Genomic DNA, 48288 nt, shown 5'->3' on the forward strand with positions numbered 1-48288 from the left:
AAGCGTGCGTACCAACGAAGGCTGCTCGATGCCAATCGCTTTAGCCAACTGAATCTGCGATTGATCAGGCGGCAATTGATGAATGTTGTGCAGCGTAACCCAATGCGTCTGCGTCAACTCCAGAGGTTTCAGGCGATGGTCAATCAGAGCACGCCAAATGCGCACCAACCGTGCCAGATCAGAACCTAATGGCGATTCCAATTTCATCTCCTTATAATTAGCTTGCTAAGTTATTATGCTGATTTTAGAATAGTGTGCAGCATTTGTATTCCCAAAACAAATGTATTGCCAAATTTGCTTACCGGCTGACATTTTTTCAGACATTATGCGTTACAGAGACTCATTGTCTCTTTTTTGCTAAACCTATAGCAATGCTCTCTTCCGCCAAGGATTTTGCCCGTGAAGTTTATGTTTAATGCAACAGGATTGCCCCTACAAGATTTAATGATCGGAGCATCTGTCTACTTCCCTCCTGTTTTCAAGGCGTTTGTAGCAGGATTTATTCTCTGGCTGGTTGTTCATCGCCTCCTGCGCGACTGGATTTACTCCGGCGAAATCTGGCATCCCCTGTTAATGGATCTGTCACTCTTTACGCTTTGCGTATGTCTGGCCTTTGTAATGCTGATTGTGTGGTGATTATGTCGCTTAAAACCATTAAATACTTCTCCACCATTATAGTCGCTGCCATCGCAGTTTTCGCCGGATGGTGGATGTGGAATTACTATATGCAATCGCCCTGGACACGTGATGGCAAAGTGCGTGCTGAGCAGGTCAGCATCACGCCGCAGGTCTCAGGCAGCATTAGCGAACTCAATATAAAAGATAACCAGTTTGTGAACAAAGGCGATGTCCTTTTTATCATCGACAAGACGCCGTTTCACATTGCTGAACTGAATGCGCAAGCGCAGCTGGCGAAGGCACAGTCCGATCTGGCGAAAGCCAATAACGAAGCCAACCGCCGCCGTCATTTATCGCAAAATTATATCTCAGCCGAAGATCTGGATACTGCTAACCTCAACGTGAAAGCCATGCAGGCCAGCGTTGAAGCAGCCGAGGCCAGTCTGCGCCAGGCACAGTGGCAACTGACGCAGACGGTGGTCAAAGCGCCCGTAGCGGGCTGGGTCACCAACCTTTCAACTCGTACTGGAGACTACGCCTCAACCGGTAAGCCCCTGTTTGCCCTTGTCGACAGCCACTCTTTCTATGTGATGGGGTATTTTGAAGAAACCAAGTTGCGCCACATTCGTGAAGGTGCTCCTGCGGTTATCACGCTCTACAGCGGCAACATAAAGTTACAGGGTCACGTATCCAGTATTGGTCGCGCCATCTACGACCAAAGTGTGGAAAGCGATTCCGGCCTGATTCCCGACATCAAACCCAATGTGCCGTGGGTGCGTCTGGCCCAACGCGTTCCGGTCCGCATCGAATTCGACGCTCTGCCGCAGAATGTCACCCTGGTTTCTGGTACGACCTGCAGCGTGTCTATCGGCCAGCGTAAATGAAACTGTCCCACCTGATGCCAGGCCATTGGCCGTGGTTTAAAGCCACGGTAGCGCAGTGGCGTTATGCGTTGCGAAATACCATTGCGATGTGTCTGGCGTTAACGTTCGCCTATTACCTGAATCTGGATGAGCCCTACTGGGCGATGACCTCGGCGGCAGTGGTCAGCTTTCCCACCGTCGGCGGGGTTATCAGCAAAAGTCTGGGTCGTGTTGCGGGTAGCTTGCTGGGTGCCACCGCCGCGTTGATTATTGCCGGTCATACCCTCAATGAGCCGTGGTTGTTTTTGCTGAGCATGTCAGTGTGGATCGGTTTTTGTACCTGGGCCTGCGCGCACTTCACCAATAACGTCGCCTACGCCTTTCAACTGGCCGGTTATACGGCGGCGATCATTGCTTTTCCCATGGTCAATACCATAGAGATTACGCAGTTGTGGGATATCGCTCAGGCCCGCGTATGCGAGGTCATCGTCGGTATCCTGTGCGGCGGCATGATGATGATGATCCTCCCCAGCACCTCCGATGGCACCACATTGCTTACCGCGCTGAAAAACATGCATTCGCGTTTACTGGAGCATGCCAGCTTACTCTGGCAACCGGAGACAACGGATGCAATTCGCACAGCCCATGAAGGTGTTATCGGTCAGATTCTGACCATGAACCTGCTGCGTATTCAGGCGTTCTGGAGTCACTACCGTTTTCGCCGTCAAAATGCGTTGCTCAATTCGCTGTTGCATCAGCAGTTACGTATGACCAGCGTGATCTCCAGTCTGCGCAGGATGCTACTGAACTGGCCCAATCCCCCGGCTAATACCCGGGAAATCATCGAACAACTGCTCAGCGAGCTGGTCAAATCCAATACCGACACCTACACCGTCGCGCGTATTATCGCCCCCCTGCGTCCCCTTGATGCGCGCGACTATCGGCACGTCGCCTTCTGGCAACGACTGCGTTATTTTTGTCGGCTGTACTTACGCAGCAGTCATTATCTGCATTTACTGGAAAATGGCGTTACCGCCGAGCGTATTACTATCGCCCGCACGCCAGGACTTGCCCGTCATACCGATAATGCGGAAGCCCTCTGGAGCGGATTGCGTACGTTCTGTACCCTGATGCTTATCGGCGCATGGAGCATTGGCGCGCAATGGGAATCAGGCTCTGGCGCACTAACGCTCGCGGCCATCAGCAGCGTGCTGTATTCCGCCGTAGCCACGCCGTTTAAGTCGCTTTCTTTGCTGATGCGCACGCTGGTTCTGCTGTCGCTGTTTAGCTTTGTGGTTAAGTTTGGCCTGATGGTGCAAATCTCTGACCTCTGGCAATTCATTCTGTTTCTCTTCCCGCTGCTCGCTACCATGCAACTCCTGAAGCTGCAAATGCCCGCGCTGGCGGGTCTTTGGGGACAGCTAATCGTGTTTATGGGATCGTTTATCGCGGTGACTAATCCACCGGTTTATGATTTTGCTGATTTCCTGAATGACAATATGGCGAAAATCACCGGCGTGGCGCTATCGTGGCTGGCATTCGCCATTCTGCGGCCTGGATCGGATGCGCGGAAAGGTCGCCGCCATATTCGCGCCCTGCGCCGGGATTTTGTCGATCAGCTCAGCCGACATCCCTCGCTCAGTGAAAACGAATTTGAGTCGCTGACCTATCATCACGTCAGCCAGCTCAGCAACAGTCAGGATGCCCTGGCGCGACGCTGGCTATTGCGTTGGGGGGTTGTCTTGCTGAACTGCTCGCACGTGGTGTGGCAACTGCGCACCTGGGAGGTGCGTTCAGATCCTCTGGCTCGCGTCAGAGACGTGTGTATATCGCTGCTTCGCGACGTAATGAGTGAGCGCGGCGTTCAGCAACGGCCGCTGAATGCCACGCTGAGTGAGCTACAGCGTATTTGCGACACGCTCGCCCACCATCATCAACCTGCGGCGCAAGAACTGTCGGCGCTTATCTGGCGACTACACTGCTCGCTTTCTCAGCTCGAACAGGCGCCTCCGCCGGGTACGCTAGGCAATTGATTATTTAATAACGCCACAGGCGTAGCGCGCTCCACCACCGCCAAGCGGTTTTGGTTGATCGGACATATTATCGCCACCGACATGGATCATCAGCGCTTTGCCTTTAACCTCATCGAGCGTTTTCAGCCGCGGCGCAATGACCGGTGTTGTGGCGTTACCGTCGTTATTCACCACCAGCAGAGGCAGGTCGCCCATGTGGCCTGCGCCTTCCGGACCTTCGTGCTTGCCGGTTTGGTGCGGATCATAATGGCCTCCAGCCGATTCCGCGGCTGAGGCTTTTCCTTCTTTAATCGCCGGTTGGCAACTGCCATTCGCATGGACATGGAAGCCATGTTCACCCGGCGGCAGCGCTTTCAGATCGGGCGTAAACTCCAGCCCTTTCCCGGTTTCAGCAATAGTGACCGTACCAATCGCCTGGCCGACGCCTTGCGACGTTACCAGATTCATCATCACTTTTTCTTCACTGGCAGCCTGCGCACCTGCACAGGCGAGTAGAGTAATAATGGCCAAACTCAAACGCTTCATAAGACCTCCGTCCAAAAGGTGTCTGATTGATAAGTGTAAACCAGTGACACAAATTTGAACGGAGAAGCGTCAAAAACGCGATTACGGTACGTCGTAACCCAGCGCGGCTTTGCGAATACGGAACCACTGCTGGCGAGACATGTTCAATGACTCAGACTCAACGGCGGCGCGTACACGCTCTATCTTCCCTGAGCCAATAATCGGCAGCGGCTGAGACGGCAGACGTAAAATCCAGGCGTACACCACCTGCTCAATGGACTGCGCGTTTAACTCTTCTGCGATTGTGGCAAGTTCATTACGTAATGGCTGGAACGCATCGTCATTAAACAGACGACCACCGCCGAGGCAGGACCAGGCCATCGGACGAATGCGCAGTTGTTGCAGTTGATCTAAAGTACCATCCAGCAGGAGCGGCTGATGTACCGGTGAGATCTCAACCTGGTTAGTCGCCAGCGTGAACGGCAGACGCGATTGCAGCAGTGAGAACTGTGCCGGGGTGAAGTTAGATACGCCAAAGTGACGCACTTTTCCGCTATGGTGCAATTTTTTGAACGCGTCGGCTACGTCGTCCGCATCCATGAGCGGATCGGGACGGTGGATGAGCAGCAAATCAATATGATCGGTCGCCAGTAACTTCAACGATGCTTCCGCACTGGCAATGATATGCGCGCTGTCGGTAATGTAATGACCCAGCGCATTTTCCGTGCGTGCCGTCGTGGCGATCCCGCACTTGGTAACAATCTGCATTTTTTCACGCAGATGCGGAGCCAGCCTCAGTGCCTCACCAAACGCCGCTTCACACTGGTATCCGCCGTAAATATCGGCGTGATCGACGGTGGTAACACCCAGATCCAGATGTTCTTCAATAAAGCTGACTAGCTGGCGCGCGGACATATTCCAGTCCATCAGGCGCCAATACCCCATTACAAAGCGAGAAAATTCCGGACCTTGCGGCGCAATAGTAATACGCTGAACCATAGCAGCTTCCTTATAAGTGAATGTGCATCGAGTATACGCAATTACGCTTTTAAAAGAGTGAAGGTTGTTGCGGTTCTTCCGAAGGGTTGGCTTTGTTTGCTCGTAATTTACGCATCAGGCGCTGACGACAAAGCCGTAGCACTTCCTGCTTTTCGGCATCGGTCATCTTTTGCCAGTTAAAACGCTCATCCCGACTGCGAAAACAGCCGCGGCAAAAACCGCGCTCGTCAGACTGACATATTCCACGGCATGGGCTCTGGACGGGGAAAAACTCCAGCTGTTCGGCCACATCCCCTCCTTTCGTAAGATTGATATACCTATTGAAGACGTTAACTGAATTTCTCGCAAGCGCTATTGCATTAGACCGACTGGTCTATTACACTCCTTTCCATGAACAAAATCACTGAACACGATACACGCGAACATCTGCTGGCGACTGGCGAACTGCTGTGCATGCAGCGCGGTTTCACCGGTATGGGCTTAAGCGAACTACTGAAAACCGCTGAAGTCCCCAAAGGTTCGTTTTATCACTATTTTCGCTCTAAAGAAGCGTTCGGTGTTGCGATGCTGGAACGCCACTATGCGGCCTATCATCAGCGACTGGCTACGCACTTTGATACGGGGGCAGGAAACTATCGCGACCGCATTCTGGCCTACTATCAGGAAACACTGAACCAGTTTAGCCAGCACGGCATTATCAGCGGTTGTTTAACCGTAAAACTGTCCGCCGAAGTGTGCGATCTGTCAGAAGATATGCGCACGGCGATGGATAAAGGCGCGCGGCACATTATTGCGCTGTTAGCGCAGGCGCTGGAGAAAGGTCAGGCAAATCATTGTCTGTCCTTTGTTGGCGAGCCGTTACAACAGGCGCAGGTATTGTATGCTCTGTGGCTGGGCGCCAACCTGCAGGCCAAGATTTCTCGTAGCGCCACCCCGCTGGAAAATGCGCTGGCGCACGTTAAAACCATCATTACTACGCCTGCCGTTTAACAGGCGTTTTTATTTCTTTTATTACTAGACGACCGGTCTATTCAGGAGTGCCATATGTCATCTGAAAAACTTTTTTCCCCACTGAAAGTGGGTGCTATTACGGCAGCAAACCGCGTATTCATGGCGCCACTGACGCGTCTGCGCAGCATTGAGCCTGGCGACATCCCTACTCCGCTGATGGCCGAGTATTACCGTCAACGCGCCAGCGCGGGTCTTATCATCAGTGAAGCTACACAGATTTCCGCGCAGGCGAAAGGCTATGCGGGGGCACCCGGCTTACACAGCGAAGCGCAAATTGCCGCATGGAAAAAAATCACCGCTGCCGTACATGCGGAGCAAGGTCATATTGCGGTCCAGTTGTGGCATACCGGGCGCATCTCTCACGCCAGTCTGCAGCCCAACGGTCAGGCACCGGTCGCACCTTCCGCGATTAGCGCCGGTACCCGGACCTCGCTTCGTGATGAAAATGGTCTGGCAACGCGTGCGGATACCTCAATGCCGCGTGCGCTCGAAACTGAAGAAATTCCCGGCATCGTTAATGACTTCCGTCAGGCGATTGCCAACGCGCGCGAAGCGGGTTTCGACATGGTTGAACTGCACTCCGCTCACGGCTATCTGCTGCACCAGTTCCTGTCGCCAACGTCTAACCAGCGTACCGATCAATACGGCGGCAGCGTCGAAAATCGTGCACGTCTGGTGCTGGAAGTTGTCGATGCCGGTATTAAAGAATGGGGTGCCGACCGCATTGGTATTCGCGTCTCTCCGATTGGTTCATTCCAGAACGTTGACAACGGCCCGAACGAAGAAGCCGATGCGCTGTATCTGATTGAACAACTGGGCAAGCGCGGAATCGCTTACCTGCATATGTCTGAGCCGGACTGGGCTGGCGGCGAGCCGTATTCCGATGCGTTTCGCGAAAAAGTTCGTGCACGTTTCCACGGTCCGATCATTGGTGCGGGTGCCTACACACCTGAAAAAGCAGAAGCACTGATCGAGAAGGGCCTGATCGACGCCGTTGCTTTTGGTCGCGCCTATATCGCTAACCCGGATCTGGTTGCGCGCCTGCAGCGTAAAGCGGAGCTGAATCCGCAACGTGCCGAAAGCTTCTACGGCGGCGGCGCGGAAGGTTACACCGATTATCCTACCCTCTAACGTCACAAACTCCGTTCTGCCATTGATAGCGGCGTAACAACGCCGCTATACTAAAACAACATTTTGAATGTATTAGCCATTTTCGAAGGGGAAAAAGATGCGTTTACTTCATACCATGCTGCGCGTGGGTAACCTGCAGCGTTCCATCGAGTTTTATACCAACGTGCTGGGCATGAAGCTGCTGCGTACCAGCGAAAACCCTGAATACAAATACTCCCTGGCCTTTGTCGGCTACGGCCCTGAAACCAGCGAAGCCGTGATCGAACTGACCTATAACTGGGGTGTCGACAAGTATGAGCTGGGCACTGCCTACGGCCATATCGCCCTGAGCGTAGACAACGCAGCCGAAGCCTGTGAACGTATTCGTCAGAATGGCGGTAACGTCACGCGTGAAGCCGGTCCGGTAAAAGGCGGCACCACCGTAATCGCGTTCGTTGAAGATCCAGACGGTTACAAAATTGAACTGATCGAAGAGAAAGACGCCGGGCGCGGCCTGGGCGACTAACCTCCCCACGGGCGCAGATCGTCTGTGCCCGTAGTTTTATACTCATCATTTTGCCATAATACGCGCTGCAATTTTCCCGTATTAAGAGACCCAGATGTCCGATAACGCTCAACTTTCCGGTCTGTGTGACCGTTTTCGTGGTTTTTATCCTGTCGTCATTGATGTCGAAACCGCAGGGTTCAATGCCAAAACCGATGCGCTGCTTGAGATCGCAGCCATCACACTGAAAATGGATGAACAAGGCTGGCTGATGCCGGACACGACGTTACATTTCCACGTAGAGCCATTTGAAGGCGCGAATTTGCAGCCGGAAGCCCTCGCCTTTAACGGAATTGAGCCTAACAATCCGCTACGCGGCGCGGTCAGCGAATATGACGCTCTGCATGCCATCTTCAAAATGGTGCGTAAAGGGATTAAAGACAGCGGCTGCAATCGGGCGATCATGGTGGCGCATAACGCTACGTTCGACCACAGTTTTATGATGGCCGCAGCAGAACGCGCCTCGCTCAAACGTAATCCATTTCATCCGTTCGTCACCTTTGATACTGCGGCCTTAAGCGGCCTGTCTCTGGGGCAAACTGTGTTGTCGAAAGCGTGCCTGGCGGCGGGAATGGAATTTGACGGGACTCAGGCGCACTCGGCGCTGTATGACACCGAACGGACGGCCGTGCTGTTTTGCGAAATTGTTAACCGCTGGAAACGTCTCGGCGGCTGGCCTCTTCCCGTACCTGAAGAGGCATAACGGACCGATAAAAAAAGCGACCATCACGAGGTCGCTTTTTTATTTACGCTGATATTATTCAGCGTCCGGCTCTTCGGTTTTGTATTTCGCCGCTGTTTCTTTAATCAGCTGCTGCAACTCACCGCGCTGGTACATTTCGATCAAAATGTCACAGCCGCCAACCAGCTCGCCATCAACCCACAGCTGCGGGAAGGTTGGCCAGTTTGCGTATTTCGGCAGCTCGGCGCGAATATCCGGGTTCTGCAGAATATCAACATAAGCAAAGCGTTCACCACAGGCGGACAGCGCCTGCACAGCCTGAGCGGAGAAACCGCAGCTTGGCAGTTTAGGGGAACCTTTCATGTACAGGAGAATCGGGTTTTCAGCGATCTGGCGCTGGATTTTTTCGATAGTGGTGCTCATTATCTTGCTTCCTTAAACTTCTTTTACGGCAGTAGTCTGACATTGTAGCGGGTCAGACAGGCAACGGAAAATAACATTTTCATTACGCGTTATTATTTTATCCCCTGACGCCAAAAGTTGCATTCACAATCTCACTTATCCCTTTAAAGCCTGTGGATTTGATTATTCGTTCACCAACGCCAACTTTAATTGCTGATTTTTTTTGCGGTCGGTTACGAAACGTAGTTTTAAACAAAAAAGCTATTAACTTTCCCTCTTTCTATAGATTAGAATCATCAAGTTTTGAAAATCACACGCAGGCATGATAGACCTGCCTTACCAGAGGATTGCTCAGTGGCGCGGATAAACCGAATCTCGATCACGCTCTGTGCTTTACTTTTTACTACACTGCCCTTTACGCCCATGGCTCATGCTTCCAAGCAGGCCAGGACGACACCTACCCATTCCCACACCATCAAAACGGTAGATAAAAAGAAAAGCGCAACAACCAGCCAAAAAATAACAAAAACCAGCAAGAAAACGGCGACAAAAACCACCAGCAAAACCAGCACCAAAACCGCTTCCTCTTCTAAACATCGCACTGCCGCTCCGGCAAAGTCGACTAAAACGGCAAACCGTCGTGGTAAAAACACCGCAGCACAAACCGCTGCCGTTACCTGGACTGAAAAATGCACGCCGCGCAAAGGTCATAAGCCGCGCTGTGTAAAAGTGAAAACCACCGCACCAACGACGCTGGCTGACGCGCATAAAGTGAAAGTGCAGAAAGCCACTAAAACCGCCATGTCCACGCTGATGAACCAAATCGGCAAGCCTTATCGCTGGGGCGGCACCTCACCAAGAACCGGGTTTGACTGCAGCGGTCTGGTCTATTACGCCTATAAAGATCTGGTGAAATTCCGCATTCCACGTACAGCGAACGAAATGTATCATCTGCGCGATGCTGCGCCGATTGAACGTGGCGAACTGAAAAATGGCGATCTGGTATTTTTCCGTACCCAGGGGCGTGGAACTGCCGATCACGTTGGCGTTTATGTTGGCAACGGTAAGTTTATTCAGTCACCGCGCAGCGGCCAGGAAATTCAAATCACCTCTCTGAGTGAAGATTACTGGCAGCGCCACTATGTGGGCGCTCGTCGGGTAATGACGCCAAAAACAATTCGTTAAAAACTTACCCTACAGTACCTGCTGTAGGGTAAGTTCTTCTTTTGCATAACCTTTCAATTTGCTACCCTATCCTTACTCACAATGAGGCTATTGTGTGTACTCAATACAAATAATAAGGAGAGAAGCAATGTCGTTTGAATTACCTGCATTACCGTATGCCAAAGATGCTCTGGCACCGCACATTTCTGCCGAAACGCTGGAATATCACTATGGCAAACACCATCAAACTTACGTGACTAATCTGAACAACCTGATTAAAGGCACGGCGTTTGAAGGCAAATCACTGGAAGAGATCGTACGTAGCTCTGAAGGCGGTGTATTCAATAACGCAGCACAGGTATGGAACCACACGTTCTACTGGAACTGCCTGGCACCGAACGCAGGTGGCGAACCTACCGGTAAACTGGCCGAAGCAATTGCCGCCTCCTTTGGCAGCTTTGCGGATTTCAAAGCGCAGTTCACCGATGCCGCTATTAAAAACTTCGGTTCTGGCTGGACCTGGCTGGTAAAAGGAACGGATGGCAAACTGGCTATCGTTTCCACCTCCAATGCAGGTACACCGCTGACCACCGACGCGACGCCGCTGATGACCGTTGACGTATGGGAACACGCCTACTACATCGATTATCGCAATGCCCGTCCTGGCTACCTGGAAAACTTCTGGGCGCTGGTGAACTGGGAATTTGTTGCGAAGAACTTCGCAGCATAAAAAAGATGACGCAGAAGGAGAACCCTTCTGCGTTTTAGCATTAATTCGCGGTAGTGAAAGCCTCTTCAGGCTGTTTGCGCGCCGAGATAAAGACCAGCAGCAGCGCAAGCCCCGCCACAATTGCCCCCATCACCGGAACAAAGCTGTAGCCCAACCCACCGGAAATCACCGCCCCACCGGCTGCGGCACCCAGAGCATTCCCCAGATTAAACGCGCCAATGTTGACTGACGATGATAATCCAGGCGCTTCGCTGGCAACGCGCATCACGCGCATCTGCAACGGCGGAACGACCGCAAACGTCGCTGCCCCCCAGACCACCATACTGACTGCCGCACCCAGCTCATTACGCGCCAGGAAAGGAATGGCCAGCATAATAACCATCAGCAGCAGTAAAAAGCCTTTCAGCGTACCGTTGACGGAACGGTCAGCCAGTTTGCCACCAAGATAGTTACCGATTGAGAAGCCAACGCCAATCAGCACCAGCATACCGGTCACAAACGCCGGTGTGGCATGGGTGATTGTATGTAACACTGGTGAGATATAGGTATAAAGCGTGAACATCGCCCCCGCTCCCAGAACGGTCGTCAGCAGCGCCGACAGCACCTGCGGACGCATAAGTACCGCCAGTTCGCTACGGACATCCGGGCGCTCTCCCGCCCCACCTTTGGGTAATGAGAAGAACAGGCTGACCATGGCGATGACGCCCAGACCCGCCGTTGCCATAAACGACATACGCCAGCCGATGGTTTCACCAAGCCAGGTCGCCGCAGGAACGCCGCCAATATTGGCAATGGTCAACCCCATAAACATGGTTGCCACGGCGCTGGCCTGCTTATGTTTGGGTACTACGCTTGCAGCGACAACGGAGCCAAGACCAAAAAATGCCCCATGGTTCAGACTGGTCAAAATACGCGATAACATCAGGGTGGTGTAATCCGGCGAGATAGCCGAAAGCACGTTGCCCAGCGTGAAAATCGCCATCAGGAATATCAACGCATTACGTCGCGCACGATGGGACAGCAGTAATGTCATCAGCGGAGCACCCACCATCACCCCAACCGCATACGCGCTGATTAACATTCCGGCCGCGGGAATCGAGACATCCACACCTTTGGCAATGACGGGCAATAATCCCATTGGCGAAAATTCAGTGGTGCCAATGCCAAACGCGCCGATCGCCAGCGCCAGTAAAGGATAATTGAGTTTCATATTTCGACTCCGTAACGTCGAGCCGGAGCGCGACATAAAATAAGAGTCAAAAGCATGACATTGATCGCAAAATTAATAAAGTTAACAAAATTGCAAAAGACTTTTGCTTATTCGCAAACAATCGACGGGAAAGGCAAGCGTAAAGGATGAGGGAGAGCGAACTCCCTCGGGGGAAATCAATGCAGCGCTGCGGTCAGGCCACCCGCGACGATCAAACCCAGAACAATAATGGTAGTCACTAACGAAAATTTCAGATCGGTGCTCATCAAGTTTTCTCCTTTTTATTCCCACACAAAAAGTGATATTGCGCATTTTTACACACTTGAAAGCAAAAATCTCTCACGATTTATATTGATAACTGCTTTTAACTCTTCCCCTTTTCGTTAAGATCAGACAAAATTCCACGCTTACTTGATTAGCGTACCGGCCATTGACCCCTTCCTGACGTTCCGTGTCGTTTTCCCGGCGTGCCGCAACCCTTACGTTGCGCTAAGGGTGTGTTAAGGCAAACGTTTACCTGGAGTATTCTCAGGAGCTTAGGATATGGTCTGGAGTGAGATGTAATGGCAACAATTAAAGATGTAGCGAAGCGAGCAAACGTTTCCACTACAACCGTATCACACGTAATTAACAAGACGCGCTTTGTCGCGGAAGAAACGCGTAATGCTGTCTGGGCGGCGATCAAAGAGCTGCACTATTCTCCGAGCGCCGTGGCGCGCAGCCTGAAGGTGAATCACACCAAGTCTATTGGCTTGCTGGCCACCAGCAGCGAAGCGGCCTATTTCGCTGAAATTATCGAAGCCGTTGAGAAAAACTGTTTCCAGAAAGGCTATACCCTGATTCTGGGTAACGCATGGAACAGTCTCGAAAAACAGCAGGCTTATCTGTCAATGATGGCGCAAAAGCGCGTTGATGGTCTGCTGGTGATGTGTTCAGAGTATCCGGAGTCGCTGCTTTCGATGCTCGAAGAGTACCGCCATATTCCGATGGTCGTCATGGACTGGGGCGAAGCTAAAGCCGACTTTACCGATACGGTCATTGATAACGCCTTCGAAGGCGGTTACATGGCGGGTCGGTATCTGGTAGAACGCGGTCATCGTGAGATTGGCGTGATCCCAGGCCCAATGGAGCGTAATACCGGAGCCGGGCGTCTGGCAGGCTTTATGAAAGCGATGGAAGAAGCGCTGATTAAAGTTCCTGAAAACTGGATTGTGCAGGGCGATTTTGAGCCTGAATCGGGCTATCGCGCCATGCAGCAAATTCTGTCACAGTCGCATCGTCCGACCGCCGTCTTCTGCGGTGGCGATATCATGGCGATGGGTGCGCTGTGCGCCGCTGACGAGATGGGACTGCGCGTACCGCAGGATGTTTCGCTCATCGGTTACGACAACGTGCGCAACGCCCGCTTCTTCACGCCAGCTCTGACCACCATTCACCAGCCTAAAGATTCACTGGGGGAAACGGCCTTCAACATGCTGTTAGACCGTATCGTGAATAAACGTGAAGAGTCGCAGTCTATCGAGGTTCATCCGCGCCTGGTAGAACGCCGCTCCGTTGCCGACGGCCCGTTCCGCGATTACCGTCGTTAAGACAGTTGTGCGGGAGCCTCATCGGGCTCCCGCAGCCATTCCTTATTCAGCGTTTCACTATCCCCTAAATAGTCCAGCAGCCAGCTCAATGCCGGCGACGTATCGTTCTGTTGCCATGTCAGGCAGCATGCGGCATCAGGAAATGGATTCTCCAGCTTTAGCGCGACCCATTTGCCGCTATCAATCCACGGTTTGGCAAAATGCGTCGGTACCATGCCCACGCACAAACCTGCCGATAAACAGGTCGCAGAAGATTCCCAGTCAGGCACCACGACGCGCTTTTGGTTATCCAGCAGCCAGGTAATACGCTTAGGAAGCGTACGCGACGTGTCTTCACGCACCAGCGACGGCCAGTTGCGCAACGTGTCGTCGCTTAGCGGTCCGGGCATTGACGCCAACGGATGATGGCTTGCCACCACGCAGCTCCAGCTCAGCATTCCCATGTCGCGGAAGGTATAGCGCCCCCCCACCGGAATCGCCTGCGTGGCGCCGATTGCCAGCTCAACGCGCCCATCGGACAGCGCATCCCAGACACCGTTAAACACCTCCTGGAAAACCAGCAGCTCCACATCATCAAAATGACGATAGAAATCCACGATCATCTGTCGGGTACGATCCGGGCGGACAATGTTATCTACCGCGATCGCCAACTGCCCGCGCCAGCCGTTGGCAATTTGCTGACATTGCTGGCGGGTGATCTGCATTTTTTTGATAACAGAGCGGCCTTCCTTGAGAAACCATGCACCGGCAGGCGTCAATTCCACGTCCCGATGGCGTCGCTCAAAAAGCGGCACCGCCAGCCACTCTTCCAGTTGACGCACGGTGTAGCTTACCGCCGAGGGTACGCGGTGCAACTCCTGCGCGGCCGAACTAAAGCTACCGTTACGCGCAACCGCATCCACAACTTCAAGTGAATATTCCGACCACATGTTCTGCCTACAAAAAATTTGAAATCAGTAAGCAAATATTAGCGTTTCACAGCAAGAATTACACTCACTACACTCAGCGGCATTGTACTACTGCTAAAAAAAGAGAAATGATGATGCAACCTGGGAAAGGATTTTTAGTCTGGCTGGCGGGTCTTAGCGTACTCGGCTTTCTGGCAACGGATATGTATCTGCCCGCCTTTGCCGCAATTCAGTCCGATCTGCAGACGCCTGCATCTGCCGTCAGCGCCAGCCTTAGCTTATTCTTAGCGGGTTTTGCCGTCGCGCAACTTCTGTGGGGGCCGCTCTCTGACCATTATGGTCGCAAGCCTGTTTTGCTGCTGGGTTTATCCATCTTCGCGCTGGGCAGTTTGGGCATGCTGTGGGTTGAAAATGCCACCGGTCTGCTGGTACTGCGCTTTGTTCAGGCCGTTGGCGTTTGTGCGGCATCGGTTATCTGGCAGGCGCTGGTCACCGATTATTATCCTTCACAAAAAGTAAACCGCATCTTTGCCACCATTATGCCATTGGTCGGGTTATCCCCGGCATTAGCGCCGTTATTAGGCAGTTGGATCCTGGTACATTTTTCCTGGCAGGCCATTTTCGCCACCCTGTTTGCCATTACCCTGATCCTGATGCTTCCGGCTCTGCGCTTAAAACCAACAGCTAAAGCACGCGACGACAGCCAGGATAAACTGACTTTCGCTACCCTGTTGCGCTCAAAAGTTTACCGCGGAAACGTGCTGATTTATGCCGCCTGCTCCGCGAGCTTCTTCGCTTGGCTGACGGGTTCCCCGTTCATCCTCAGCGAAATGGGCTACAGTCCGGCGGTGATTGGCCTGAGTTATGTTCCGCAAACCATCGCTTTCTTAATTGGTGGTTACAGCTGCCGCGCTGCGCTGCAAAAATGGCAGGGCCGTCAGTTGCTGCCCTGGTTACTCATTCTGTATGCCTTTAGCGTAGTGGCCACCTGGGCAACCGGCTTTATTCACCATGTTGCGCTGGCTGAAATCCTCATCCCATTCTGCGTTATGGCGATTGCCAATGGAGCAATCTACCCAATTGTTGTGGCTCAGGCGTTACGTCCTTTCCCACAAGCTACGGGACGCGCAGCGGCATTGCAGAACACACTGCAACTGGGTTTATGCTTCCTGGCAAGCCTTGTGGTTTCCTGGTTGATCGCCACCCCGCTGCTCACCACCACCAGCGTGATGCTGACAACGGTGCTGCTGGCGGCCGCGGGTTACAAAATGCAGTCGCAGAAGGCTGACGCCCCGCACACAGATGATCGGGCGCAAATTGCCCACGGTGAGTCTCACTAGTAATCATCTTTGATAATTAATTAGCCTGCTAATGTTTATTGGTTGAATCATCAAAAATTCAGGCCTATACTGATTTCCGGTTGTTAAAAAAACGATAATTGTTATGTGTTAACGGGGACAAGAACGTTCCCGTTTTCCCATGGATGGTCTTTTCGGCAAGGGTTCCTCCCTTCCTCTGTTCTACGTCGGATTATAGATTCGCGGATTAATTCCGTGAGAGTTCTCACAAAGCCCAAAAAAGCGTCTACGCTATTTTAAGGTTCTGATCACCGACCAGTGATGGAGAAGCTATGAGTTCATCGTGTATAGAAGACGTCAGCGTACCGGATGATGACTGGTACCGCATCACCAATGAATTATTAAGCCGTGCAGGTATTACCATTAATGGTCCGGCACCGGCAGATATTCGCGTAACGAACCCCGATTTTTTCAAACGCGTATTGCAGGAAGGATCGTTAGGGTTGGGTGAAAGTTATATGGATGGCTGGTGGGAATGCGACCGGCTGGACATGTTTTTTTGTAAAGTCCTGCGCGCCGGTCTTGAAAACCAACTCCCCCGCCACTTTAAAGACACGCTACGTATCGCCACGGCTCGCCTGTTCAATTTACAGACCAAAAAACGTGCGTGGGTCGTCGGCAAAGAACACTACGATTTGGGCAACGATCTCTTTACCCGCATGCTGGACCCTTATATGCAGTATTCCTGCGCCTACTGGAAAGATGCCGATACCCTGGAATCTGCCCAACAGGCGAAGCTAAAAATGATTGCCGAAAAACTGCAGTTGAAGCCAGGCATGCGGGTGCTCGATATTGGCTGCGGCTGGGGCGGCTTATCCCAGTTTATGGCGTCACAATATGGCGTTAGCGTGGTGGGCGTGACCGTTTCGGCAGAACAGCAGAAAATGGCGCAGGCGCGTTGTGCGGGGCTGGATGTCACAATTTTGCTGCAGGATTATCGCGACCTTAACGACAAATTTGATCGCATTGTCTCCGTCGGCATGTTTGAGCATGTGGGGCCGAAGAACTACGCGACTTATTTTGAAGTGGTTGATCGTAATTTAAAACCCGACGGTATCTTTTTGCTGCATAGCATCGGTTCCAAAAAGACCGACAATAACGTTGATCCGTGGATCAATAAATATATCTTCCCGAACGGCTGTTTACCGTCAGTTCGCCAGATTGCCAACGCCAGCGAGCCGCATTTTGTGATGGAAGACTGGCATAATTTTGGCGCGGATTACGATACAACGTTGATGGCCTGGCACGAGCGTTTCATAAGATCCTGGCCTGAAATCGCCGATAACTATACCGAACGCTTTAAACGGATGTTCAGCTATTACCTGAACGCCTGCGCCGGTGCGTTTCGTGCTCGCGACATTCAGCTGTGGCAGGTGGTTTTTTCCCGCGGCGTTGAACACGGCCTGCGCGTTCCCCGCTAATCGTTATCACCCCCGTGCCAACGGGGGTTTTACACTCTGGCTTAGGCTCCCGCCTCACCCGTTACGTTACTGATGGCGCTTTCACGCGCCGCCAGTACGCGCTCAACGGTATCAACCACCGCCTGGGTTTGAGGATCGATTTCGATATTGACCCGCGCGCCTAACTTTTTCTTACCCAGCGTCGTACGTTCCAGCGTTTCCGGGATCAAATGCACACAGAAACGCGTCGGTGTCACCTCACCGACCGTCAGACTGATGCCATCAATTCCGATAAATCCTTTGTACAAGATGTATTTCATCAGCGACGGATCCTGAACTTTAAACCACACCTGGCGGTTGTTCTCCGAGGTCAGAATTTTCGACACTTCGGCGGTCGTCATAATATGGCCCGACATTAAATGTCCGCCAATTTCATCACTGAATTTTGCCGCACGCTCAACGTTGACCAAATCCCCAACCTTCAGGTCACCCAGATTGGTGATACGCAGCGTTTCTTTCATCAGATCAAAGCTTATCTGGTTACCGTTGATTTCGGTTACCGTCAGGCAGCACCCATTGTGGGCAACCGATGCGCCGGTCTCCAGCGCATCCAACATATATTCAGGTAACTCCACAACATGCGTACGAAAATTTGGTTTTTCATCAATGGACACCAATTTCGCGGTGCCCTGCACAATACCCGTAAACATACTTCTAACTCCTGAACTGAATTAAGACATCTCTGCACAGCACAATAGCAGGTGGAAATTCAGGTTGCCAGCAATGCGCCGCTACTGCCTGTTTTTTCACTGGAGAATTACGTATTCCTCGCTACAATAGACTGAAATTTCCCCTGCTTTTTCTCCTTGCTGCCATATAAGGCGGCTTTTTTAGTCTCTCAAATAACAACAATATAGTGGTGTACACGTGCAAAAGTATGTAAGTGAAGCGCGTCAGTTATTAGCTCTGGCAATTCCGGTGATTCTTGCGCAAATCGCTCAAACCGCAATGGGATTCGTTGATACCGTCATGGCGGGCGGATACAGCGCCACGGACATGGCGGCCGTCGCCATTGGCACATCTATTTGGTTGCCGGCCATTTTGTTTGGTCACGGACTGCTGCTGGCCTTGACGCCAGTGATTGCGCAACTCAATGGTTCCGGGCGCCGCGATCGTATTGCCCATCAAATACGCCAGGGTTTCTGGCTGGCGGGCAGCGTCTCCATTCTGATTATGATCGTGCTCTGGAACGCGGGATACATTATTCGCTCCATGCATAACATCGACCCGGCGCTGGCGGATAAAGCCGTCGGCTACCTGCGTGCGTTGCTGTGGGGCGCGCCGGGGTATTTGTTCTTCCAGGTAGCCCGTAACCAGTGTGAAGGTCTGGCCAAAACCAAACCGGCGATGGTGATGGGATTTCTCGGCCTGCTGGTGAACATTCCTGTTAACTATGTTTTCATTTATGGGCATTTTGGCATGCCGGAGCTAGGCGGCGTGGGCTGCGGCGTGGCAACAGCGGCGGTTTACTGGGTGATGTTTATCGCCATGCTGTCATACGTTAAACGCGCACGCTCGATGCGTGATATCCGTAATGAGCGTGGTTTCCAGAAACCGGACACCGCCGTAATGAAGCGCCTGGTACAGCTGGGTTTACCTATCGCGCTGGCGTTATTTTTCGAAGTGACGCTGTTTGCTGTGGTGGCGCTGCTGGTTTCCCCGCTGGGGATTGTCGACGTGGCCGGACACCAGATCGCGCTCAACTTCAGCTCGTTAATGTTCGTCCTGCCGATGTCTCTGGCTGCAGCCGTCACCATTCGAGTCGGTTATCGTCTGGGCCAGGGTTCCACGCTGGATGCGCAAACCGCAGCCAGAACAGGTCTGGGCGTCGGCGTCTGCATGGCGGTTGTGACGGCGATTTTCACCGTAACATTCCGTGAGCACATTGCCCTGCTCTACAACAATAATCCGGAAGTTGTCGCTCTGGCAGCGCAGCTCATGTTACTGGCCGCGGTGTATCAAATATCGGACTCTATCCAGGTTATTGGCAGCGGTATCCTACGTGGTTATAAAGATACGCGTTCCATTTTCTTTATTACCTTTACGGCATACTGGGTACTGGGTCTGCCGAGCGGTTATATTCTGGCGCTGACCGATCTGGTGGTTGACCGGATGGGACCGGCAGGATTCTGGATGGGCTTTATTATCGGCCTGACCTCTGCGGCCGTGTTGATGATGCTGCGGATACGTTTTCTGCAGCGCCAGCCGTCAGCGGTTATTTTACAACGCGCCGCACGATAATCCCCAAATAGCCGCCATCTGGCGGCTTTTTTATATCCTCAAAACGGGCTGGCGTTTTGGGCCGTCATCCATTCCTGACTGACCGGATGCCTGAAATGCAGTTCACTGGCATGCAGCATCAGTCTCGACGTCCGTTCGGTGCCTGGCAGCAGACGCCCACCATATAAATCGCACCCCAAAATGGGATGCCCCAACTGCTGACAGTGGATCCGCAACTGGTGGGTACGCCCGGTTTCAGGTGTCAGCCGTACCCGCGTCAAAGCGAGTAATGTCCCATCTTGCTGGCGATGATGAAAACGTTCAATAACCTGATAGCGCGAGCGCGCGGGTTTACCGTTAATGGCGCAAATCGACATCAGTGGAAACAGCGCCGGGTCTTTGGCAATCGCTGCATCTATAACGCCTTCATCGTTTTTCAGATGCCCGCACAACAACGCACTATACACCTTGCTTACCGCGCGCTGACTGAACTGCTGGCAAAGCGCGGCGTTGATAGCCTTGTTACGGGCAATCACCATCAGCCCTGACGTCCCAAAATCAAGCCGATGTACCAGCGTACAGCCGGGGTAAATCTGTACCAGCCGGTGATGTACCGAATCGAGATTCTGCGGATTTTTCCCCGACAAACTAAGCAGTCCGGTGGGTTTATTGATAAGCACCAGATGCTCGTCCTGATAGAGGATCGCTATCTCCTCATGACAAGGCGGGGCAATAAAGGTATCGAGGATCGTAGACATGAGCGGCCAGGATGAAGTGTGGAAACGGATGATAGCGAATTTTTACCACACTGGCGAATCAGGGCGCTTAACCAATGACAATCATTGCATGATAGAGTGTGGGATATCCTGAGTGCGATGAGAGGGTTACACCGTGCAACAAATCGATTTCTACATGGTAGATGCCTTTACCACTACGACGTTTGGCGGTAATGCCGCAGCAGTATGCCCGCTCGATGACTGGTTGCCCGATGAAATATTATTAAAAATGTCACAGCAGCATAACCAGTCGGAAACCGCTTTTTTTGTCGCTAGTGAGAATGGCTTCGAGCTGCGTTGGTTTACCACGCAAGGAGAAATTAATCTGTGTGGGCATGCCACGCTTGCCGCCGCACATGTCATCTTTGAACATCTGGATTTCCCGGAAGCGACCATCCATTTTGCCACCCGTTTTGTGGGTCCACTGACGGTCACGCGCAGCGGTGATTGGCTGACGCTTGATTTTCCTGCCTGGCAAAGCGAACCTGTCGAACCGCCCGCCTTACTGCTGGAAACCTTGGGCATCACCGAATATAAAGAAGTGCGCGTCGCGCGCGATTACATGGTCGTGATGGAGAATCAACAGCAGGTTGAGGCTGTGCGCCCGAATATCCACGCCATGATTCCCCTCGGGAAAATGGTATGTATCACCGCGCCGGGTGACGGAGAATACGATTTCGTCAGCCGTTTCTTCTGCCCGGGTGAAGCGGTCGCGGAAGACCCGGTCACCGGTTCGACGCATAGCATGCTGATTCCTTACTGGGCTGCAAAACTGAATAAAACGAAGATGCTGGCGCGCCAGGTCTCTGAACGCGGCGGCGATTTACGCTGCCAACTGACAGGAACGCGTGTTTATATCGGTGGACAAGCAGTAACTTATCTGACGGGTAAAGTGCTGTTACGCTAGCAGCCTTACCCGAATTAACCAATCCATGGAGGATTTATGGCGAACAAACTCGTGCAGATACACTTTGATTTTCCTGGTCCGTTTGGCACTGAGATGTCACATCAGCTTGTTGAACTGGCCGAATCCATCAACCAGGAGCCGGGTTTCATCTGGAAAATCTGGACCGAGAACGCAGCAAACCACGAAGCGGGTGGCATCTACCTGTTTCAGGATGAAGACAGCGCTCTGGCCTATATCAAAAAACACACGGCCCGCCTGAAGCACCTGGGTGTGGATGACGTGACGTGCAAAATCTTCGATATCAATGAACCGTTAAGTAAGATTAACCACGGCCATATCGGCTAATTTTTGGCTTTAACGCCCCGCCCCGGGGCGCTTCTTCACTCCCCTGCTTTACCCTCATCAAAAGCGTTCCCCCTCTTTCACCGCGCCAGGATAGCTATATAACGTGGGTCACGTTTGCCATAGTTCACAAAATCATCATCTGTGAGAACTATCACTAGCCGAACGCGGTTTGAAAGCGTATAAAATAATACAAACAGTATTATTTTATACAAAATGAATCACCACTAACTACAGGAGATTCTCATATGTCCGTGGACATTACATTGAACTCATCTGCAGGAGGTTTTCCGCCTGCAGGTCATTACTCGCACAGTACAACGGCTGGCGGATTCGTCTTCATTTCTGGTCAGTTGCCGGTCACAAGTGATGGCGAAAAAAAAACCAAGGCCTCTTTTGAAGAGCAGACGCGGCTGGTACTGCAGAATATTGATGCCTGCCTGGCTGGCGCTGGGGTTTCTCGACAGCACCTGGTGTCAGTACGCGTCTATGTAACAGATATCAACCAATGGCCAACGTTTAACAAAATCTATGGGGAGTGGATCGGTGATTTCCGGCCCTCCCGCGCGGTAGCGGGCGTTGCAGAACTTCATTATGGTTTCGCGCTGGAAGTTGAAGCTATAGCCCTGGCCCCACAAGCATGACGTTTAACGACATACAGGTGAACAACAATGACTGAGATGACACTGCCTGATTATAACGATGTTGCCGCCGCGGCAGAGCGCATCGCCGACTATGCCAACAAAACGCCGGTGATGACCTCCCGAACGGTTAATGACGAATTTGTTGCTGAAGTTTTCTTCAAGTGCGAAAACTTCCAGAGAATGGGCGCGTTTAAATTTCGCGGAGCCATGAATGCGTTACGCCAGTTCACGCCAGAACAACGCGCTGCGGGCGTCGTCACCTTTTCGTCCGGCAACCATGCGCAGGCCATTGCCCTGTCGGCAAAATTGTTGGGGATCCCGGCGACGATTATCATGCCGCATGATGCCCCGGCGGCTAAAGTTGCAGCCACAAAAGGCTATGATGGAAATGTGGTGATTTACGATCGTTATACCGAAGATCGTGAAAAAATCGGGCGGGAGCTGGCAGAGAAACAAGGATTGACGCTGATCCCGCCATACGACCATCCGCACGTGATTGCGGGCCAGGGCACCGCCACAAAAGAGCTGATTGAAGAAGTGGGTCATCTAGACGTTCTTTTCGTGTGTCTGGGCGGTGGCGGCCTGCTTTCGGGCTCCTCACTGGCAGCCAGACATCTGTCACCTGACTGCATCATCTATGGTGTCGAGCCGGAGGCAGGAAACGATGGTCAACAATCGTTTCGCAGCGGAAAGATTGTTCATATCGATACGCCGAAAACCATTGCTGACGGTGCTCAGACCCAACATCTCGGGAATATTACGTTTCCGATTATCCAGCGAAATGTGCACGATATTCTGACTGTCTCAGACGATGAATTAGTCGCCTCGATGAAATTTATCGCTGAGCGAATGAAAATTGTCGTGGAGCCGACTGGCTGTCTGGGTTTTGCCGCCGCCAGAGCGCGCAAAGCTGAACTTCGCGGCAAAAAAATCGGCATTATCATCAGCGGTGGGAACGTGGATATCAGCCGCTACAGTGAATTCCTTGCCGGGTAATCAAGAAGGTATCTGCCATGCGGATACCTTATTACCGTCTGAACACTCGCGTCTGGAAAAGCGAACCCTGCTCACTGTAAACTGCCCGCAATCATGGCAACAGGCATCACCGCAGGAGACTGGCATGCCAAAAACCGATAACAACTCACTTCTCAGCCAAATTGACACTATCGCCAGGGGCTTGAGCGAGACCTTCTCTCCGTTTTGCGAAGTGGTGGTTCATGATCTCAAAAATCCTGAACATGCCATTTTATCCATCCATAATAACCTGTCCGGGCGTGAACCCGGTCAACCGGCAACAGAACTGGGTCTGGCGCGAATCGCATCGCCTGAATTTCCCAGCATTATTGCCAACTACAGCAACCAGTTTGCCGATGGCCGCCCGGTGAAAAGTACCTCCATCGGCATCAAGGATGACGAAGGCAAATACGTAGCAGCACTCTGTCTGAACGTGGATATGACGCTGTTTCGTGGCATGCAGAGTGCCCTTGCGCGTTTTACTGAAACCGCGGACTCTCCCATTAAGGAACATATCGATCCCGGCAGTAACGAAGTCATCCGCCAGCGTATCGATGACTTTGCCGCTAAATGCGCAACGACGGCCCGCGCCCTGAAACCTGAAGACCGTAAACGACTGATTCAACAATTACGCAAAGACGGTTTGCTGAACGTACGAAAATCTATGGACACAGTGGCGCAGCATCTGGGCGTCTCCAGAGCAACCGCCTATCTGTATGCCCGCCAGTCGGCTCAGGCTGGCGAATAAACCCGGTTATGCGGCGCTCAGCAAGGTATATCCGCCTGGCTCAGGCAGCAAGCCAGTGCGGCTATTCCCCCAATCGCGGTGCATCCAACCATTGATAAGTTCATTAAGTTGCTGGCGATCCCGTAGGTGATTTTGCATATTTTGAATTCCTGATAATTGACTATTTTTGAACGTCTGCTACGCCTGTGTAATCTAATCCCGGGAATAGGCAAAAGTTCGATTTATTCAACAAGGTTACCCGCCGATAAAACAACGATTCCCTGTCGCTGCACAAAAAAAATAAACCTTTATGATCGTGTGATTTTTTAACAACCACAGAGTGGGTGTTTTTTGTACAGGCACAACAAAAATCACCGTCCGTTAATAACAGACTTCGCCTGATTTAATAAATATTCATAACCATTAAGCATGGCAACCCATTGATTTAAATGAATTAAAAAACAAATAACTTCACATCATCAATAATAGACAGGCGGAATATATAAATAGCGTGATATCTAAATTATAATTCTTTTACATCCGGCTGATTGGTGAGGTTAGAATGCGGTTAATAGTCATGTTGGTAAGCGTTGTGCTCTCCACCCAGCTTTGGGCGGGTGAACTTTCCAGGCCCACCGGTAAAGTTCTTTTAACGTTATCCGGTAATATTGAAAATACAAATGAAGACGGGAAAGCGGTTTTTGATACCGCCAGCCTTGAGAAGCTGGGCATGGTAAGTTTTCAGACCACCTCCCCCTGGTATAATGGACGTACGACCTTTCGGGTATTCCACTACAAAAACTCATGGATTATGTTGGGGCGAGCGGCTCCGTTGTAAAGGTTACTGCGCTTAATGACTACACCACCGTTATCCCTCTCAGTGATTTCAAAAAATACAATGCCATCCTTGCTTTAAAAATCAACGGAAAATATATGCGCATCCGTGATAAAGGCCCATTATTCATTGTGTACCCCTATGACAGCATGCCGGAACTAAATAATCAGATTTATTATTCAAGGTCTGCATGGCAGGTCAGTAGTATGGATATTGAGTAAGCGTTCAGAGGAACATCATGAACAGAATACTGGCTGGCATCATCTTTTTTCTTTTTATATCGACCGGATATATCTCTTTCCTCGTGCATGAAAGGCAACAAGAGCTACAGAAACTGACTCACTACACCGATTCCTGGTCTGCCGCTCAGTTGGTATCTCAATATTACCGATTTGAATCGTTGCTTGGTCTTTACACTATCGATGATACGATGAATCTTGATGATGTACGCATGCGTCTCGACATTATGCTCAGCCAGAGTGATTTGATAAAAGAAGGTGATTTGGGGCGCTACATAGAAAGCAACATTGCCCACCGTGAGCTAGCGGTAACACTTGAAAATACCCTTAGTTATCTGGATGATAATCTCGAGAAAATGAACCGTCCAGCACTCCAGGCGTATCTGAAAAAAATGCATACCCTGGATGCACAACTTGGCCGTCTTTCATCCGGCGCATTAAACAAAGATGTTAACTCGATTAATAACGCCAACCAAAAAATTCAAACGCTGTACTATATTTACTCAACGACATCTGTACTGCTAATAATACTGAGTGCGATTCTGGGCGTGCTCATTTTTTATCAAAACAGAAATATTCTGCGGGCGCACCTTCAGGTCAAGAGTCTTGCCGAAGAACTGCAAAAATCGAAGGAAAAGCTACAAATTCAGAATGCCAAGCTGGAATATGACGTCTACCATGACTCGCTCACCGAGATGAATAACCGCCAGCTATTCTGGAGCGATTTAAATAAAACAATCGAAATGGCAGAGAAAAATAACGATGCTGTGACGGTGATGTTGTTTGATTTAGATCGATTCAAAGAGGTCAATGATACGTATGGTCATGATGCCGGTGATATGTTACTGCGCCAGATATCCGATCGTCTGATTTCGACAAGCCTTACGTCGGATACGTTGTATCGCTTAGGCGGGGATGAGTTTGCGTTTCTCTCAAGTGGTCTGACAGAAAGTCGGGCCGTTTCGCGAGCCCAGAAAATATGTGAGTTTATCAGCCAGCCCTACACCATTTACAACACAATTATCAACATAACCACCTGTGTTGGCATTGTTATCTCAGAAAATGAGCGCCGCTCCGACTATCTTTATAAATTTGCCGATCTGGCCCTTTATGAAGCCAAAAATGAAGGCTCTGGCAAGATAAAAGTCTTCCGGCAACGAATGTTAGAAAAATTGCAAGAAAGCAGAACGCTTGAGCATGATATGGCATTAGCAATAGTGAACAAAGAGTTCGTGGTGTATTACCAGCCTATTGTCGATTCTTTCAGTCAGAAAATATACAGCTATGAGGCGCTAATTCGTTGGGTCCATCCTCTCAAGGGCCTCTTGTCGCCGGATAGCTTTATTCCTGTTGCTGAAAAAACAGGGATGATTAATGAGATGGGGAAAGCGGTGCTGGAAATTGCCTGCAGGGAAGCCGCGGGTTGGGCGGTTCCGGCTAAAATTTCAGTCAATGTCTCCCCTGTCCAGCTAAGCAGCAAGGCCTTTGCAGGAATCGTGTTAACCATTCTGAAAGAAACTGGACTTCCACCTGACCGCCTCGAACTGGAAGTGACTGAATCCTCTCTCTTTACCGAGAGTGCTACGCCGATAAATACGCTTAATAAGCTCCGGGCCCTGGGGGTAAAAATCTCCATCGATGATTTTGGTACCGGATACTCTTCTCTTTCGCGCCTCAGCAGACTTGCCTTCGATAAAATCAAAATAGACAAGTCCTTTGTGCATTCGATATCTACGCAGGAAGACGCCCTGACTATCATCAAACTGATCACGGGCATGGCGAAATCTCTCAATATGAAGGCTGTTGCAGAAGGTGTTGAAACGCAGGAGCAACTGGCAAGACTTCAGGCTCTGGGCTGCGATTTCGCGCAAGGATATCTGTTTGGCAAACCTCAGCCTTGTATCGATGAAGAAATCAGAAACGGTTAAATCGCGGTCGGCACATTTGCCCGTGGGTGCAGGGCCGCATTTTCTCATCGATTACACACCGTGAAAGTTATCACTGCTTAAACGCATCAGAAAACGGCAGGGATAACCTTCGCGAACAACGGATATTTCTGCCCCAGATTTACTCGCCATCAGGCTAATTAATCATTAACCGTAGGGCTAAATCCTTCGGATAAGGATCAAAATAGTTCTGGGTAAGCAAATAGCTGTCTGGGTATTCAGCAAGGTAGTGCTTGAGCAGAGTCAGTGGCGCCAATATTGGCAGCAGTCCGCCGCTATAGTTGAGGATAACGTCACGCAACTCTCCGCGCTGGCGGGTGTTCAACCGATCGCGGAAGTAGCCCTGAATATGCATCAGTACGTTGGTATGATTTTTCCGTGAGGCGGGCTTTTTGAGGATCGCCATTAGCTTTTCGCGATATACCACGAAAAAAGCGTCCAAATCATCCCATTGATGGAGCGAGGCCACGAAAGGGCCAATATCCCGGTAACCCGCCTGGTGATGAGCCAAAAGCTGGAGCTTATAGCGGCTGTGGAAGTTGAGTAAACCGTGGCGAGTAAGACCAGAGGCTCGCAGCATATTAAGCTCATGTAACGCAAACACTCGCTCAACAAAATTCTCCCTCAGCACCGGATCGTGCAAGCGGCCATCTTCTTCGACCGGCAACCACGGGTAGGTTTCCATTAAGGTGCCGGTAAACAGACCGGTTCCCTCTTTTCGCCCGCGATTTCCCTTTTCGTCATACAGCCTCACTCTCTCCATTCCGCAGCTCGGTGATTTAGCACAGACGATAAAACCCGACAGACCGCCAAGCCCATTGATATATGAAGCGGTGAAATCGGACATTTTATCGGTGACATCCTCACCAGGCGCATGGCTAAAACACATGCGGATATTCCCCAGGGCGGTTTGAACCAAACGCAACGCGGGGCGTGGTACAGGCAAACCGATGGACATCTCCGGGCAGACAGGTTTAAAAGTCACCCACTGAGCCAGCTCGTCCATCACAAACCCCATCCGTTTATGCCCGCCGTCGAATCGCACGGCTGAGCCGGTTAAACATCCACTAATCCCGATGACAGGTTGAGTGTTCATAACGCCCCCTCTTTTTTTGACGCCCTTTTTCGGGAAGAAAAGTATGACTGTTTCACTAATAAATCATAGCGTACGTTATTTATCTGTCGCAGGCTCCCTACGAAAAACAGGTTAACCAATTTAAGTAAATATGCGCAGCGAAAGTTGGTAATTCCCCTGAACGGTTCTATAGTCGGGACTGCTTCTCATTACAGGGTTCACTAATGCGATTTAACGGACTGACTAAAGGTTTCTTCATTTTCATACTTGCCCTCGTGACCTGGGCGTTCTTCGATGTGTTGTCTCCCTATTTCTCTGCCATTTTGTGGGCCGCAATCTTAACCACCATCTTTAACCCGGTGAAAAACAGACTGCGCAGCGCGCTTGGCGAACGTAACGGGCTGGCGTCACTGCTCACCATCGGCATCATCTGTCTGATTGTTTTTATCCCACTGATGGTGATCTTCTCCTCGTTGGCTATTGAGCTGAACGTGGTGTATGCCAAATTACAACAAAACGACACTCAGTTCCCGGAAGTGGTCACCGCCATTATTTCGTATCTTCCTGACTGGGCCAGAGGATTCCTCGCAGAACATAATCTGGATAACGTCGCGCAGATCCAGAAAAAACTGTCCGACGTTGTACTGCAGGGTGGACAGTACCTCGCCGGCAGCGCGTTCCTGATTGGTAAGGGGACATTCGGCTTTGCTATTAGCTTTGGCATCATGCTGTATCTGCTGTTTTTCTTACTGAAGGACGGGCCGTTCCTGGTGCGCCAGATTCTGGACTCATTACCGCTTTCTGATTTTGCCAAACAGCACCTGTTTGCCAAATTCGTCGGCGTGACGCGGGCAACGGTCAAGGGCACAGCGGTCGTGGCGTTGGTTCAGGGTATTCTTGGCGGCATCGCGTTTGCAATTGTCGACATCGACGGCAGCGTCCTGTGGGGCGCGCTGATGGCGTTTCTCTCCCTCGTGCCCGCGGTCGGCTCAGCGATCGTCTGGGTAACTGCGGCAATATTCCTCTTCGCCACGCACCAGCTGTGGCAAGGGCTGTTTATCGTTGGCTTCTTCGTGATTATCGTCGGGCTGGTGGACAATATCCTGCGCCCGCTACTGGTGGGTAAAGACACCAAAATGCCGGATTATCTGATTCTGATTTCCACTCTCGGCGGAATGGAGATCTACGGCATTAACGGCTTTGTGATTGGCCCCCTGATTGCCGCACTGTTCATTACCTGCTGGAACCTGTTTTCCGGGCGCGATCATGAAGGTAACGTGGAAGGAATCGACGAAGCCTTTATGGAAGAAGGAAAAAATCCTCCAGATTTATGATGGCAGGACGATAACAGAAGGCGGTCCTGAGACCGCCTTTTTTATTTTCACGCAAAATCATACGTTTCCTATAATTTCAATCATGCTTATTCATTAATCGTCGCAGAAGGAACTAATCAGTGCGAATTGCCACAATCACCAACTGGGCCTACAGCGCGACGGTGTGTCTGACCATTGCCTCTGGCGTTGTCATGTTGATGGCCTCCAGCGCCGATAACACCGAACGCCAGGTGGTGGAGCAGCGTTATCAATTCGATCAACTGACCGAAGAAGTCGAGCTCGATGCCTGGTCGCTGTCCAGTCTGGCACGCGAATATGTTATTGCAAAAGACCCGGAAGCGCTTAACGCCTACCGCCAGAAAGAAGCGTCGCTGAAAGCCGTTGAACAGCGGCTGTCGAAACTAAAAGATATTGGGGCGACGGATGAAGAGCTGGCGCTATTGCATGAAGGGCTGCAGATTGTTGATGCCCTGCAGGATGAGCAAGCTACGGCGCTTGCCAGCGTCGCGCGCGGAGAAGAGTCGCAGGCCATCGCCCTGCTGTATGGCAAATCCTATGAACAGGAACTGGAGCGAGCCCAGGACCGGATAGATCATTTCCGTCAGTTACTCGACAGCCGCGTACGCAACACCATTGAAGATGCCACTCAGACATCGCGCACGCTACGTACGGCTTCGGAAGTGATGGTCGGGCTGACGGCGCTGCTATTTTTGTTCGTTCTCGGCTTTATTTTAAAACGCCGTGTACTGCGTCCCGTGGTGCGTTTGAGCGATGTGGTTAACCGTCTGGCGTCGCAGGATTACGCCGTTGAGACACCCAGCTTTAATCAGATCGATGAAATCGGCGATATGGCGCAGGCGATCCGCATTTTTCGCGAGAACGGCCTGGCACGTCAGCGACTGGAGAAAGAACGAGACGCCGACTGGGCAATCCGCGAGCTGCTCGCACGTATGACTCAACGTTTGCAAGGCTGCGAGAATTTTGCCGATGTCATTAATGTGGCAGAGCTGTTTGCGCCGAATGTTGCTCCCGGTATTGCCGGGCGGCTTTACATACTGGATCGAGAGCCCTGGCAGATGCGCTGCGTTGCGCAATGGCTTTCACCGCAGGGCAAAGCGGATGCTTTCCACCCGGACGAATGCTGGGCAGTGCGCCGCGGTCAGAGCCATCCACCGGTGCAAGGCGAACCCGATATCGCCTGCTACCATCTACCGGAATCATGCCAGCAGCATACCCTGTGCGTGCCACTGATTGCCCAGGGTGAAGCCATCGGCCTGCTCTCATTCCAGAACCTCAGCAATGATTCCGCTCCCTCTCGCGCGTATCTGGAACTGATGGCGGAAGCACTCGGTCTGGCGTTAGCCAACCAGCGCCTGCGTGATGCGCTGCTGGAGAAAGCACTCTACGACCCGCTAACCGGCCTGCGCAACCGTCATCATCTGGAAGATACGCTGCGCACCCAGATGAGCCAGGCAGTGCGTAACAAAGAGCCAATCAGTTGCCTGATGATCGATATCGATCATTTCAAAAATATTAACGACCGCTTTGGCCATGAGGCGGGCGATAGCGTGATAAAAAGTATCGCCACCACTATTCAGCGCGTTGTCCATGACAGCGGCATGGCCTTCCGCTACGGCGGTGAAGAGTTTCTGGTGTTGCTGGCCAATACGGATGAGCAGGCCGCCAACCGCTTTGCGACAGATATTTATAATGGTGTACGCGAACTGTCGCTGCGCTTTGGACTTTCAGAGATTGGTCACGTTGATGTCTCTATCGGCGTTGCCAGCTATCCGCAGCACGCCCAGAGCGACAACCTTCTGCGCGCCGCAGACGTGGCGCTGTATCGCGCGAAAGAGTTAGGCCGTTCGCGCATCGTGAGCTTTGGCATGCTGGAAGCGAGCTAAGATACGTCAGTACGCCGTGCATTGCTTTACCTCTGCGCCAGGCGGTGATATGTTGACTGGATGAACACAAAACACGATATCACCGCGTTTAATCACAACCTGTGGTGGCTGCCTTCTTAAAGGCGGTCAGAATGTGTTTTCCCCATTTTAAATAACCGCCGAAAGGCGGTTATTTGCATTTAAAGACCCCTTTCGGTTTTTTGATTAAGGAGTCTTACATGAACAACAAAACTATCATCCTCACTGGCGATCGTCCCACTGGCCCGCTGCATCTCGGCCACTATGTTGGCTCTCTGCGCCAGCGCGCCACGCTGCAACATGATTATCAGCAGTTTATATTGGTTGCTGACCTGCAAGGGCTAACCGATAACGGCAGCACACCACAAAAGATCCGCAACAATATTCCCGAAGTGCTGGCTGATTACCTCGCCGCAGGAATCGACCCGTCACTCACCACCATTTGTCTGCAGTCGGCCCTGCCCGCCCTCGCTGAGCTGACCGCGCTTTATATGAACATTGTTACCGTGGCTCGCGTGGAGCGAAATCCTACGGTCAAAAACGAAATTGCGCAGAAAGGATTTGCCCGCTCGTTACCGGTTGGCTTTCTGGTTTATCCCATCAGCCAGGCAGCAGATATTACCGCTTTCAAAGCCGAGGTGGTTCCCGTCGGCGACGATCAGTTGCCCATGATCGAACAGACCAATGAGATCGTGCATAAGATGAATAGTCTGTTACCGACCTCTGTCTTGTCGCATTGTAAAGCGCTACTGAGTGAGACCAGCCGTCTTCCAGGGATCGACGGTAATGCCAAAATGTCAAAATCGCTCGGCAACACACTACTCCTGTCTGCCAGCGAAGAGGCTATTCATCATGCGGTCAGCGCAATGTACACCGATCCCAATCATCTAAAAGTGTCCGATCCGGGGCAGATTGACGGCAATATGGTATTTACTTACCTCGATGCTTTTCATCCGGATAAAACAAAAGTGGCGGAGATGAAAGCGCATTATCAGCGCGGCGGGCTGGGTGACCGGACATGCAAAAACGAGCTGGAGATGTGCTTGCAGGAGCTTATCGCCCCGATGCGCGAGCGGCGGGCAACCTACATCCAGGATAAAGGTATGCTGATGGCGATGCTCAAAAAAGGAAGCGAAGAGGCGCACGAGGTCACGCAGCAGACATTAAAAGAAGTAAAGCAAGGGCTGGGTTTGCCGGTGTTCTGAACTCAAAGTACTACTGGTTCGATAAATAAAGATAGCTCCCGACGAATGACAATCGCCGGGAGTGGCGCAGCTATGCGTTGACGCGTAAAGATAACCTCTGTCACAGAGGCTAATTAATTCGCTGTTTAATAATCCACGCAATACGATATGTCGTTTTTTATGCAGTGTAATTTCTACCCTGCACCTTCAATTATTTCAACTAATCATTATGAATTACCCATTACATGTACGGGTTCGAAATCCTCACCTTGCCTGAGATATGATTATTTGTTAAATTAACCGCATTAGCGTTAAATACATTGAGCATTACACAGACGCTATTTATACAATAATGAATGATGGAGTTAAAATGAAGTATGCGTTTGCATTAATGTTGAGTATGGTATTATCAGGTTGTACCGCAAATGATTGGGTGGATGCTGCAAGTGGGATAATGCAGGCAAAAGACCAACACGATAAAGACGCAAGAAACAATCGCATCAAAGAAGCCAACAGGGCTGCAGGCTACTGATATCTAAATGATTAGCACATCCCTCTTCTTGTCTTTATAAACAGAAGAGGAATGGTATTCTAAACAAATTTACTGACTAAATAGCACAATTAAAATTGGTGTATAGCGCATACATATCCTTGCAGAGAATATAATAATCTAACGCTCAGTCCGCTCCGCGCCAGATGCTGGCTTTGCAAGTCCCCTATCCCTATTCCTCATGTGAAAATGGCACTAATTGAAAGATGCCAATCCACTTCCTCATGTATATCTATATCCACACATAGTCATAAAGAAAGGATGGATGAAGATGCTAAGAGGTAAAAGAGCTGTAATTACGGGTGGAGGTGGAGGATTTGGTCAGGCGCTGTGCGTGTGGCTGGCGCGAGAAGGCGTCGAGGTGAATTTTTGCGCGCGGCGTGCTGATGATATTCAAAAAACTTGCAGTATCATCGCGGCTGAAGGATGGATTGCAAAAGGATATATCTGTGATTTAACCCAGCCTGAATCCCTTTCGCAGTTTTCTTCACAGTTGTTAACTTCAGACAAGCCCATCGACATTTTAATCCTCAATGCCGCCCAGTGGCTGTCAGGAACGTTAGACGATCAACCAGACGCAGAAATTATCAATACCGTCAGTTCAGGACTGACAGGTGCGATTTTACTGACTCATGCATTGTTGCCTGGGTTAAGACGTTCAGAAAGTGCGGATGTCGTCTCAATAATATCTTCATGTGGGATTCCGAATTTTACGGATTCAATTGCGCATCCCGCTTTTTTTGCCAGCAAACACGGGCTTAGCGGATTCACATCTAAACTGTCACACCAGTTGTCCGAAGAAAATATACGTGTGACCGGGTTGTATCCACCGGATTTCGAACTTACAGGGTTAGATACGTTTGTTGATAGTCAATCCAGAATGGGGGAACGTTTATTAAATGGACGCTCAGTCTGGGAAACAATTCGTTTTGTGCTCGCTCAACCGCGTAGTTGCCATATAGGTAGTATCTACTTTCAAGGTCCAACTCGCGAGAAACTGAGTTCCAGGGGCTGAATTTGGTGACGTTTAACAACGTGCTCAACGTCCGTTCTTGACCTAGCGGCTCTTGAAGGTCGCCAGCCAGACTGCTCCGTGCCAGATGCGGACTTCTCACACTTCGGCTTATGTGGTCAAAATCTGTATGTCACTACACTTTATAGTATTTATATCAATAGTTAAGATAAAATTAAGGTTAACTGGCATTTCATTCGAATACGTAGCCCCACCCGTTAAATGAATGATGGCCTTAGACAGGAGCATTGCCAAGGTTCATGTAAACGATACAGGAAAGAGAACATCAGATGCCATGTATATACTCACTCAATGACCTGCTCGGACTGCTTGTTTTTTCAAGGAAATATCACTTTCTCTACGATAATCTGGACTGCCTGATCATTGCATGGGCTGAAGATAAAATTACCGAAGGAAATGATTCGGTGACTCTCTTAATTCTCGCTTCACTTGGTCTTGATAATCAACCTGAACGTACTGAGGTTGAATTATATCTGTCACGATACATGATAGAGCAGCGGATTGTACTGCCACCGCTAAAAACAGCAGCATTGGTCTGGATAAAGCTATTTATGAGTCAACTTTCCCAGTGCACATCCATTCATGATGCAGAACAAAAAATGTATTTTCTGGTGTGTCATTGGTTTGAACCTGACGTAAAGATTTTCGAGGCAGCGGTCGATATGCTGAAATCGCTTTACTGGCGTCTCTTTGATGAATGGAAAGGGCCAGGTACAAGCAAAGCGGTAAGGATGGTGGAGTCAGAATTCTTTGATCTGATTAATCGTGCGATGCTGCCCTATTCCCATAAAATTGAGAATCCAGATTGGCAGAATCTGCTTGTTCGGTAATTTTTACCTGCATCCTGAAAGATGTCTTTCATGTGTGAAAAACTCCATCCAATTTGAATTCCTTTTCGCATTTAACTTAAGCATATTCTGCCAAAACCTCATCGTTCCCCCTTTGAACCTGGAAACAAAGTTAAGCAGACTGAATAGCCGCTTTGTGCCAATGGCAGACTGGCAACGAACGAATCAGAGAGCAGATGTCGTTCTTACTACAAAACAGTGGTCAAATTTCTTGACCAATCCCAGGAAAGAAATCTTCAGCAACTCTATTAAATTGCATTAGTCAATCCTGAAACTGAAAGCCTGCATCGATAATAGATCCATATAGAGTATTTACCAGCCCAAAAGCCCTAACGGCACAATATGGTTGTGGAATACCTCAGTGGGATGAAACAAAGGAAACAAAGCAATTCAATACCCGGCTAACCTCACGATTTTTAAGCCATATCATCATAGTATTGACATTACCAATGTGAGGAGTAATAGAGTGGCACCGTATGGGGAAGCTCGTTTCATACTGTTTGACGACGCTCTCAGGCAATAATGCAATGCCCATTCCGGCACTTACGCAACCAAGTATTGCCTGAAAAGAACCAAACTCCAGCGGGTCGTCATAATCGACATTTTGTAGCCGTAACCATTGCCCAAGCCGGGAACGATAATTACATCCTTTCACAAAGACGAGCGGCCTTGTCACCTCCAGATCGGCTCCCGTCACGACATCACCATGCTCTGCGGCCGTAACCAGAACCAGGGTTTCCTGACACAGCACCTGCGTTTGTAGCCTTGAATTGTCTACGTGCAACGCCTTGTGGTCAGCGACGAAGGCAATTTCAAGTTCACTATTCTGGATCTGACGAACTAACACATCTGTCGGTGACGTTTTTAAGTTTAATTCTACGGAGGGCATTTCACGGTGGAAGTTTGCCAGCAAAGCAGGAAGTCGGACGGCGGCAGTGGTTTCCATTGCGCCAATGCGCAGAGGGCCAGCCGCTTTCGTTCCCTGCATAGACAACTCGGCTTCGTCTAAAAGCGCGAGGATTTTGTTAGCGTAACGCAGAAGCAGTTCACCTTCAGGGGTGATGTGAAGACGATTCTTCTCGCGAACAAACAACGAAACATCCAGGCTGGACTCCAGTTGCTTGAGCCGCGTCGTGACGTTTGAAGAAACGCAGTGCAGATTACGGGCTGCTGCGGTGATAGAGCCGGTTTCCGCGACGGTTTTAAACAAATTTAATGAGGTACTGTTCATCGTGTCTGTCACTCAAAGTGAAGGTTTTCGTCATTTTTATTAACTTTTTATTATCATTTCTTTATGTAACATAACAATCAAATCTGATTGACATATTGAGCCTGAAAAATGGATCTTGATCACAATGTTATTGGCCATCGCCAGTTGAGCACGGCTGTCTTCGGTATGATTGTTTTAACGCTGGGGATGGGAATTGGTCGGTTTTTATATACTCCGATGCTGCCGGTCATGTTGCTTGAAGGCATTTTTAATTTTTCGCAATTATCGTTAATCGCAAGCGCGAATTACGCCGGATACCTGGTTGGCAGCCTCCTGTTCTCGTTTGGTATTTTTGGTGGCCTGAAGAATATCAAAACGATGTTAATTTGTGCTGCATTAGTCACCGGCCTGCTTATTTTTGCGATGGCAGTAGTCACGCACCCTGATATAGTAATTGTTATTCGATTTATCGCCGGTGTTGCCAGCGCAGGCATGATGATATTCGGGTCGATGCTTATGCTACAGCATACCCATAATCCGTTTGTCATTGCTTCTTTGTTTGCCGGCGTCGGGGTGGGTATTTTTATAGGCAATGAATATGTTATAGCCGGTATCGCATATGCATTAAATTCAAAGCTACTATGGATCGGCGCGTCAATCATTTCAGCTGTACTCTTCATCGCGCTGATTATCTTGCTGCCTGCAAATAAACACGTTCTACCTCCTCAGAAAAAAGCTTCGTCATCCGAGCCGAACATCCAGTGGTGGAATTTAGCATTGTTATATGGACTGGCAGGCTTCGGTTATATCATTGTAGCTACTTATCTCCCTTTAATGGCCCGGGGAGTGGGTAATGAATTTCTGGCCAACCATATCTGGTCTATTGTTGGCCTTGCCGTTATCCCAGGATGCTATGGTTGGTTATGGGCTGCACGCAAGTGGAGCATATTGTCCTGCCTGAGTGTTAACTTAATTGTGCAGGCGAGCTGCGTTGTGATGGCCTCGTTTATCCATTCCCCGCTTTTATTGACCTTGAGTTGTATTGGCTTTGGTGCAACTTTCATGGGAACCAGTTCTCTCGTTATGCCACTCGCGAAAAAGATTTCTGCACCACAGAAAATTAATCTTCTGGGTCTGGTGACGTTAACATATGGCATTGGGCAAATTGCCGGACCATTAATCGTGAGTGCGTTTCAGAACAATAAAAACGGGATGACTATTTCAATATTATCTGGCGCTTGTGCGTTATTTATCGCAGCAGGGATTAGCTATGTTCAACACAGCAAAGTTAAATACTCTCAAAGTTGGAGCAAAGAATGAAAAAGACAACCGTTGCTATTATAGGAATGGGGCCTCGGGGGCTTAGTATTCTGGAAAGGATTTGTGCTCAGCATGCACAACGTAAACAGAATGAACATATTAATATTGTTATCGTTGATAAAAATGCGATGGGTGTAGGTGCGCACAGTTTATCGCAGCCCGACCATTTATTGGTTAACACCGTTGCTTGCCAGATAACATTATTTGGTGATGCGACGGTAAAAAATGCCGGATCTTTCCGTTCAGGGCCATGTTTTCATCAGTGGGCTAATGAGCAGGGCTATAAAAATGTTGATGGCCGTTATTTAAAAGACGTGGCTGGCAAACCAATTGACGCCAACGATTATTTACCTCGTCGATTATTAGGTGAATACTTAAATTGGTTTTATCACGAAATTATCAAAAGTTTGCCTGACAATATCTCGGTTACACAGATAAATCAGCAGGCCAACAACATTCTGATTCAGGACGATGCGAAGTCTATTATTGTCTTGGAAGACAGTCAGCGTGTGGTGGCCGATTACGTCTATTTAACCACTGGTCACAGCGACAACGCCAAAACGTTTGACGATCATCTTGTTGAACGATTTATTGCCAATAATTATAAGAAAAATGAACGCCTGGACTACTATTCGACTCCTTATCCAATAAATAATTTGAATAAAATAACAGCGGAATCAAATGTGATTGTTCAGGGTATTGGTCTGACTGCCTATGATGTCATTTCGCAACTCACTATCGGCAGGGGTGGAAAATTTAGCCGGGAAGATGGTGAGCTTCGCTATCATCCTTCCGGAAAAGAACCGGGTATTTTTATCTATTCACGTAAGGCTCTACCTTTTAGCAGTCGCGGCGCGAATCAAAAAGGCGTTTCTGGGCAGTACTCCCCACGCTTCTTAACGGCAATGGCTATCAGAGAATTGCGGTTGAAAAATGTGTTTGAGAAAGGATCTTCAAAAATCGATTTTCTTGAACAAGTTTTCCCCTTACTGCATAAAGAAATGTGTTATGCCTATCGTTCAACCCTAAATGGGCAGTGGTTAGATGCTGGCTCTTATGAACCGAGCGCTGAAGACATCGCGGTAATTGACAGTGTGCTTTATCCACATCAATCGCAGGAACATCTGAGTTTAAAGGATTATACTCAATGGTTTATGTATTTCCTGCGTAAAGATCTCCAGGAGTCTGAGGAGGGCAATGTCCATGGCCCGATCAAAGCGGCGACAGACATTATTCGTGATGTCAGGGATATTTTACGAGAAGCGATTGATAATTCAGGGCTTGAATCGCGGTCACATCAGTATTTCCTTGAGCATTTTAATCCCATTTTTAACCGCATTGCCGTTGGCCCGCCGAAGTTAAGAAATGAACAACTATTAGCATTAATGGAAGCGAATGTGGTGAGTCTGGCCGGTGGTAAAGATTCAAGGTTAGTATTGAACGACTGCGAAGGAAAATTCGAAGTTCACTCACCTTTTAAAGAAGAGAGTACTGAGATTCAGGCTGATGTTTTAATCAAGGCGAAAATTGCCAGTTTTTCGCCACTACATGACGCTTCACCGTTAATCAGAAATATGACAGCCAATGGTATTGTTCGTCCATTTATGAATGAGGGGTATCACCCGGGTGGGCTGGATATCGATCAATGCCAGCATCCTATTAATCGCATGGGGGAAGCGCAGACGACTTTTTGGGTGCTGGGCAATCCTGCGGAAGGCGCGAATTTTTACACCTACGTCCTGCCACGTCCGCTGGTTAATTCAAGATTCCTGGTTGATGCAGGCCGTTGTGTCGCAGATATGTATCATCAAATGATGGTGCGGCAGGCTCAGCCAGAGGTAGCGATAAATGCAGACTGAGCAAATCCAGGCCCGTGGCAAGGCGTGGCAATCATTGCAACCTGCGTTAGCGATAACATCATTGCTGGTATTTCTGTTCGCTTGTGCGTTGACGGATAAACATGCGGCGATGTCGGCTATTGCGGGAGTTACCGCCGTGCTCTACTTCGCATCGACATTTGCTTTCTGGTCAAAAAAATCATCCGCCAGAAGTGGTGTGATTATTTTTCTCTGCTCGATGATGTTTCTTCTTGCTACAAACAACCTGAAAGGCATTGTGCTCCCTGCAATTTTTTCGCGATATTTTGATGTGATTTTACTGCTTGTTGGTATTGCCTTATTACGACAAGTCATGGCCTCTCTTAATTTTACAGCTGTTCTGGGAGGATATTTTTCGCGTAGAAAAACATCGAACATGACTTTTGGGGTTACGTTATTGACGGCGTTCTTAACATGGCCAATGAGTCTGGGGGCAATATCATTGCTGCTCGATGGCCTCAAGTCAGTTATTGGGCCAAGATTCAACCTGGCAAAGATTATTACGCGCACCGTATGCATTACGATGGTACTGATGCCAACCACCATCGGCGCTGCTGCCGTTTGGGCGGCAATGCCTGACGTACCGCATCTTAAGGCGATGCTGGTGGGTATCCCTCTCTTTTTATTCAGTATCTTGTTCAACCAAAGCGCAAAAGTGACGGTAATCGCTGAAAACGAGACGGTGACACCCAGCCGTGATGGGATGCGGTATATCCTGCTATGTGTAGGTCTGTTCTGGGGAGTATTCATTTTTTCATTAACGGTACTGAATCTTAATTCACTGCAAAGTATTGCCTTTACAGCAGTCGTGCTCTTTGTTGTCGATCATCTGGTTAAAAAGGATAAACCCTGGGCTGAGCAATTAACTGAATCAGCACAGAATATATCCGGTGAGGTATTGTTGCTTTTAAGCTGTAGTGTGTTGACCTCAGTTTGTTGGCTGCTTTTTTCCCATGTACCTGAGGGTATCACTGCTTATGTTGGCGGGCTGACAACGTTGCAGATCTACGCGATTATTTTGTTCATCGTACCGCTTTTTGGTTTATTAGGTATCCATCCACTGATTATCTTTAGTATCGCATGGTCGATATTTTCTGATTATCTTACGGGGGGGATGGTTGATTATCAGATATGGATTTGCTTATTTATTGCAACTCAGCTTATTTCTCCCGTATCGATCAATGCTATTTTCGCCGCAAACAGTCTGAATGTATCACCCAGTAACACCAGTTTTAAAATGCACTACGGTTATGTTCTATCGTTTAATCTCTTTGCACTTGTTTATCTTGGTGCAATGTCAAAAATTATCTAATAAAAGGAGTTCACATGCCCTACGTAAATATTAAAATTACTAATGAAGGTGCTACCGATCAGCAAAAGAAAAAATTAATGGAGGGAGTGACACAACTATTGGTTGATGTCCTGAATAAAAACCCCAGCACAACCATCGTGGTCATTGATGAAGTGGAGACTGATAACTGGGGAATTGGTGGCGTGCCAGTGACGGAGTTACGTAAAAAAAGCAAGTAGAGTTATTTAAAAAGTAAGGAGCCTGCCTCCTTACTTTTGCCCATAGATTATCAGTATAAAAGAGTCTGCAATATTATTTATTGTTGGATATGCATTTCATATCTTATAAGTAGACTGCTCAATCTACCGTATTAAGGACGTTATCTATGCACGCCTATCATCATATTCTACTGGGGAAGACTTCAGCGAAAGTCAAAAATAGTTTTGATGAATTACTACCCGATCCATGGCTTAAGGCTGAAGATGGTATTTTTCGGTTCAGAAGTTACATGCAGGCCAGGGCCGGACGTGAAAAGTATTTTGATCTGTGCGCAGTGGGTGAGTTTTTTCAAGCGGAAAAACTGAACAATTACGCTGGTGGCATTGCAAGAAAATACCCAGAAATAAAACAAGACGTTGCTGAAGAAGTGATGAATCTGGTGTTTCGTAAGCTTTTGCCATTGCTTCCAGACACGACTTACAATATTGGCATTCATCAAATAAGAATAACGACAGATGACCGAAGGCCTGGATATCCCGCTCCAGAGGGTATTCATAAAGATGGTTTTAAGTACATTGCAATCTATTGCAACGAAATTGAGAATGTGACTGGTGGAGAAACCACGCTTATTCCTAATCATGATGGGGGCAATGATGCCTCTACGTTCAAACTGCATGCGGGCGATGCAGTAATATTCAATGATGTGAATTATCAGCATTATACCGCGGCAGTGGTTCCTTTGTTGCCAGGAAAAGGTTATCGGGATGTATTTGTCATTACATTTGATATTGAATGAGAAAAACAATGAATATCTTGCTGTGTCCACCAAAAATTATTTTTCAGCACTCACGTGAAGAGTGGCAGTCATTGCAATCAGTGGCCCCGGTTCTGATTGCAACGTGCGCAAGCCAGATCGATAATATTCTTGATCATATGGGGGCAGGTTTTTCTTTCCTTTTTTATGAAAACTTTAATGATAATCCCTTCGTGGAAATGGATATTTACCACTACGCCCAAGACAATAAAGCAACGGGTATCTTTTACCTCGCCGAAATCGATGTTCTGAGGGCCGCGCGAATCAGCGATCGTCTGGGTTTGACACACGACCGTGAAAAAAAGGCCATGTTCTTCCGTGATAAATTTATGATGAAATCGCTTGTTCAGTCTCATCAGTTAGCGGTTCCTGCTATGGCACGCGTCGACAGTGCGACTGCGATGGCGCGATTCATTGCCGAACAGGGATATCCCTGCGTCATCAAACCTAATGATGGGCGTGGATCACAGGGCGTGGTGGTTCTTAAAAATGAAGGCCAGCTTTATAAATATCTGGCGCAGGTTAAGCCGCCAGAGTATCACAATCTGCTCATTGAAAAATTTATCGAAGGCGAAGCTTATCAAATTAATGCGTTGTATTTAAAAGGAAAGGCAATATTTGTTTCTGCATCTCGTGCAACCGTCTCCTGCCTGGATTTTCTATCCGGGAAAACATTAGGTCTGGTTATGGAAGATGACACGCCGCTGCATCGTAAACTGATTGCCTACACCAAATATCTTGCTGAAGAGGTTTTTCCAACGGAAGAAAACGCATTGCTTCACCTTGAAGTTTTTGTTGATAAAGATAACAACATTATTTTTGGCGAGCTTGCTTGCCGATTAGGTGGCTGCTTTGTCAATGAAGAATTAGGGGCCGCTTTTGGTCTTGATCCTCGAATGACCTGGCTTAAAGCCAGTTTATGCGAAATCTATCCGCAGGATTTATCGCAAAGACAACCCGTTTTACGGGTTGGCCAATTAAATGTGCCGCCTGCACAGGGCACGCTCCTCTCTATTGCGGAAAAATGTCCATTGCCTTTTGTGGTTAAATATCGGGCAACAGGTGTCGTCGGCCGCCAATATGACGCGATGAAATTAACAAATGGCGAGATCGTGAGTGCTATTGTTCAAGCGGAGTCCAGCCGGGAAATACACGAACGTCTTGATGCATTGACCCAATGGGTTGCTGAAAATACCCTTTGGGTTAACGAAACCGTTCACTGAGTATTTAACACTCCCGGTAGCCAGGAGAAAGGTGTATGAAATTATTGTTAGGTTTTGCTCTTTGTATCCTGGCTGGGTTGGGTTTTACCTATTGCAACGTTCCGTTAGGTATGATGTTTGGCCCCCTTATTACCGTGCTGGTGTTAAAACGTACCGGTCTTTCTGTGCCAGTACTGCCGGGCAGCCTGACGGTGATTCAACTCTCTCTTGGTACGTCAATTGGTCTTTTATTTCGCGATTTTTCTTTTGGGGCGCAAGGAAATATCGCATTTTTACTGGTGTTGTTATTAGTATGCTTATCCCTGCAATTCACCGCATGCTACTTGTGGTGTATTCACCGATTACGTTGGAGTAAGGAAGAGGCGTTATTGGGCGCCGTTCCGGGGGCAATGGCAGCGGTATTAGCGCTAGCGTCCCATGTTAAAACGCCGCCGCAAAAAATTATCATTTCGCACTCGCTACGGCTCATCACATTGACCTTATTTGCCGGATATATTACCGGCGGTGCGCAAACCCATATGGCCATGCCGCCTGTATTGTTTGCAACGACTAATGTGCTCTGGCTATTGGGTATTGTCTTTGCGGGCTATGTGTTGGGCAAATGCCTTGAACGCTTCCACTTTCCTGCGCCCTTTATGATCACGTCGTTGCTTTGTGCAGCACTCCTGCACCCTTTGTCATCTCAGACTGTGTTTTTTCCCGATATTTTCAATCAGTTCAGTATGATCCTGATGGGCATATTACTGGGGCATCATTTTATTGCGTTTACGTTGACTGCATTTTTGCGTCATCTTTGGTCTTCAATACAGCTCATTGCTATTGGACTGGGTGTGACGGTCATGATGGCATTTACAGCGGCGCATCTTCTGGATTATCCATTTTATTTATTGATGCTCTCCTGGGTTCCCGGGAGCGTGGAATCAATGTCCTTTGCGGCACTGGCGCTTAACGCGAATGCGAGTTTTGTGATGGCAAGCCATATTATACGCATGTTGCTCATCCAAACGATCCCTGCAATAGTTATCTACCGCAAAAGAGAGGTTATAGAAGGTAATAGCGCTAAAACCAGTAAGCCGACGAGGCCGCTGTAGGGGGTTATGACCTCCGTTATGAGCATAACGTTCGTTGCGAATTTTATACAGCTCATCATGAACAGCCCGTAGGTGGACAGGGAGATCATTCCGCGGGAGAACGCAAGTGCCATTGCTTTTGGCGAACAAACGTGCGTAGCTGACCACAAAAGCGGTTGTTAACATCTCCTGTTCCATCATCGATTCAGTAGTGATTTCAAACTTGGTCGTACGAAGCCGACGATAAATGTAACTAAGGCTTGTTGTAGTAGGTATTACCTTTATAAGTCTAATCAGACTTTCAATCTCTTTATCGCAACCGCTAATAATCTCCGCCCCTTTCTTCATTATTTGTTCAAAAGGCGCTCTTAGATCAGCTGGTAATTTGCTAAAAAATTCTTCAGAGACGCTGTAATAGTCGTTGCCTTCAAAAATAGGAGGTGGTGACATAGCCATCTGGGTAAACCCTGTGTTGAGAAATTGCACCATTTTCAAACTAACTGGCGGTGTTTATCAAGATAAATTAAAGTCTCCATTTGGCTTAGAAGCGGAAATACTTACTGAAGGTCGAGAGTACAACTGAATTTCAAAACCGGCTCAAAGCGCGGTATTGCCTACGGCACATGAAAATTATTCCTTGATGCATAACTTCTGCAAAATCTGCCAATTCTGTCCATTTATCCCGCCATAACCTTGCAAATTAGATTACCTTGTAAGTTTGGAAGGTCCAATGTCCGCTCCTCGCCCACTACGGACATTCGCTCAGTTAGCTTATCCGTTCAGTACCAGAAACAGACGAGCTTGTCCTTACAGAACTTAAACGCGGTTCAGAGCATGTCCCATCCCGTCAACAAAGTATCTGTCGATGCTCTGTTAGTGGAGAGGCATGAAAGCCACGAAATCAACAAATGTTTAAAATAATAATTTTGTTTAATTTAAAATTAAGTCATGCTACCGTGCTACTACACTTTCTTTAGGGCAAATCTGACACATGTCTATCGTACGCTACCCCACGACCAAGCCTTTTCCCTTTTCAGACGCCGTGCAGGTGAACGGGTTTGTTTTTCTTTCAGACCATGTCGCCATGAGCCCCGAAGGTGAACCGTTGTATGGACCTGTCACCCAGCAGACCCGGCATATCATGCACGCCATCCGGGAAACTCTGGCGCGGGCGCATACGACGCTGAACCACATTGTGAAAGTCCAGGTTTGGTTAAGCAGCATGGAGCACTTTAGCGAGTTCAATGTTGCTTACAGCGCGTTCTTCCCGGAAGGTTTCCCCGCAAGGAGCGTCGTCACCAGCCACCTTGCATTTGATTTAGACGTCGAAATAGAAGTCCAGGCCGTTGTCTGATGGAGGGAGCAAAATGAAAGACGAACGTGAACGTTTAATCACTATTTTGACGGCTTCGCTTGAGGCATTGAGAACCACGCTTCCCTTAAACACAGAAGCGGTTCTGCATGACCTTACCCGCCCCGAATCGTCCGTGATAAACATCATTAATGGACACGTCAGCGGCAGGAAACCCGGTGATGCGCTGTTGTCCGGCCCGGAAAATGACACGGGATTTTTAGGTTTACTGGATGCTTCGCAGCGTGTTCCCAGTCAGGTATTCAGTGGATATACCACCACCACTCTCTCTGGCACCACGTTGAATAGCGCATCGACGATTTATTACAGCAAGGACGGCGTGCCGTTAGTGGCTTTTTGCATTAACGTCGATATGGATGTGGTATCAAAACTCAAACGCGACCTGGACTATTTACTCCATCCGGCCGCCGCGGCTGAAACGCCGGAAAATCCGCTAGGTGATATTCAGGATAAATCTCTGGATGACGTTATTTCGAAATTCAGACCCACGGGTTCAGAAAATAAAATTGATTTCAGAAAACGGGTTATTTCTGAAATACATGCTCAGGGCTTTTTCAAGATTAAAGGCAGCGTTAATCATGTCGCTAAAGCGCTGGGCGTCACCCGATACACCGTTTACAACTATCTGGATAAATTAAATGACAAAGTCTGACACCACAGTAATTCCTTTTTATCAGGTTGATGCTTTCACCTCTCAACCTTTTGGCGGCAACCCGGCGGGCGTTTGTCCGTTAACTGCGTGGCTGCCTGACGCTGTTCTGCAAGCCATCGCCACGGAGAATAATCTTTCTGAAACCGCGTTTTTTGTGCCGTTCGAGGAGGGTTATCAACTGCGCTGGTGTACGCCTGCGGTTGAAGTGGATTTGTGCGGTCATGCCACTCTCGCTGCATCCTGGGTGCTGTTCAACAAGCTTGGCTACCAACAAGAAACTATCAGCTTCCACACCCGCAGCGGCCTGTTGACGGTGAGTAAGAACGGGGACGAACTCTGCGTGGACTTCCCGGCTAAATCGGCCATAAAGATTGATACTCCTGATGGGCTGCTGGCAGCCCTCGGCATTACCGACGGTGTTATCGGGGTGTGGAAATCGGACGATCTGATTGTACTGGTCGATGACAAAACCATCATCGACGGGCTTAATCCTGACTTCAACAAGCTGGCGGTATTCGACACCCGCGGCGTGATCGTGACCGCCGCTGATAACCAGTTTGATTTTGTGTCCCGTTGGTTCGGCCCGCAGGTCGGCGTGAACGAAGATCCCGTCACCGGGTCGGCACACACTTTCCTCGCCCCGTTCTGGGCGGCGCGTACGGGTAAAAATGTCCTGACCGCTCAACAAGGCGGGAAGCGTAAAGGGGCGTTGCGCTGCGTGGTTCGGGATGACGGGCGCGTGGAATTGCATGGCTTCGCTCGTATGACCATCGAAGGAATATTCCAGTTGTAATGACGATGTATGACCGGAACGGTAACCAGGCATATAATGACCACGCCTTCCAAAGCATGATGTTTATATAAAATAAGAGTTAATAATGACAGCAAACACCAGACTTTCATTGCCAGAGACAATGGCTCTTGGCGGGATGACCCTTGCGTTTTTTTTGGGTGCAGGCAATATTATATTCCCGCCGCTGGTCGGCATGCAGGCTGGCGCAAACGCCTTTAATGCAGGCTTTGGCTTTATCATCACAGCGGTTCTGTTCCCGGCGCTGGCGATTATTTCCCTTGCCATTAATGGCGGTGATATCGCGGAATTAACGAAACCCTTAGGCAAATGGCCGAGCCTGATTTTTATTGGCATTTGCTTTTTAACGCTGGGGGTTTTATTTGGTACGCCACGCACCGCTACGATTAGCTACGAGGTCATCACCGATGGCGCAGCTAGTTCCCTGATGCAGAAGATTATATTTTCCGCCGCGTTCTTTGGCCTTGCTGGCGCGACGCTGGCTAAACCCGGAAAACTGCTGGAAATCGTCGGTTTCTTCCTTTCGCCCATTAAAATTAGTGCCCTGATTTTTATCGGCATATGTGCCTGGTTACATCCGATTGGTGACCTCACGACCGCCACAACCGCGTATCAAACTCGCGCATTCGATACAGGGTTTGTCAACGGTTATCAGACCCTGGATGTGATCAGTGCGCTGTGCTTTGGCGCCATTATCACCCACACGCTTAAGCAGCGCGGGATCCACCATCCGCGGGGCATCTTCACCCATTCCACCGCCGCAGCCTTTATCGCCGCTGCAGGTCTGAACGTGATTTATATCTGCTATCTGTCGATGGGGTCCCACAGCCCGGTGCGGGGCGCAACGAACGGTATGCAGGTGATGAGCGCCTATGTCGAGACTGTTTTTGGCGTTTATGGCCGGGTGTTGTTGGCGGCGATCATTACCCTCGCCTGTCTGGTCACGGCCATTGGTCTGACGACCGGAACGGCGCGCTATTTCAACCAGACGACCGGTGCGTCTTATGGGCTGCTGGTGACGCTCTCCCTGATGGTGTCAGCAGCACTTGCCGTGCTGGGACTGAATTCCCTCACCGCAATGGCGGTTCCCGTGCTGTGCGCCATTTACCCGGCTGCGCTGGTCGTGATCGCGCTGGGCATCGTTAGAAAATGGACAGAAGTGCCGACGAATCTGTATCAGTTGCTTTTCTATAGCGCCCTGGCAGTGGGAATAATGAGCTTGTTTGTAAAATCCTGAATGAACAGCCGCAAGTTCGGAAGATGTCTTTTCATTTTCGCTCAAAGCAGACCAGGCAATCAGTTGGCCTGTCTGCTTCGAGCCAGAAGCTAACATCGATAAAAAATAACTTAATGGTCGAGCTCCACCAACTTCAGACCTTAGATTGCGTAGGCTTTGTTGAATAAATCAGATTTCGGGTAAGTCTCCCCCGTAGCGGGTTGTGTTTTCAGGCAATACGCACGCTTTCAGGTATACCTGCTTTCGTCATTTTGTTCAGCGCTCGTACCAGGGCCATAGCCTCCGCAACCTGACCATCGTAGTCACGCAGCGTCAGTGAACCCCCGAACAGCTGTTTTACCCGGTACATCGCCGTTTCCGCTATCGAGCGACGGTTGTAATCTGTTGTCC

Annotated in this window: 48 protein-coding genes and 3 pseudogenes (1 of these 51 running past the window's edge); 37 read left to right on the plus strand and 14 right to left on the minus strand. The window is 49.6% G+C overall.

Going from position 1 to position 48288, the window contains the following annotated elements; genetic code table 11:
* Window positions 1–207, minus strand: the 5' end (the start) of a protein-coding gene (slyA, locus tag B9P82_RS17435) for a transcriptional regulator SlyA (RefSeq protein ID WP_019076732.1). Its footprint begins 234 nt before the window's first position; the window shows 207 of its 441 coding nt (coding positions 1–207); it begins with the start codon at window positions 205–207; its stop codon lies beyond the left edge, outside the window.
* Window positions 208–399: 192 nt separating this feature from the next.
* Between slyA and B9P82_RS17440 the strand changes: the two genes are divergently transcribed.
* From B9P82_RS17440 to B9P82_RS17450, 3 genes and pseudogenes are all read left to right on the plus strand, one after another.
* A complete protein-coding gene (locus B9P82_RS17440) occupies window positions 400–636 on the plus strand; it encodes a DUF1656 domain-containing protein (RefSeq protein WP_016156432.1) in 237 nt (78 codons plus the stop codon).
* Between the two features lie 2 nt (window positions 637–638).
* Window positions 639–1502: an efflux RND transporter periplasmic adaptor subunit gene (locus B9P82_RS17445; protein WP_016156431.1), complete on the plus strand. Its 864-nt coding sequence runs from the start codon at window positions 639–641 to the stop codon at window positions 1500–1502.
* Window positions 1499–3539 (plus strand): annotated as a pseudogene (locus B9P82_RS17450) (FUSC family protein). The gene B9P82_RS17445 and the pseudogene B9P82_RS17450 overlap by 4 nt, the downstream one beginning before the upstream one ends.
* Here the strand turns inward: B9P82_RS17450 and sodC are convergent.
* The 3 genes from sodC to B9P82_RS17465 all read right to left on the minus strand — a co-directional run bounded on the left by sodC (window position 3515) and on the right by B9P82_RS17465 (window position 5306).
* Window positions 3515–4039, minus strand: coding sequence for a superoxide dismutase [Cu-Zn] SodC (gene sodC, locus B9P82_RS17455; RefSeq protein WP_101700689.1), 525 nt, complete (start codon window positions 4037–4039; stop codon window positions 3515–3517). The pseudogene B9P82_RS17450 and the gene sodC sit on opposite strands and share 25 nt — an antisense overlap.
* Window positions 4040–4120: 81 nt before the next feature.
* A complete protein-coding gene (locus B9P82_RS17460) occupies window positions 4121–5017 on the minus strand; it encodes an aldo/keto reductase (RefSeq protein WP_019076729.1) in 897 nt (298 codons plus the stop codon).
* 49 nt (window positions 5018–5066) lie between these two features.
* Window positions 5067–5306, minus strand: coding sequence for a DUF1289 domain-containing protein (locus tag B9P82_RS17465; RefSeq protein ID WP_101700690.1), 240 nt, complete (start codon window positions 5304–5306; stop codon window positions 5067–5069).
* A 101-nt stretch (window positions 5307–5407) separates the two neighbouring features.
* On the opposite strand from B9P82_RS17465, the gene B9P82_RS17470 reads away from it, so the two are divergent.
* From B9P82_RS17470 to rnt, 4 genes are all read left to right on the plus strand, one after another.
* On the plus strand, window positions 5408–6007 hold the full coding sequence (locus B9P82_RS17470) for a TetR/AcrR family transcriptional regulator (RefSeq protein WP_016152991.1): 600 nt from the start codon (window positions 5408–5410) through the stop codon (window positions 6005–6007).
* A 54-nt stretch (window positions 6008–6061) separates the two neighbouring features.
* Complete coding sequence (locus B9P82_RS17475; RefSeq protein WP_003029197.1) at window positions 6062–7159, plus strand: alkene reductase; 1098 nt, start codon at window positions 6062–6064, stop codon at window positions 7157–7159.
* Window positions 7160–7256: 97 nt separating this feature from the next.
* Entirely contained in the window at window positions 7257–7664 is a 408-nt protein-coding gene (gene gloA / locus B9P82_RS17480; RefSeq protein ID WP_046276345.1) for a lactoylglutathione lyase, read from the plus strand.
* 94 nt (window positions 7665–7758) lie between these two features.
* On the plus strand, window positions 7759–8406 hold the full coding sequence (gene rnt / locus B9P82_RS17485) for a ribonuclease T (RefSeq protein ID WP_101700691.1): 648 nt from the start codon (window positions 7759–7761) through the stop codon (window positions 8404–8406).
* 54 nt (window positions 8407–8460) lie between these two features.
* Here the strand turns inward: rnt and grxD are convergent, their stop codons facing one another.
* Window positions 8461–8808 (minus strand): monothiol glutaredoxin 4, encoded by a 348-nt coding sequence (grxD, locus tag B9P82_RS17490; RefSeq protein ID WP_003832760.1) that lies wholly within the window; start codon window positions 8806–8808, stop codon window positions 8461–8463.
* A 333-nt stretch (window positions 8809–9141) separates the two neighbouring features.
* Between grxD and B9P82_RS17495 the strand changes: the two genes are divergently transcribed.
* Both B9P82_RS17495 and sodB read left to right on the plus strand, forming a co-directional pair.
* Window positions 9142–9972 carry a C40 family peptidase gene (locus B9P82_RS17495; RefSeq protein ID WP_101700692.1) on the plus strand — a complete coding sequence of 277 codons (831 nt, stop codon included), beginning with the start codon at window positions 9142–9144 and terminating at the stop codon, window positions 9970–9972.
* 127 nt (window positions 9973–10099) lie between these two features.
* Entirely contained in the window at window positions 10100–10681 is a 582-nt protein-coding gene (sodB, locus tag B9P82_RS17500) for a superoxide dismutase [Fe] (protein ID WP_016152988.1), read from the plus strand.
* Window positions 10682–10721: 40 nt separating this feature from the next.
* Here the strand turns inward: sodB and B9P82_RS17505 are convergent, their stop codons facing one another.
* Both B9P82_RS17505 and cydH read right to left on the minus strand, forming a co-directional pair.
* Entirely contained in the window at window positions 10722–11891 is a 1170-nt protein-coding gene (locus B9P82_RS17505; RefSeq protein WP_046276347.1) for an MFS transporter, read from the minus strand.
* Between the two features lie 176 nt (window positions 11892–12067).
* Window positions 12068–12157, minus strand: coding sequence for a cytochrome bd-I accessory subunit CydH (gene cydH / locus B9P82_RS17510; RefSeq protein ID WP_003029209.1), 90 nt, complete (start codon window positions 12155–12157; stop codon window positions 12068–12070).
* A gap of 297 nt (window positions 12158–12454) precedes the next feature.
* On the opposite strand from cydH, the gene purR reads away from it, so the two are divergent.
* Window positions 12455–13480, plus strand: coding sequence for an HTH-type transcriptional repressor PurR (gene purR / locus B9P82_RS17520; protein WP_003832757.1), 1026 nt, complete (start codon window positions 12455–12457; stop codon window positions 13478–13480).
* On the opposite strand, the gene punR is transcribed toward purR, so the two are convergent.
* Window positions 13477–14409, minus strand: a complete 933-nt coding sequence (punR, locus tag B9P82_RS17525) for a DNA-binding transcriptional activator PunR (RefSeq protein WP_101700693.1) — start codon at window positions 14407–14409, stop codon at window positions 13477–13479. The two genes, purR and punR, sit on opposite strands and share 4 nt — an antisense overlap.
* A gap of 113 nt (window positions 14410–14522) precedes the next feature.
* On the opposite strand from punR, the gene punC reads away from it, so the two are divergent.
* On the plus strand, window positions 14523–15728 hold the full coding sequence (punC, locus tag B9P82_RS17530; protein WP_101700694.1) for a purine nucleoside transporter PunC: 1206 nt from the start codon (window positions 14523–14525) through the stop codon (window positions 15726–15728).
* A 290-nt stretch (window positions 15729–16018) separates the two neighbouring features.
* Entirely contained in the window at window positions 16019–17167 is a 1149-nt protein-coding gene (cfa, locus tag B9P82_RS17535) for a cyclopropane fatty acyl phospholipid synthase (RefSeq protein WP_101700695.1), read from the plus strand.
* A gap of 41 nt (window positions 17168–17208) precedes the next feature.
* Here the strand turns inward: cfa and B9P82_RS17540 are convergent, their stop codons facing one another.
* On the minus strand, window positions 17209–17856 hold the full coding sequence (locus tag B9P82_RS17540; protein WP_016152982.1) for a riboflavin synthase: 648 nt from the start codon (window positions 17854–17856) through the stop codon (window positions 17209–17211).
* A gap of 217 nt (window positions 17857–18073) precedes the next feature.
* On the opposite strand from B9P82_RS17540, the gene mdtK reads away from it, so the two are divergent.
* Window positions 18074–19447 carry a multidrug efflux MATE transporter MdtK gene (gene mdtK, locus B9P82_RS17545; RefSeq protein ID WP_101700696.1) on the plus strand — a complete coding sequence of 458 codons (1374 nt, stop codon included), beginning with the start codon at window positions 18074–18076 and terminating at the stop codon, window positions 19445–19447.
* A 38-nt stretch (window positions 19448–19485) separates the two neighbouring features.
* Here mdtK and B9P82_RS17550 read toward each other — a convergent pair whose 3' ends face one another.
* Window positions 19486–20184, minus strand: coding sequence for an RluA family pseudouridine synthase (locus B9P82_RS17550; protein ID WP_016156422.1), 699 nt, complete (start codon window positions 20182–20184; stop codon window positions 19486–19488).
* Between the two features lie 133 nt (window positions 20185–20317).
* Here B9P82_RS17550 and B9P82_RS17555 point away from each other — a divergent pair, with 133 nt between their 5' ends.
* From B9P82_RS17555 to B9P82_RS17575, 5 genes are all read left to right on the plus strand, one after another.
* On the plus strand, window positions 20318–21109 hold the full coding sequence (locus tag B9P82_RS17555; protein WP_101700697.1) for a PhzF family phenazine biosynthesis protein: 792 nt from the start codon (window positions 20318–20320) through the stop codon (window positions 21107–21109).
* 36 nt (window positions 21110–21145) lie between these two features.
* Complete coding sequence (locus tag B9P82_RS17560) at window positions 21146–21454, plus strand: monooxygenase (protein ID WP_016156420.1); 309 nt, start codon at window positions 21146–21148, stop codon at window positions 21452–21454.
* Window positions 21455–21699: 245 nt separating this feature from the next.
* Window positions 21700–22095, plus strand: coding sequence for a RidA family protein (locus B9P82_RS17565; protein ID WP_047358442.1), 396 nt, complete (start codon window positions 21700–21702; stop codon window positions 22093–22095).
* Between the two features lie 27 nt (window positions 22096–22122).
* Entirely contained in the window at window positions 22123–23091 is a 969-nt protein-coding gene (locus tag B9P82_RS17570; protein ID WP_101700698.1) for a threo-3-hydroxy-L-aspartate ammonia-lyase, read from the plus strand.
* A 124-nt stretch (window positions 23092–23215) separates the two neighbouring features.
* Entirely contained in the window at window positions 23216–23857 is a 642-nt protein-coding gene (locus tag B9P82_RS17575) for a helix-turn-helix transcriptional regulator (RefSeq protein ID WP_016152975.1), read from the plus strand.
* Between the two features lie 6 nt (window positions 23858–23863).
* Here B9P82_RS17575 and B9P82_RS29295 read toward each other — a convergent pair whose 3' ends face one another.
* On the minus strand, window positions 23864–23995 hold the full coding sequence (locus B9P82_RS29295) for a hypothetical protein (RefSeq protein WP_256387623.1): 132 nt from the start codon (window positions 23993–23995) through the stop codon (window positions 23864–23866).
* 403 nt (window positions 23996–24398) lie between these two features.
* Between B9P82_RS29295 and B9P82_RS17580 the strand changes: the two are divergent.
* Window positions 24399–24892, plus strand: a pseudogene (locus B9P82_RS17580) (molybdopterin-dependent oxidoreductase).
* Window positions 24893–24909: 17 nt separating this feature from the next.
* On the plus strand, window positions 24910–26838 hold the full coding sequence (locus tag B9P82_RS17585; RefSeq protein ID WP_047358443.1) for a putative bifunctional diguanylate cyclase/phosphodiesterase: 1929 nt from the start codon (window positions 24910–24912) through the stop codon (window positions 26836–26838).
* 154 nt (window positions 26839–26992) lie between these two features.
* Here the strand turns inward: B9P82_RS17585 and B9P82_RS17590 are convergent, their stop codons facing one another.
* Window positions 26993–27952, minus strand: coding sequence for a YbgA family protein (locus B9P82_RS17590; RefSeq protein WP_047358444.1), 960 nt, complete (start codon window positions 27950–27952; stop codon window positions 26993–26995).
* Window positions 27953–28155: 203 nt separating this feature from the next.
* Between B9P82_RS17590 and B9P82_RS17595 the strand changes: the two genes are divergently transcribed.
* From B9P82_RS17595 to B9P82_RS17615, 6 genes are all read left to right on the plus strand, one after another.
* Entirely contained in the window at window positions 28156–29265 is a 1110-nt protein-coding gene (locus tag B9P82_RS17595) for an AI-2E family transporter (protein WP_101700699.1), read from the plus strand.
* A 119-nt stretch (window positions 29266–29384) separates the two neighbouring features.
* Window positions 29385–31169, plus strand: coding sequence for a sensor domain-containing diguanylate cyclase (locus B9P82_RS17600; RefSeq protein ID WP_101700700.1), 1785 nt, complete (start codon window positions 29385–29387; stop codon window positions 31167–31169).
* 218 nt (window positions 31170–31387) lie between these two features.
* Window positions 31388–32392 (plus strand): tryptophan--tRNA ligase, encoded by a 1005-nt coding sequence (gene trpS / locus B9P82_RS17605; RefSeq protein WP_101700701.1) that lies wholly within the window; start codon window positions 31388–31390, stop codon window positions 32390–32392.
* 349 nt (window positions 32393–32741) lie between these two features.
* Entirely contained in the window at window positions 32742–32903 is a 162-nt protein-coding gene (locus B9P82_RS28510) for a hypothetical protein (RefSeq protein ID WP_016152967.1), read from the plus strand.
* A 289-nt stretch (window positions 32904–33192) separates the two neighbouring features.
* Window positions 33193–33936 carry an SDR family oxidoreductase gene (locus B9P82_RS17610; RefSeq protein WP_101700707.1) on the plus strand — a complete coding sequence of 248 codons (744 nt, stop codon included), beginning with the start codon at window positions 33193–33195 and terminating at the stop codon, window positions 33934–33936.
* Window positions 33937–34223: 287 nt separating this feature from the next.
* Window positions 34224–34784: a hypothetical protein gene (locus B9P82_RS17615; RefSeq protein ID WP_047417686.1), complete on the plus strand. Its 561-nt coding sequence runs from the start codon at window positions 34224–34226 to the stop codon at window positions 34782–34784.
* Window positions 34785–35160: 376 nt separating this feature from the next.
* Here B9P82_RS17615 and B9P82_RS17620 read toward each other — a convergent pair whose 3' ends face one another.
* The gene (locus tag B9P82_RS17620; protein ID WP_016152964.1) at window positions 35161–36033 is read right to left on the minus strand and encodes a LysR family transcriptional regulator; all 873 of its coding nucleotides are present in this window, start codon (window positions 36031–36033) and stop codon (window positions 35161–35163) included.
* 108 nt (window positions 36034–36141) lie between these two features.
* Here B9P82_RS17620 and B9P82_RS17625 point away from each other — a divergent pair, with 108 nt between their 5' ends.
* From B9P82_RS17625 to brnQ, 11 genes are all read left to right on the plus strand, one after another.
* Window positions 36142–37332, plus strand: a complete 1191-nt coding sequence (locus tag B9P82_RS17625) for an MFS transporter (protein WP_101700702.1) — start codon at window positions 36142–36144, stop codon at window positions 37330–37332.
* The gene (locus B9P82_RS17630; RefSeq protein WP_047417694.1) at window positions 37329–39191 is read left to right on the plus strand and encodes an FAD/NAD(P)-binding protein; all 1863 of its coding nucleotides are present in this window, start codon (window positions 37329–37331) and stop codon (window positions 39189–39191) included. The genes B9P82_RS17625 and B9P82_RS17630 overlap by 4 nt, the downstream gene beginning before the upstream one ends.
* Window positions 39181–40521, plus strand: coding sequence for a hypothetical protein (locus B9P82_RS17635; protein WP_047417697.1), 1341 nt, complete (start codon window positions 39181–39183; stop codon window positions 40519–40521). The genes B9P82_RS17630 and B9P82_RS17635 overlap by 11 nt, the downstream gene beginning before the upstream one ends.
* Before the next feature lie 14 nt (window positions 40522–40535).
* Window positions 40536–40739, plus strand: a complete 204-nt coding sequence (locus B9P82_RS17640; protein WP_016152960.1) for a tautomerase family protein — start codon at window positions 40536–40538, stop codon at window positions 40737–40739.
* Window positions 40740–40885: 146 nt separating this feature from the next.
* Window positions 40886–41515, plus strand: coding sequence for a 2OG-Fe dioxygenase family protein (locus B9P82_RS17645; RefSeq protein WP_101700703.1), 630 nt, complete (start codon window positions 40886–40888; stop codon window positions 41513–41515).
* 8 nt (window positions 41516–41523) lie between these two features.
* Window positions 41524–42756, plus strand: coding sequence for an ATP-grasp domain-containing protein (locus B9P82_RS17650; RefSeq protein ID WP_075849150.1), 1233 nt, complete (start codon window positions 41524–41526; stop codon window positions 42754–42756).
* 35 nt (window positions 42757–42791) lie between these two features.
* Window positions 42792–43847 (plus strand): AbrB family transcriptional regulator, encoded by a 1056-nt coding sequence (locus B9P82_RS17655; RefSeq protein WP_047417713.1) that lies wholly within the window; start codon window positions 42792–42794, stop codon window positions 43845–43847.
* Window positions 43848–44817: 970 nt separating this feature from the next.
* Window positions 44818–45180, plus strand: a complete 363-nt coding sequence (locus B9P82_RS17665) for a RidA family protein (protein ID WP_101700704.1) — start codon at window positions 44818–44820, stop codon at window positions 45178–45180.
* 13 nt (window positions 45181–45193) lie between these two features.
* On the plus strand, window positions 45194–45850 hold the full coding sequence (locus tag B9P82_RS17670; protein ID WP_047358844.1) for a helix-turn-helix transcriptional regulator: 657 nt from the start codon (window positions 45194–45196) through the stop codon (window positions 45848–45850).
* Entirely contained in the window at window positions 45837–46643 is an 807-nt protein-coding gene (locus B9P82_RS17675; protein WP_101700705.1) for a PhzF family phenazine biosynthesis protein, read from the plus strand. The genes B9P82_RS17670 and B9P82_RS17675 overlap by 14 nt, the downstream gene beginning before the upstream one ends.
* Before the next feature lie 85 nt (window positions 46644–46728).
* Window positions 46729–47898, plus strand: coding sequence for a branched-chain amino acid transport system II carrier protein (brnQ, locus tag B9P82_RS17680; protein WP_101700706.1), 1170 nt, complete (start codon window positions 46729–46731; stop codon window positions 47896–47898).
* 208 nt (window positions 47899–48106) lie between these two features.
* On the opposite strand, the pseudogene B9P82_RS17685 reads toward brnQ, so the two are convergent.
* Window positions 48107–48288: pseudogene (locus B9P82_RS17685) on the minus strand (IS5/IS1182 family transposase); the annotation flags it as partial.

It is taken from the genome of Citrobacter sp. L55 (assembly GCF_002850715.1).
In the GTDB taxonomy this organism is placed as follows: Bacteria; Pseudomonadota; Gammaproteobacteria; order Enterobacterales; family Enterobacteriaceae; genus Citrobacter; species Citrobacter braakii.

Bases quoted from the DNA above. Each gene is read 5' to 3' on its own strand.
- B9P82_RS17445 (WP_016156431.1), top strand. From the start codon at position 639: ATGTCGCTTAAAACCATTAAATACTTCTCCACCATTATAGTCGCTGCC.
- sodC (WP_101700689.1), bottom strand. From the start codon at position 4,039: ATGAAGCGTTTGAGTTTGGCCATTATTACTCTACTCGCCTGTGCAGGT.
- B9P82_RS17460 (WP_019076729.1), bottom strand. From the start codon at position 5,017: ATGGTTCAGCGTATTACTATTGCGCCGCAAGGTCCGGAATTTTCTCGC.
- B9P82_RS17470 (WP_016152991.1), top strand. From the start codon at position 5,408: ATGAACAAAATCACTGAACACGATACACGCGAACATCTGCTGGCGACT.
- B9P82_RS17475 (WP_003029197.1), top strand. From the start codon at position 6,062: ATGTCATCTGAAAAACTTTTTTCCCCACTGAAAGTGGGTGCTATTACG.
- gloA (WP_046276345.1), top strand. From the start codon at position 7,257: ATGCGTTTACTTCATACCATGCTGCGCGTGGGTAACCTGCAGCGTTCC.
- rnt (WP_101700691.1), top strand. From the start codon at position 7,759: ATGTCCGATAACGCTCAACTTTCCGGTCTGTGTGACCGTTTTCGTGGT.
- grxD (WP_003832760.1), bottom strand. From the start codon at position 8,808: ATGAGCACCACTATCGAAAAAATCCAGCGCCAGATCGCTGAAAACCCG.
- sodB (WP_016152988.1), top strand. From the start codon at position 10,100: ATGTCGTTTGAATTACCTGCATTACCGTATGCCAAAGATGCTCTGGCA.
- B9P82_RS17505 (WP_046276347.1), bottom strand. From the start codon at position 11,891: ATGAAACTCAATTATCCTTTACTGGCGCTGGCGATCGGCGCGTTTGGC.
- cydH (WP_003029209.1), bottom strand. From the start codon at position 12,157: ATGAGCACCGATCTGAAATTTTCGTTAGTGACTACCATTATTGTTCTG.
- purR (WP_003832757.1), top strand. From the start codon at position 12,455: ATGGCAACAATTAAAGATGTAGCGAAGCGAGCAAACGTTTCCACTACA.
- punR (WP_101700693.1), bottom strand. From the start codon at position 14,409: ATGTGGTCGGAATATTCACTTGAAGTTGTGGATGCGGTTGCGCGTAAC.
- punC (WP_101700694.1), top strand. From the start codon at position 14,523: ATGCAACCTGGGAAAGGATTTTTAGTCTGGCTGGCGGGTCTTAGCGTA.
- cfa (WP_101700695.1), top strand. From the start codon at position 16,019: ATGAGTTCATCGTGTATAGAAGACGTCAGCGTACCGGATGATGACTGG.
- B9P82_RS17540 (WP_016152982.1), bottom strand. From the start codon at position 17,856: ATGTTTACGGGTATTGTGCAGGGCACCGCGAAATTGGTGTCCATTGAT.
- B9P82_RS17550 (WP_016156422.1), bottom strand. From the start codon at position 20,184: ATGTCTACGATCCTCGATACCTTTATTGCCCCGCCTTGTCATGAGGAG.
- B9P82_RS17560 (WP_016156420.1), top strand. From the start codon at position 21,146: ATGGCGAACAAACTCGTGCAGATACACTTTGATTTTCCTGGTCCGTTT.
- B9P82_RS17565 (WP_047358442.1), top strand. From the start codon at position 21,700: ATGTCCGTGGACATTACATTGAACTCATCTGCAGGAGGTTTTCCGCCT.
- B9P82_RS17570 (WP_101700698.1), top strand. From the start codon at position 22,123: ATGACTGAGATGACACTGCCTGATTATAACGATGTTGCCGCCGCGGCA.
- B9P82_RS17575 (WP_016152975.1), top strand. From the start codon at position 23,216: ATGCCAAAAACCGATAACAACTCACTTCTCAGCCAAATTGACACTATC.
- B9P82_RS29295 (WP_256387623.1), bottom strand. From the start codon at position 23,995: ATGCAAAATCACCTACGGGATCGCCAGCAACTTAATGAACTTATCAAT.
- B9P82_RS17585 (WP_047358443.1), top strand. From the start codon at position 24,910: ATGAACAGAATACTGGCTGGCATCATCTTTTTTCTTTTTATATCGACC.
- B9P82_RS17590 (WP_047358444.1), bottom strand. From the start codon at position 27,952: ATGAACACTCAACCTGTCATCGGGATTAGTGGATGTTTAACCGGCTCA.
- B9P82_RS17595 (WP_101700699.1), top strand. From the start codon at position 28,156: ATGCGATTTAACGGACTGACTAAAGGTTTCTTCATTTTCATACTTGCC.
- trpS (WP_101700701.1), top strand. From the start codon at position 31,388: ATGAACAACAAAACTATCATCCTCACTGGCGATCGTCCCACTGGCCCG.
- B9P82_RS28510 (WP_016152967.1), top strand. From the start codon at position 32,742: ATGAAGTATGCGTTTGCATTAATGTTGAGTATGGTATTATCAGGTTGT.
- B9P82_RS17610 (WP_101700707.1), top strand. From the start codon at position 33,193: ATGCTAAGAGGTAAAAGAGCTGTAATTACGGGTGGAGGTGGAGGATTT.
- B9P82_RS17615 (WP_047417686.1), top strand. From the start codon at position 34,224: ATGCCATGTATATACTCACTCAATGACCTGCTCGGACTGCTTGTTTTT.
- B9P82_RS17620 (WP_016152964.1), bottom strand. From the start codon at position 36,033: ATGAACAGTACCTCATTAAATTTGTTTAAAACCGTCGCGGAAACCGGC.
- B9P82_RS17625 (WP_101700702.1), top strand. From the start codon at position 36,142: ATGGATCTTGATCACAATGTTATTGGCCATCGCCAGTTGAGCACGGCT.
- B9P82_RS17630 (WP_047417694.1), top strand. From the start codon at position 37,329: ATGAAAAAGACAACCGTTGCTATTATAGGAATGGGGCCTCGGGGGCTT.
- B9P82_RS17635 (WP_047417697.1), top strand. From the start codon at position 39,181: ATGCAGACTGAGCAAATCCAGGCCCGTGGCAAGGCGTGGCAATCATTG.
- B9P82_RS17640 (WP_016152960.1), top strand. From the start codon at position 40,536: ATGCCCTACGTAAATATTAAAATTACTAATGAAGGTGCTACCGATCAG.
- B9P82_RS17645 (WP_101700703.1), top strand. From the start codon at position 40,886: ATGCACGCCTATCATCATATTCTACTGGGGAAGACTTCAGCGAAAGTC.
- B9P82_RS17650 (WP_075849150.1), top strand. From the start codon at position 41,524: ATGAATATCTTGCTGTGTCCACCAAAAATTATTTTTCAGCACTCACGT.
- B9P82_RS17655 (WP_047417713.1), top strand. From the start codon at position 42,792: ATGAAATTATTGTTAGGTTTTGCTCTTTGTATCCTGGCTGGGTTGGGT.
- B9P82_RS17665 (WP_101700704.1), top strand. From the start codon at position 44,818: ATGTCTATCGTACGCTACCCCACGACCAAGCCTTTTCCCTTTTCAGAC.
- B9P82_RS17670 (WP_047358844.1), top strand. From the start codon at position 45,194: ATGAAAGACGAACGTGAACGTTTAATCACTATTTTGACGGCTTCGCTT.
- B9P82_RS17675 (WP_101700705.1), top strand. From the start codon at position 45,837: ATGACAAAGTCTGACACCACAGTAATTCCTTTTTATCAGGTTGATGCT.
- brnQ (WP_101700706.1), top strand. From the start codon at position 46,729: ATGACAGCAAACACCAGACTTTCATTGCCAGAGACAATGGCTCTTGGC.